Genomic DNA, 57,046 nt, shown 5'->3' on the forward strand with positions numbered 1-57,046 from the left:
GCCGGAACTGCTCGACGTGCTCGGCAGCTCGGTGAAGACCGCACAGACGATTGCCGACCGGCGCATGGCGCTGATCGCGCTGATCTCCAACGGTGCGGGCACGGTGGATACCGTGAACGCACTGTTCGCCCGCAACGGCGACGTCGGCAAGCAGGTCACCGAAGGCACCAGCGACATGTTCGGTGCGCTCGCGGCCGATGCGAACTCGATCCCGGAGGCGATCGAGAGCCTGAACACCTCGCTGCGCAAGCTGAACACGACCTTCCACTGGGGTCCGCAGAAGCAGATGGTGTGGAACGCCGGTGTCACGCTCACCCCGTACAAGCCGTACGCCTTGGAGGACTGCCCCCGCTACGGCAGCCTGCCAGGTCCCAGCTGTGTCACCGCACCGACGATCGCCGACCCCGGCTACCTGCCGGAGTCGATGCGGCCGCGGGCCCTGGATTCGGCGGCCGGGCTGCCGAGGTTGCCGCTGCCCGCAGGTCTGCCGGAAATCCCTGGCGTGACGACTCCGGGTGGGGCCGCGGACGCCGCGAGTATCCCTGGCCAGAACGGGCCGCGGCCTTCGAGTCCGTTCGCGGGCACACCGCTGGAAGGACTCTTCCCGCAGCTGTTCCCACCCGCTCCCGGCGCCGCACCCGCTCCCGCGGCTCAGCCGGAGCCGCAACCGGATCTGCCCGCGACGCCGGCAAGCGCTCCGTCAGCCGGTCCCATTGCGTACGAAGGAGATGCCGCGATCACCGCGCTGCTCGGGCGTCGTCCGACGACCGCCGAATACCTGTTGCTGAGTTCGGCGCTGCGTGGGGGAACCCTGCAGGTCACCGAAAGTGGTGAGGGCAAGTGAGCGTTCGCAAACCCCTGATCGGATTCAGTCTGTTCGCGCTGGTTTCGATCCTGGTGACCGTGGTCATCTGGAATACCCTCGCGCGCGTCGTCGACGGCGACACCAACAGCTACACAGCCACTTTCACCGATGTGCTCGGCCTGCGGGAGGGCGACGACGTCCGGATGGCGGGCGTGCGGGTCGGCAAGGTCGAGAAGATCGAACTCGACAGCAAGAACGACGCCAAGGTGACGTTCATCGTGCAGCGCAACCAGACGGTGTACGACGACACCAAAGCTCTTGTGCGCTACCAGAACCTGATCGGCCAGCGCTATATCGCGCTGGCCCAGGGCAAGGCGACGAGCCCGGCGCCACTGAAGAACAAGGCAAGCATCCCGCTGGAACGTACCGAGCCGTCATTCGACGTTTCGGCGCTGCTCAACGGGTTCCAGCCGCTGTTCCAGGTATTGCAGCCCGAGCAGGTGAACAGACTGTCGGAGACCTTCATCCAGGCTTTGCAGGGTGACGGTGTTTCGTTGAGCGCGTTCATCACTCAGGCCGCGACCCTGGCCACGGATTTCCAGCGCCGGGACGCGATTCTCAGCGATGTGATCACCAACCTCAGCGGCGTGATGGCTGGGTTGGCCAAGCGAGGTGATGAATTGGAGACCTTGGTAACCCAGACCCGGTCACTGATCGGCGGTCTGTACGACCAGGGACAGTCCCTGCAGCAATCCACCGTGCAGATCGCGGATGCGACCAGCTCCCTGGTCGACATGATGGGATTGGTGCAGCCGAAGATGAAGACGGCGCAGGACTCGACGAGTGCCGCACTGACGCTGCTGATCGCCAACGGCGCCAGGCTCGACCAGGCGGCCATCGACCTGCCGGGGATGCTCTCGAATCTCGGCAAGGCCACCCAGGACGGCGCCTATGCGAACGCCTACATGTGCAAACTGGACGTCTCGCTGTACGGCATCCTGCTCCCGCGCGGTCTGCTCACCCAGATCGGCGGCAACGGACAGTCGGCGGTGTGCCGCCCATGATGACGAAGATCAGATCCAGGTTCGACAACAACCGGAACTTCTGGCTCGGCGTGATCGGCGCGGTGCTCGTCCTCGGGCTGCTGATCGGCTCGAGTGCCTACAGGCTGATCGGCGTCGGTGAGAAGACGGTGAAGGCCGAATTCGCCCAGACCGCCGGGGTCAAGGTCGGCGACAAGGTCAACGTCGCGGGCGTCCCGATGGGCCGGGTGGCGGACGCGAAGCTCGAGGGCGGGCACATCCTGCTGTCCCTGAGCGTCAACGACGACCTCGAGCTCGGCCCTGACGCCAAGGCGTCCATCAAGATGGCCACACTGCTCGGCGCCAGGTACGTGGATCTGGAGCCGGGTGACGGTTCGGGTCTGCGGGGCAATCGGATTCCGTTGTCCAATACCGCGGTTCCGTACAACCTGGCCGACGTGGTCGAGATCGGCACCCCGAAGTTCGAGGCGCTCGACACCAAGAAGCTGGCCACCTCGCTGGACATGATCAACAAGCAGATGGGCGATTCACCGCAGCTCACGGCGCAGGCGCTGGACAGCATCGGTGTGTTGGCCAAAGTGATGGACGCGCGTAAGGGCGAAGTCGACGGTCTGCTCAAGGACCTCGACCGGGTAACCCGGATTCTCGGCGACAACCGCAATAGCGTGCTGCTGGTGATCACCCAGGGCGAGGCCATCGCCAACCGGGTGATGGAGCGTCAGGGCCTGCTGCGTCAGCTGCTCGACAATGTGTCGACGCTCAGCAGGCAGTTGCAGGAGATCGGTGCCGCGAACGACAACCAGCTCGGCCCGACCATCATGCAGCTCAACACCATGGCAGAGGGCCTGCAGAAGAACAAGGACAACCTCGATCGGCTGCTGCAGATCATGCCGGTGTCGGTGCGCCAGTTCAATAACGCGTTCGGTAACGGTCCGTACGGTGAGGTCGGCCTGCCGTGGGTCTTCCCCGACAACTGGCTGTGCTTCGCCCACATGATCGAGGGATGCCAGGGATGAACCTCAGGACCATAGCCAAGACCGTCGCGATCAGCGCCGCGGCGCTTGCGGTCGGCAGTTGCTCGATCCTGCCGAGCTCGGTGAACAACGCGTTGGGCAACCAAATGCACATCACCGCGGACTTCGAGAACATCGCGGGCATGTACGAGGGCAATCCGGTGACGGTGCTCGGGCTGGAAGTCGGCAAAGTCGACAAGATCATTCCGAGGGGCACCCTCGTCGAGGTCCACCTGTCGATCGACGCCGGGGTGAAGATCCCGAAAGAGGCGATGGCCGCGATTGTTTCGCCGTCCATCGTGACCGATCGGCACATCGAGCTCACGCCGGCGTACACCCAGGGCGACACCATGTCCGATGGCGCCCACCTGCCCAAGGCGCGCACCAGAACGCCGGTCGAGCTGGACACGATGATCAAGACCATCGACCAGTTCGCCGCCGCGTTGAAGCCGGAACCTGGCACCGAAGGCATCGGCCCGCTCTCGGGCCGGGTGCTCTACCCGATGGTGAACGGTCAGGGCGAAAAGATGCGCGACACCCTCAATGCGCTCTCCGGCGCGCTGAAGGTCGGTGTCGACAATAAGGACGCGGTCTCCAGCATCATCGTCAAGCTGAACGAGCTGACCACGATGCTGGCCGAGAACGACCAGTCCGTCCGCGATTTCAGCAACCGGATGACGCAGATGACCGGACTGCTCGCGGATCAATCGCCCGGCCTGGAAGCGACGCTGCAGCAGCTCAACGACTTCCTGAACAACACAAGTTCGGTGTTCGTGCAGTACCAGGACCAGTTGTCGAGCTCGCTTGTCGGGCTGACCAAGGTGACCGACCAGCTGCGCGCCAATGCGCGTGGCGTCACCGAGGTCGTCGATCTCGCGCCGCTGCTCATGCAGAACCTCGATCGGTCGGTGAACCGGGAAATGGGTTTCATCCGACTGCACGGAAACATCCAGACCTTCCTCAACGGCGAGCTGTTGAGTGTGTTCTGTGAACGGATTCAGATGAAGCCGGACGGATGCCGGACCGGGAAGCTCGAGGACCTCGGACCCGACCTGGGAATTACGGCAGCACTGCTGGGGATGACCAAATGACCAATCGGCTGATGAAGAACGCAAGCCGCACGCTGATCGCACTCGCGGTGGCAACCGGTGTGGCCGTGACCTCCGGTTGCGGATTCACCGTGGAGAAGCTCCCGCTGCCCAAACCGGGTGCGACCGGCGAAACCTACACCTTGCACGCGGTTTTCGAGAACGCGCTGAACCTGCCGGATCAGGCCAAGGTGAAGATCGGGGGTTCCGATGTCGGGGTCGTCTCCAACATCAGGACGAAGAACTTCGAGGCAATCGTCGATCTGACCATCAGCAAGGACATCGAGTTGCCCACCGGCAGCACCGCCGAACTGCGGCAGGCCACGCCGCTCGGTGATGTCTTCGTCGCGGTGTCCAAGCCGAAGACGGAGCAGGGCACGCAGATCCTGCACGAAGGCGACACACTCGGGCTCGACAAAACCTCGGCGGGCGCGACGGTCGAAGAACTGCTCATCTCGGTCTCCATGCTGTTCAACGGCGGCGGTGTCGCGGCGTTGAGCAAGCTGACTTCGGAACTGGATTCCATCGTCGGCGGGCGCGGTGAACAGATGGCACATCTGATCACCGAGATGACCGGCGTCATCAGCAGTTTGAACGAAAACACCACCCGCGTCGACAATGTGTTGAACCAGTTCAGTGCGCTGGCGACGACCATCGAGACCAGGCGCTCGGAACTCGGTCAGGTCGCCGACACGCTGCCGCAGATGATCGGCGCAGTGGCGGAGAACAACCGAGCCATCGGGGATTTGCTGGCGAAGCTCTCGGTCACCAGCGCGGCGCTCGGCGACTATGCCAACAGTTCCGGCGGTCAACTGGCCAGCCTGCTCGACAACGTGCACCAGCTGATGGACGCACTGTCGAGGACCGAACAGAATTTCGGACCCGCGCTGGACGCGTTGCACCAGATGAAGCCAGGTGTCGACGCGTCGTTCCGTGGCAACAGCCTCGCCGTCTACGCGACCGCGACGAACCTCGACCTCAGCGTGCTGAGCGATCCCGCGCACGGCAAGATCCAGGATCTTCGTGACGTGGGGGATATGGCGGGCAGCCTGATCACCGTCCTGCAGTTGATCCAAGCGCGAGTGACGGGGGCCTACAAGTGACCTGGCTGACGAACCTGTTCCGGCGCAAGCTGCTGTTGTCGACCATCGGTCTGGTGCTGGTGTTCTTCATCGGCGCCAGCTATCTGTTGGTGAGCGTCATGCGGGTGAACCCATTGAAGTCCAACTACACCGTCACAGTGAATCTGGATCGCTCCGGCGGACTGCAGCCGGGCAACGATGTGACGCTGCGCGGCTACCGGATCGGCAAGGTGACCTCGATCGAGCTCACCGACCGCGGTCAGTCCATCGCCGCCAAGGCCCAAATCGACTCGAAGTACAAGATTCCGCTCGATACCGCGATCGCGGTGCAGGCGTTGTCCGGTGCGGGCGAGCAGTACCTCGATTTCCGGCCGGGCAGCGAGCAAGGGCCATACCTGCGTGACGGTTCGGTCATCCAGTTCGATCCGGAGAAGATCAAGACACCGACCCCGGTGTGGTCGGTGCTGGACAATTCCAGCGCCCTCATCGCGCAGATCGACCCGGACAAGTTCGGGGTCATCCTCTCCGAGCTCGACATCGCCCTCAGCGGTGGCCCGGATCAGTTGCGCGGCATGGTGAACGGGATCAGCTTGGCCATGGCCGGTTTCGATTCGCTGCTGCCGCAGACCACGAACCTGATCACCAATCTGCACACCATCGCGGACACCACCTCGAACGCACAGCCCGATCTGGCTACGCTGACCCGCAATTCGGGCGCGCTGTTCAATCAGTTCAACAATGCCAACGCCGAATTGCAGGCGATCCTCGAGCAGGCGCCGGGTCAGCTGACCAGTCTCGGCGCGGTGCTGGACAAGACCGCGGACCCGATCACAAGTCTGGCCGCCAACTTCTCCGCGATGACCAAGGCCGCGCAGTTGCGCATCCCGGCACTACAGGCCCTGTTCCCCTCGTTGACGATCGGTCTTTCGGCGGCGGGTGTGCCCGCGCACGACAACGAGTTCTTCACCATCGCCGATATCTGGGTGCGGCCGATCTGCCAGTACAAGCATGTGCCGATCCGCAACGAGGTCATCCAGGACGGCTCGCTGCCCAAGTGGAACTACTGCGAGAACCCGCCGCCCGGGTTGCAGATTCGTGGTTCGGCAAACGCGCCGCGACCGAATGTTCCGGACAATGGCGCCCAGATCCCGCCGAATGTGGATCTGAATGAAGTGACCCTCCCGCCGATCCGGTGAGTCGCTCGAAACAACCCGCTTCGGCGGTGGTTTCGCCGGCCGGGAATACTCGCCCGCAGAGTGCGAACGGTTCGCCGCTTGCGGGCTGACAAGGCAAAATCGGCGCGCCTGAGCGCGCTGGGAAAGTGCAGGATTGTATCGATGTCCAACGATGATGCTGGAACCGACAACCCCGAATCGAAGAAGGACACGGGGGTCGAGGACTCTACTGCCGCAGACGCTGCCGCCGAGGACAGCCCTGTAGCCGACGACAAGACGGTCGAGCTCGGGAAGTCCGATGCCGCGGCGGACCGAGATGCCGCCGCCGAGGCCAAGTCGGCCGATAAGAAGACGGCCGACAATAAGACGGCGAAGGACAAGCCGGTCGCCGCGGCCGCCAAGGGTGGCTTCGGACTCGTCCCGGTCGTCGCCGCCTTCGTGGCAGGCATCCTGCTGGTGGCCGCGGTGACCGCGGTCGTCGTGTTCTACCTGCAGGCCGGCGACCGCGGCGACAAGCTGGATGCGCAAGCCGACGCGACCAAGGCCGCCTGCGAATACGGCCGCCTCATCTCCACCTACGACCCGGAGACCATCGACGACTACCTGAAGAAGGTGGACGCAGCCTCGACCGGTGAGTGGAAGGAAACCTTCGGCAAGCTCGGCCAGGACCTCAAGGGCGTGGTCGTCGACGCCAAGGCCAAGTCGTCCACCTACGACATGCAGTGCGGCTACCAGTCCGGTGACAAGGACAAGGCCACCGTGCTCGTGGTGATCGGCCAGACCACCACCAACGTCAATATCGCCGCGGCGGGCAAGCCGCCGAGCCGGGTCGAGCTCGTGGTGGTGGCCGGCCTGGAGAAGGACGGCGACAAGTGGCTGGTCAACAAGTTCGACCTGCCGATCCTCAAGCAGCTCGGCAACAACTGAGCTCGGCACGACAACTGAAATAGCCGAAGCGCCTCCGGCGGTGGGCCGAGCCACCACCGCCGGAGGTCTTTCGGGCGGTCCTGCGCTCCGTTCGCGCCGACGGACTCAGAACAGGGTCAATGTCTGAGGCGCCGCCGGTGCGACCGGCTTCCCCGCGGCCCGCGGCCCGGGAGTCTTTTCTTTTTCGGGTACGACTGTCTCTGCGGCGACCGTCATTTCGATCACGGTCGGCAGTTCGGGCACCGTCGGCAGTTCCGCGGCGGCGACTTCGCTGCCAGCGGCCAGTACTGCGGCCTGCCTGGCCGCCTCGCCCGCCAGTTTGTCGGCCTGCTCGTTGAAGTAGTTGCCGACATGCCCACGGACCCAGCGGAACCGAACCGGTCCCGGCCGGGTGGCGATGGCCCGGTCGATCTGCTTGATGAGCTCGACATTCTTCACCGCAGCGCCGGTGGAGGTGCGCCAGCCGTTGATCCGCCAGCCCGAGATCCACTCCGAGGCACATTTGATCGCGTAGAGCGAATCGCTTTCGATGAACAGGGGTTCTTCCCCGGGATGCGCGAGAATCGCCTCCAGCACCGCGCGTAGCTCAGCGACCTGATTGGTTCCGGATGCGGCTCCCCCACTGCGTGCGGCGCCCTGATGATTGACCCACGCCCAGCCGATGGCGCCACCGGGGTTGCGGAGGCAGGATCCGTCGGTGCTCACGATGATCATGGCTGGCACCCTACGCAATCCGACCGACAAGATCGGTACCGTGGAATTCCTCTATCTCCCTTCGCAACTGAGACTCGGTGCGGCGCAGCGCCGATTTCACGGCGGAGTCGACCAATCCGAGGCACAGGCGGCCGAGGAGGCCGCTCGGTGGAGCGTACTCCGCCTCGGACGTCAGTACCGACCGTCCGTAGCCGAGTGGATCGAACCTCAATGTCAGCGTTCCCGACAAACGTCCGCGCAGCGTGTAGCCGATCACCACGTTGCGCCGGTATTCGGTGATCTCGCAGACCACCGTCGGCCGCCACCATGCCAGCCGTGCCGTGGTCGTGTAGACCGCGCCGAGTCCGTGGTCGACCTCGCCCGCCGGTTCGAAGCCGGCGACAGCGAACATCCAGTCCGGCACGAATAGGTGGTTGTCCGTGTAGGTGAAAGCGACCTCGACAGGCGCTCCGACGTCACTCGCGTACTTGATGTGGCCCATCAGGCCCTCCCTGTTCCACGGCTGTCGCTAAAAGTACTACAGTTCTCCTCTTTATTGGAGGGGTTGCCCAGGATTTGATTTGCCAGATTTCCACATTGCTACCGGGCGGTTGCTTGGTTGCCGAACGGTGCCGAATCAGAGTTGGTCGACCAGATACTCGGCGATCGGCATGGCCGAGGTCGCCGCCGGCGACGGCGCATTGAGCACGTGGATCGACCGCGGCGTGCGCTCGATCATGAAGTCGTGCACCAGGGTGCCGTCGCGCAGCACCGCCTGTGCTCGGATCCCCGCCTCGCGTGGCCGCAGGTCCGCGACCGTCAGTTCGGGACAGTACCGACGGCATTCGGCCAGGTAGCCGCGCTTGAACAGCGAGTTGCGCAATTCGCGTGCGCCGGTGCGCAGATGTGCGCGGGCCACCCGATGGAAGCCGGGGAAGGCGAGCACCTCGCGGGCATCCCGTGCGTCGAGGCTGCCCTTGCGGTAGCCCTCCCTGGCCAGGCCGAGCACCGCGTTGGGGCCGACGGTCAGCTGACCATCGATGGTCGGGCTCAGGTGGACGCCGAGAAACGGCAGGTTCGGATCGGGGATCGGATAGATCAGTGTCCGAACCAGCCCGGCGCGCGCGGGCGGCAATTGGTAGTACTCGCCGCGGAACGGCACGATGCGAAAGTCGGTGCGCAGACCCGCGAGCCTGGCCATCCGATCGGCCTGCAGCCCGGCACATACCACCAGGGTGCGTGCGGTCCAGGAACCCGAAGGGCCCGCGGCCGTCACCGCGTCATCGGTCTCGGTGATCGAGTCGATCTCAGCGCCGAGCACGATCTGCCCGCCCGCCGCCCTGATCTCATCGGCCAATGCGGTGGTGACGCGGGTGTAGTCGACGATGCCGGTGCTCGGCACGAACAAGGCGCCTACTCCCGTCACGTGCGGTTCACGGCGGGTGAGTTCGGCCGCGTCGATCAATTCGACATCCACGCCATTGGTGACCGACCGCTCGTGCAGCGCGAGCATTCGCTCGTACTCGGCGGCGTCGGTGGCCACCAGCAGCTTTCCGCACACCTCGAACGGAATGTCGTGCGCGGCGGCGAAATCCTTCGTCCACTGCGCACCTTGCCTGCACAGTGTGGCCTTCAAGCTGTCCGGCGGATAGTAGATGCCGGAGTGGATGACGCCGCTGTTGTGCCCCGTCTGATGAGTGGCCAGCCCTGCGGCCTTCTCGACGAGCACGAGGCTTGCTCCCGGATGGCGCTCGAGAATCCGATGCGCCGTCGCTACACCGACAATCCCGCCACCAACTACGCAGAAGTCTGTCCCGCCCGGTGAGTTACCCATGTGCATACGAAATCAGTTGGCGCCATATGCCGCCAGCCGGGTGCCCGGCGTCAGACGTCGATGGTGCTCGGCGCGGTCTTCATGCTGGGGCGCGGTGCCGCGTCCATCGGCGTCACGCGGGTTTCGGGTACCGCTGTGTCGGGTGTTGTACCGGTGACAGCGGGCACGGACTCCTGCGGAACCGTGTGCACCGACTCCTGCGGTGCGCCCTTCGGAGTGGGTGCGGCGTACCGGTTCAGCAGCAATGCGTGCCGGCCGAGGGCTGGGTCGGAAAACGTCACAGTGACCTGGCCGTGGGTGTCGAGTTCGGTGCGCACCTGGGTGGTTGCCGACGGGTCGATATCGACGCCGAGTCGTTCCCGCACCGGTGCGGACAGCAGGAAATCCGACAGCACGGTCAACGCGTTGGTGTCGACGGTGAACGCGATGGTGTCGGCGCGGACCGGAGCCAACTGCGCACCGACATAGGTGGTGCCGAGCCGGAGCTTTCCGGCCAGCCCGGCCGCTGTGCCGACGACCGGATCAGCATGCGGTTCAGCGATATTCGACGATGTGGCGGTGTCGGGGAGGGTACGCACGAATATCGCGGGGAGATCGCGGGTGCCGCCGGTCAGCACGGCCTGGGAGATGGCAGGGCCGTCGGCGGCGGCGAAGTCTCGAATGGTCGCGGTAGGTGGTGCCGAGAGTTCGCTGCCCGCCCGGTGTGTGTCGGCCATCTGGTTCACGATGTACGCCCCGGAGACGGCGGTGAGGCTGAGACTGGCAGCGCCCGCGAGCACGATAGCGGCATGCCGAACGATCTGGGCGGGCTTGTGTGCAGTCACGATGCTTTTCCTTCCCTCCGCCCCTCATCCCCTTGCAGCGCGACCCGCATCGTTGAAAGCCGTACGCTTGTCCAGGTTACGGTGTTGCCCGTGGGGCCGCCGCATCGGTGAGAGCAGCATCACAAAGCCGTGCGAAGAGCGTCGTCAGCGCCGCAATCGGTCCAAATTTTTCGCATCGTCCATGTTTCCGCCAGCTGACGGGCGGGTAAACCCAGATAGCTGGCGAGCGTCATTCTCGACTGCCACATCGAGACACCCCGGCCAACGGCGTCCGGCCGTCGACACGTACGGCGCACCCAAGTGTGGCGCTCGCCCGCTCCCGAACTTCGGAACGGGTGGTCGGGATACCAGCGGGTCAGGCGAACTGGCCCGCTGCTCGACCCTCTCCGGTGTTTCCCGCAAAGGTCTGCGCGATCGTCAGCCATTCCGCGGCGTCCGCGCCGATCGTCTCCAGTGCCAGGTCGTCGCGATGGCGGCGCTGTGTCGCAAGTAAGCAGAAGTCCAGTGCGGGTCCACTGATGCGCTGTGTCGCGTCGGCGGGTCCCCACGACCAGAGGCTGCCGTCCGGCGCGGTGAGTTCCACCAGGAATTCCTCGTCCGGTGCGGTCTTGCCGTGCACCGAGTAGGCGAAGTTTCTGGTCCGCACGCCGAGGTGGGCAACGGTACGCAGCCGGGCGGTCGGGGTCCTGGTGACGCCGAGGGCGTCGGCCACATCCTGCCCGTGTGCCCAGGTCTCCATGATCCTGGCGCTGATCATGGATGCCGCGCTCATCGGTGGGCCGAACCAGGTGAGCTTGGTGCCCTTCGGCACCGCGCGCAGGGCGTCGGCGAGGGCGGCGCGTCCCCGGCGCCAGCGGTCGAGCAGTTCCGGCGCCGGCGTGGTGGCCGCCGCCTCGGCGGCCTCGTCGACGAAGGTCAGCGCCTTCGGTGCGGCCTCGGCCAGCAACTGCGCGAAGCCGGCCGGGTCGGTGGTGGCGAGGATGGCTACTTCGTCGGTCCAGGCCAGATGGCCGATCTGATGGGAGATATTCCAGCCTGTCGCGGGCGTCGGCGTGGCCCAGACTTCCGGCGCAAGCGGCGCGACCAGGTATTCCAGATCCGCGCATTCCGCGGCGAAGTCACCGAGTAGCGCGTCGAGGTCAGCCATCTGTTTCCTTGCCGGTCGCGGGCACACCGCTCTGTGCGCCATCGTGCTTCAGCATCGCAGCGGGTCCAGAAAAATGCAAGCAGGCCTGCTTGTATTTTGGGTGAGAACCGTGCCCGAGGTGTGGTTGACCGCGAAAACCGGTGACTACCAACCGAAGAGGAGCAAGTGGGTGGCGCCCACGACAAGACCGAGAAGGGCACCGTGCAGGTAGAGCAGCCAGGCGTCCTGTTCGACCGAGGCGTAGAACATCTCCATGAACTCACCAGGTGTGAGGGTCTGGAGCTTGCGCGCGGCGAATTCGTCGATCTTCTCGGCCTGCTCGAGGGTGAACTCCTCGTCCTCCACCAGGCTCGGCGCCAAGCCGACCGCGGCGCCTGCCGCGCCGACCTTGAGGTTGTCGAACTGGCGGCGTCCGAAGGCCGCACGCACCAACGAGGTGGTCGGGCCGAGCTGGCGATGGATCTCGTCGGCGATCAACCGCTCGAGCAGCTGGCGGGTCTTGTCGCCGTTGGGGCCCTCTAGCAGTTCCTTCGACAGGTTCGGCAGGGTCAGCACCTGGTAGGCCAGTATGTGTGCGAGGTCGACTGCCGCCTGCGGCTGCCGCTTGGCCAGCAGCGCCTGCCGCCACAGGTACTTGTAGCGCGGTTGCGGATCACCCGGCTCGAACACCATCTTGACCGCGATGACATTGACGATGACACCGATCGCCGCGCCTGCCAGCAGCACGATTACCCAGCCCGGCACCCAGCCGAGTACCGGAATGTGTTCGTGCGCATGCAGATACAGTGCGAGTAGCAGGCCGAACGGCGCGCCGAGCAGGCCGACGCGGACCATGAACTTCAGCTCGGGTGCGGCGATAGTGGTGGTGAGGTCCTTCAGGATGGTCGGGTTGTCCTGCAGGTACCGGATGACGAAACTCTTGATATCGATGAGCTGATCGACATTGTCGCCAAGCGATTCGAACGCACGCCTGCACAGCGCGGGTAGTTCGCGATCCACCCGTTGATAGACGAGCTGCTTCATCGCGCGTGGCATGGTCCGCCAGAGATCCGGGTTCTCCCGGTTCATCAGCTCGTCGACCAGCGGCTGCACCTGTTTGCTCGCGAGTACTGCGATGTAATCGGCGATTCCGTCCAAATCCAGTTCGTGGATGAAGTCCTTCGGGCTGCCGATCCGCATCAACGCCTTATCGACACAGATACTGGCCATTTTTTCCGCGCGTGCCGGAATGAATCCCTGGAATCCGAGCCTGCGGCCGTCTCCGGAGAATGTCGGCAGCACCTGGACCCGGCGCGGGAAATACGGATACAGCACGTGCAAGCCGGGGATTCGGACACCGCGGAAAGTGACGGGCCAGAACAACATCAGGACGCCGGTCCAGTTCGTCAGCCAGCCCGCCAATGCACTGAAGATGGGGAAAGTAATCAGATCGACGGTGAACTTGGACTGCCCTGTCAGATCTTCCCAGTCGATGAATACACCGGAGGCGATCACTGACATCGCGGGGTCCCCCTAGTGCTGACCGGGTAGTGACATATGAAGGCCCCCACATTCTCACCGGCTCCGCCGAGGTGTCAACGCGGGTCCGGTCCGGCCTGGGCTCGTCATGAGCGATGTCGGCAAAGGCGGACGGTCGCCGGTAGTGCAGAAGACTGTGCTCGAAGTCGTCTGCACTTACCGGCGCGAACGCGCACGTCCTTACAGCCGATGAACGCCGCGCACGACCGTCGTCAGACCATCAACGGTTGCCTCGCATCGTCGCCGATCGGCATCGCCGTCGAATCGGTGTGCGGCACAAGGCGGACCGGGAGCGCGGCGAGCCCGCGGATCAGCAGGCTCTTGCGCCATATCAGCTCGCCGACCTCCGCGTTCAGCGACATTGCCGGAATCCTGGCCAAGAGCCGAGTGAGCGCGATGGTGGCCTCCATCCGCGCGAGGGTCGCGCCGAGGCAGTAGTGGATGCCGTGCCCCAAGGCCACATGCCTGTTGTCGCCGCGATCGGCGTCGATCCGGTCTGGTTCGGCGAACCGCTCCGGGTCGCGGTTGGCGGCCGCGAGGGAGATCATGACAAATTCGCCGGCGGCGATGTCCTGGTTGCCCAACGTGATCGGCGCGGTGGTGTAGCGGGCGGTGGCCAAGTGCACCGGACCCTGGCACCGCAGGATCTCCTCGATGTAGGCGGGTATCCCGCTTGGGTCCGCACGCAGTCGCTCGGCCGCTGCCGGATCACGCAGCAGCTCGAGCACAGCGTTGCCGATCAGGTTGACGGTGGTCTCGTGTCCGGCCGCCAGCAAGAGGAACAGCATGGAAATGAGTTCCTGCTGGTCGAGTCGGTCATCGTCGTCCTTCGCGATGATGAGCTCCGAAAGCAGGTCGTCGCGGGGATTGTCGGTGCGTGCGGAGATCAATTCCGTCAGATAGGTGAAGAAGCTCACGCCGGCGCTGGTGCGCTCCTCGATGGGGGCCGAGTCGTTGACAACGATCGCGGTCCAGGAACGAAATGCGTCCTTGTCGTCGTCCGGCACCCCGAGTAGCTCGCAGATCACCGCGATCGGCAAGGGGAACGCGTAGCTGTCCAGCAGGTCGACGGTTTCCCGGGAACTCATGTCGTCGAGCAGGGTGTCGGCGATCGCGGTGATCCGCGGCCCGAGATCCCGAACGGCGCGGCTGGCGAACGCCTTCGCAACGAGTCTGCGCAGCCGGGTGTGCTGTGGCGGATCGGAGAACAGCATGTTGTTGTTGATGGCACCGTTGAACATGTCGGCCGCGCCGTTCTTGGCCAGGACGGCCTGGCCCTCGGGTGACCCGACGTTCTTGCTGATGTTCGGCTCGACGAAGGCTTGCTTCGCCACGTCGTAATCGACGATCAGCCAGCCGAGCACCCCCTCCAATCGGACGCGGTGAATGGGACCGCGCTCACGCAGCGTCCGGTAGACCGCGTGCGGGTCCTGGTAGAAGTCGCCGGTCAAGTCGAGAATCTCGTTTGCGGCCGTCATGCGCGACCGGCCATCGATACGGCGTTGGCCGAGGCCGAGCGTGAATCCAGGTAGTGCACTTGCCCACAGTCCTTTCGACGTTCGAACGGTTTGACTTGCGTCCGATGCAGTCTCGAGGAGCGGCAGCAGCGGTGGCCGGCCGTGGTGATGTTGGGATCATGACCGCCGCGGGGCTTTACTCGACGAGCAATCCATCAGGTCTGCATCGGTGGAAGGTCGAGCGGTTTCGAGCGGTATGAACCAGGAAAAGCCCCGTGACCGGACTGGGCGTGGTTGCCGACGCCTGAATGTCCGCGCGCCCGAGGCACTCCGCGCGATTGTTACACAGGTACCTCGTTCGGTGGATCAATTCGCCCTGAGGAACGTCGGGAACAGGACGGCGAGTGCGACCAGCACCATCGACGCCGTGTTCCCGGCATCGCCAACTCCCAAGGGCTAGCCGCACCGAATTCCGCAGTGGCTCAGGCAAAGCAACGCAACCCCGGACTCGTCGAGAGTCCGGGGTTGCGTCGTCGTGAGCGGCGGCTCAGTGCTGCTGGTTCGCTTGCTTCGGCAGACCGAAGACCACCGCGAAGGACACCGCGGTGAGCGCGATCGCCACGCCGGTGATCGTCTGCGCCGCGGACAACGCCGCGCCCTCACCATCGCCGATGGCGAACCGGCCGAAGAAGATCGAGCCGATTCCGGCCACACCGAGCGCCGCCGCGCCCTGCTGGAAGGACTCGAGCAGACCCGAGGCCGAGCCGACCTCGTGATCCTCCAGATCGCCGACGATGATGCCGAACAGCGGGACGAAGATCAGCCCCATGCCGAGTCCGTAGACCAGCAACGCCGGTGTGAATGCCAGTGGCGCAGGAGCTTCGGTGCTACCGAACTGGAAGAACAGCGCCACCAGGCCGACGGTCATGCCGAGCAGTCCCAGGTGCAACACCTTGCGGCCGAGCTTGGGAGCGAGGGCGGCGCTCGCGCCGGAGCCGAGGAACGCGCCGAGCGCCCACGGTGCCATGGTCAGGCTGGCCTTCAGCGGGCTGAAACCGAGGCCGAGCTGCAAGAACATTCCGATCGCCAGCGAGAAGCCGGTGATGCCGCCGAAGAAGACCATCACGAACCCGATGCCGGAGGTGTAGGACCGCTTGGCGAAAACGCTCATTTCGATGAGTGCGGTACGCCCGGTGCGCGACCTGCGGACCTGATCGAGCGCGAAGAGTCCGAGCACCGGAACCGAGGCGATCAGCATAGCCAGCGACCACCACGGCCAGCCGAGCTCGCGGCCCTCGACGAGCGGGTACAGCAGCAGGCTCATCCCGGCGCCCGCGATGAGCGCGCCGCGCAGGTCCAACGTCATGCCCTCGATCGGCGATCCCGACGGCAGGATCCAGATTCCCAGTGCGAGCGCGACGGCGCCGAGCGGCAGGTTCATCAGGAAGATCGACCGCCAGCCCGTTCCGAACAGATCGGCATCGACGAGCAGCCCGGCCACGATCGGCCCCGCGATGGTCGCCACCCCGATGAGCGGGCCGAAAGCCGCGTAGGCCTTGCCGAGTTCGCGACCGAACAGATCGCGGATGAGCCCGAAGCATTGCGGCACCATGATCGCCGCGAACAGTCCCTGTGCCACCCGGCCGATCAGCAGTGTCTCGATCGATCCGGCCACGCCGCACAGCAGTGACGTGACAAGGAAGCCGATCAACCCGACGATCATCACTCGCTTGCGTCCGAACATGTCGCCGAGCCGTCCGCCGGTGAGCAGGCCGACTGCCAGCGCCAGGGTGTACCCGGCGGCGAGCCACTGAATGGTGGTGGCCGAGCCGCCGAGTTCGATCCGGATCGAGGGTGCCGCGACGTTGACGATGGTGGCGTCGAGCAGGTTGAGCAGGGTGGCGGCGAGGATCGCGATGAGTCCGAGCCAGCGGCGGGGGTAGTGCTCTTCGGCCTCCGATTCGACTGCGGCACTGCGGGTTTCGACTGGCGGATGTTCGATGACGGCGGTCACGGGTGCCTCCTGAGCGAGCCCGTTCCTATCGGAACGGAATGTTTGGTTCCGTTCTATTTAAACAGAATGATTCGTTCCGTTCAAGTCTCGAATGTGCCGTCGGCGTCGGAGGTCCACGCGACCGAGTCTTCGGCCTTCCATTCCGACTGCGATCGTCCTAGAGTTGCTCTCTAGAGAGTCACTCTAATTATGGAGGCAGTCGTGGCCGATCTCGTGGATTACCGATTCGACAAGGGAATCGCGACGTTGACGATGGACGACGGCAAGGTCAACGTGATGTCCGAGTCGATGCTCTCCGAGCTGAGGTCCGCGTTCGACCGAGCCGAGGCCGACGCCGCGGTGGTCGTGCTCGCCGGTCGGCCCGGCGTGTTCTCGGCGGGCTACGACCTGGCCATGTTCAAGGGCGATCCCGAGGCGATCGTCCGGACCCTGCGTGCCGGCGGTGATCTGGTGCACCGCATCCTCGGCTTCCCCCATCCGGTTGTGGTCGCCTGCACCGGACATGCGATCGCCCAGGGCGCGTTCCTGATGCTCGCCGCCGATCTGCGGATCGGGATCGACGGCGGCTTCAAATTCGGCCTCAACGAGGTGGCGATCGGGCTGACGATTCCGCACTACGGCGTCGAGGTGGCCCGTCACAAGCTGACTGCACCCGGTTTCGATCGCGCCACCCTCACCGGCGCGCTGTACGGCCCGCAGGAAGCGGTACGACTCGGCTTCCTGGACGACCTGGTGTCCGACCCGGTCGAGTTGACGACGCGAGCGCAGTCGGAGGCGACCCGGTTGACCGACCTCGTGATGGCCGCCCACCAGGGCACCAAGCAACGAGTCCGTGCCGCCGTGCTCGCCGCCGTACGTTCTGGCATCGACACCGAATTCCCCACCGCCACATGAACACTCGCGACCGGATTCGCGCCGAAGCAGCGCGCCAACTGCTCGACAACGGCTATTCCCGCTTCACCATCACCTCGGTCCGGGCAGCACTCGGCCTGTCCAGCGGCAGCATGTTCCATGCCTTCCCTTCCAAGCCGGCGCTCGCCGCCGCCGTCTACGTCGACGGCATGCTCGACTACCAGCGCACCGCGGTCGCGGCACTGGACTCGGCGACCGATCCGACGGCGGCACTGCTGGCCATGCTCGATGCGCACCTCAGCTGGGTCCAGCAGCACCGCGAGTTGGCGCGCTTCCTGTTCGCCACCCTCCCCGAAGAGGTGGCATGCGAGGCCAAGCCCGCACTGACCGACCCGAATCGAGAATTCTTCGCGGCACTCACCCGTCGCTTCGAGCAACTCGGCCTGCCAACCTCCGTCGGCTACCCACTCGCCCACGCGATCTGGATCGGACCGGCCCAGGAGTACTGCAGGCAGTGGGTGCGTGGCGCCGTCGAAGCGCCGCCCTCGGCACTGGCGCCGGTGTTGCGGCAGGCGGCTGTCGCCGCACTGCACGCGGTCGTCGCGACCCCTCACCCCTGACCCGATTCCGCCTGGCGCCCGGCGACTCCGGGCCGGTCCCCTGGCCGCAGTCGCCGGGTTCGCCATGAGCGAACGTCGGGAGCGGACTGGAACAAACGTGGAACCGCCGGGGTTGACTGGGCATCGCTCAACTTTTGGAAGGGTCGAACACGTGACTACACCACAGAACCTGCCGGTGCTGTTCCTGACCGATCCGATCGTGCTGCCGGGCATGGTCGTGCCCATCGAACTGGACGAATCGGCGCAGGCCGCCATCGACGCCGCGCGGGCGGCGAAGACCGAAGCGGTGCTGCTCGCGCCGCGACTGACCGAGGGCTACGCCTCTTACGGTGTTGTCGCCACTATCGAACAGGTCGGGCGGATGCGCGGCGGCGCGCCGGCGGCGGTGCTGAAGGCCGAGCGACGCGCGAAGATCGGCCACGGGGTGACGGGGCCGGGCGCCGCACTGTGGGTCGAGGCCGAGCCGGTTGATACGCCCGCTGCCGACGGGCGCACCAAAGAGCTTGCCGCCGAGTACAAGAAGCTGGTTGTCTCGGTGCTACAGCGCCGCGAGGCATGGCAGATCATCGACGCGGTCAATCAGCTGACCGATCCATCGGCGATCGCCGACACCGCGGGCTATGCGCCCTACCTCACCAACGACCAGAAGCGTGAACTGCTCGAAACCCCGGACGCCGCCAAGCGTTTGACCACGCTGATCGAGTGGACCAAGGCGCATATCGCCGAGGCCGAGGTCACCGAGAAAATCAGCGACGACGTGCGCGAGGGCCTGGAGAAGAGCCAACGCGAGTTCCTGCTTCGCCAGCAGCTCAATGCCATCCGCAAGGAGCTCGGTGAGGACGAGCCCGACGGTGCCGACGACTACCGGACCCGGGTCGAGCAGGCCGACTTGCCCGACGACATCCGCGCGGAAGCGTTGCGTGAGGTCGGCAGGTTGGAGCGGGCCAGCGATCAGAGCCCGGAAACCGGCTGGATCCGCACCTGGCTCGACACCGTGCTCGAACTGCCGTGGACGGTGAAAACCACCGACAGCACCGATGTTTCGGCCGCTCGCGCGGTATTGGACGCCGATCACCACGGTCTGGACGAGGTGAAGGACCGCATGGTCGAGTACCTGGCCGTGCGTTCGCGGCGGGCCTCGCGTGGTCTGGAAGTCGTCGGTGGGCGTGGCTCCGGCGCGGTGCTCGCGCTGGTCGGTCCGCCCGGTGTCGGCAAGACGTCGCTGGGTGAGTCCGTTGCCCGTGCCATGGGCCGCAAGTTTGTTCGCGTCGCCCTCGGCGGCGTGCGCGACGAGGCCGAGATCCGTGGTCACCGACGCACCTACGTCGGCGCGCTGCCCGGTCGGATCGTCCGTGCGATGAAAGAGGCGGGATCGATGAATCCCGTTGTCCTGCTGGATGAGATCGACAAGGTCGGCTCCGACTTCCGCGGCGATCCGGCGGCCGCCTTGCTCGAGGTGCTCGATCCGGCGCAGAACCACACCTTCCGCGACCACTACCTGGATCTGGATCTGGATCTGTCGGACGTGCTGTTCATCGCGACGGCCAACGTCATGGAGACCATCCCCGGGCCGCTGCTGGACCGGATGGAGCTGATCACCGTCGACGGCTACACCGAGGACGACAAGGTCGACATCGCGCGCGACTTCCTGGTGCCGCGGCAGCTGGAACGCAACGCACTGACCACCGACGAGGTGACCATCACCGATGCGGCACTGCGTGAGATCGCCGCGAACTACACCAGGGAAGCCGGTGTGCGGCAGCTGGAACGGCTGATCGCCAAGGCGTTGCGCAAGGCGGCGACTCGGCTGTCCGAGGTCGGAACCGGCTCGGCCGCAGGCGAATCGGTGGTGACCGATTTGGGTTACGGTGCTGAACTCGGCTACGACGAACTGGTGAAGTCCGAGGGTGCCGAGTCCGTTCCGGAGGAGGCGCTGAGGATCGACCTGGCCGATCTGAAGGACTTCCTCGGTCGTCCGCGATTCACTCCCGACTCGGTGGAACGCACCGCGGTGCCGGGTGTGGCGACCGGACTTGCGGTGACCGGCCTCGGTGGCGACGTCCTCTATATCGAGGCCAATGCCGCGGAGGGTGAGCGGTCGCTGACGCTGACCGGCCAACTCGGCGACGTCATGAAGGAGTCGGCGCAGATCGCCCTCACCTATGTGCGCTCGCACCTGGAGGAGATCGGCATCGAACCGTCGGTGCTGGATCGCAATATCCACGTGCACTTCCCGGCGGGCGCGGTGCCGAAGGACGGTCCTTCCGCGGGCGTCACCATGGTCACCGCCCTGGTGTCGCTGGCGTTGGACAGGCAGGTCCGCGCGGACGTCGGCATGACCGGCGAGGTCACGCTGAACGGCCGAGTGCTGCCGATCGGCGGCGTGAAGCAGAAGCTGCTCGCCGCGCAGCGCGCCGGCTTGAAGACGGTGTTCATCCCGGCCCGCAACGAGCCGGACCTGGACGATGTCCCCGCGGATGTGCTGGCCGCCTTGGATGTTCGTCCCGTCGCCGACGTCGCCGACATCCTGGCCTACGCCATCGAACCGGTCGCCGAACCGGCGCTGGACGGCCGCCCGCTGGCGGCTACCGCCTGATCCGGCCGAATGGGCCGTGCACGCAGAAGTGCACGGCCCGTTTGTATGTGGCATGTTCGGTCTGCCCGGTGAGGAAGGCCGCGACTGCGGGTGCCACGAACTCGGCAGGTGCGGCATGGTTTTGGCCATCCAGCACGCAGAGCTGCGCATGCGGTAGCAACTTTGTCAGACGCATTGCGGTAGTGGCGAAGAACTCCGGGCTGGTGCTGCCGAGCAGTACGAGAGCCGGGATGTCCACACTCCGGACGAGGTCGACAGGAATCGTGCCGCCATCGTTGAAGTTGCCCATGACGGCAAAGTCGTAAGGCATCGTCGGTGCGACGGCCCGCATGCCCGGATCTCGGCCGGAGTCCTGCGCTGCCTCCGCAGGTATGCCGGATGCGATCAAGAAGGTTGTGACGGCCGTGTCGTGGTCGCCTCGGGCGACCGCTGTCCATACGTTCCGTGCCAACTTCCGCGCGCTCGCTCGGCTGGCTGCGTCGTTACCGCCGTAGGGTGGCTCGTGTAGCACCACGCGAGTGATCGACAATCCGGTAGCCGCGGCCAGCAAGGCAAGCCCAGCGCCGGAGGAGTGTCCGTACACCGCCGCTTCGCCACCCACCGCGTCGATCAGTGCGCCGAGATCCTCGATCTCGCGCCGCACGGCGTAGGGCGCGGTGTCACTACTCTCGCCACGGCCGCGACGGTCGTAGTTGATGACGGTGAACTGTTCGGCCAGCCGGTTTGCGAGGTCCTGGGTCATCGGCCGGGAGCAGAACAACCCGCTCACCAGGACGACCGGCGCACCCTGCCCGAATCGGTCGAACGCGATCCTCGTGCCGTCAGCGGATGCCACGAAGTTTGTCATCTGCATTTCCTTCCGTTGCGAATGCAGACCGACCGGCCGGCCCGAACTAATCGGCGCGAAGGGAGGAACAGCACACCCTGTTTGCTGGTTCAGTTGCCGTTGTTCGGCAGATCCCGTTCCACAGTTCGGGTGGTGCCCTGGGCGAGGGCGCACAGCACCGGTTCGGAATCGTCGCTTTCGGCGAAGATTTCACAATTGACGACGGCCTGGCGGCGGGTCGATCCGCTGACGACCGCCTCGGCGCGCAACCGGCTACCGGCGGCCGGGCGCAGGTAGGTGATGGTGAAGCCGCCGGTCAGCACATTCGCCCCGAGAACGGTTCCGGCCGCGAAGGTCAGTGCGTTGTCGGCCAGATAGGACAGCACGCCGCCGTGCACGAAGCCGAACTGCTGGCCGAGTTCCGGCCGGATCGCGACGACGAGAGTCGCGGCGCCGTCGCCGAATGCGGTGATCTCGGTCCCGACGAGCTGGGCAAACGGCTGGGCGACCAGCACCTGCCTGGCGAGTTCGATGTCGAGGGTGAACGTGTCTGCGGTCATCGGGTGCTCCGTTTTTCGTTTGGCGCGGATATGGTTCCGGTTGCTCAGTGATTCGAGGTTCCGAGCGCCTGCCAGGCGGCCTCGGCGAGTTCGTCGGCGACATCCCTCGGTGCGATGCGCATGTCACCGCCGAGCCATTGCCGTGCGTACTCCTGTGCGGGACCCAGCCACAGCGCGTAGACGAGATCGAGGCTCAGATCGCGTACCGCGCCGTATCCGGCATGGGTCCGCCACCAGCGCGTCACATTCGTCATGAATTCGCGGTTGCTGTCGCTCTCCCGCACGCCCGGCGGCCGGGCGGAGGTGAGAACCTTTGCGCGGTATTGATTTTCGGCGACCCAGCGCAGGTGTTCGCGTACGCCTGCGGTGATTCCCTCCCGTGCGTCGGTGCTCGCGCCGACCACACCCCAGAAGTGCTGCTGGTAGTCGACGAGCGCGTGCGCCCACACCTCTCGGTACAGATCCGCCTTGTCCGGGAAGTGGTGATAGAGGGCGCCGACGCTGGCGCCCGCCGCGTCGCGGATCTGGGTCAGCGTCGTCTCGAGCGTCCCCCGTTCCGCGAACTGCCGCTCGGCCGCCAACAGCAACCGATCTCGAATCTTCATATACAGAATTTAGTTCTGTTTTCGGAGCCGCGCAATGGTCTGGGCGGAATACCGGCTGCTTGTCGGTGTCGTGCGGTAAGACGGACATATGGCCAGGTGGCTGTTGCATGTCGATCTCGATCAGTTCCAAGCGGCGGTGGAGTTCCGTCGTCATCCGGAGCTGCGCGGGCTGCCGGTCATCGTCGGCGGCAACGGTGACCCGACCGAACCACGCAAGGTGGTGACCTGCGCGTCGTATCCGGCCCGCGCTTTCGGCGTCCGGGCCGGGATGGCGCTGCGCAGCGCGCAGCGCAAATGCCCCGATGGTGTGTTCCTGCCGTTGGACATGGCCACCTATGAGGAGGCGTCGGACGAGGTGATGTCGCTGCTGCGCACCTTCCCAGGGCGGGTCGAGGTGTGGGGCTGGGACGAGGCATTTCTCGCCGCCGACACCGACGACCCGGAGGGTCTTGCTCGTGAGATCCGCAGCGCCATCGCCGAATTGGACCTCAGCTGTTCCATCGGGATCGGCGACAACAAGCTGACCGCCAAGCTCGCCACCGGGTTCGCCAAGTCCACCGGCAAGTCGTCGGCGGAACCGGCCGAGGGTGCGGGCGCGGCCGCGGGAGTCTTCCGGCTGACCGCGGCGAACTGGACCGAGGTGATGGCGCACCGGCCGACAAATGCCTTGTGGGGCATCGGAAGTCGGATCGCCGCCCGGATGACCGAGTTGGGCATCGAGACGGTCGCCGATCTGATGGCGGCGGACCGGCATCGCCTTGCCGCCGAGTTCGGGCCGAACACCGGCCCGTATCTCTGGGTGCTCGGCCACGGTAAGGGCGACACCGACGTCACCACGGAGCCGCGAGTTCCGGTGGGCCGCAGCAAGTCCGAGACCTTCCCGCACGATCTCACCGACCCCGAGGAAATCCGCGCCCAGGTCGCGCGCTTGGCCACCGAGGTGGCCGAGGAGATGGCCGAGGCGGGTCGCATCAGCATCAGGGTCTCGGTCACCGTCCGCACCAAAACCTTCTACACCCGCAGCAAACAGGAGAAGCTCTCCGAGCCGACCGCCGATATCGCGGGCATTGTGGAAACCGCGCTCCGCATCATCGACCGATTCGATCTCGACCGCCCCATCCGCCTGCTCGGCGTCCGCCTCGAACTCGTCCCGGAATGATCGACCCGCCACGAGTCCCGATCGACCGTGACTTCTCCCCGGGCGCGTGCGGACGCTCGTATGCTCGTCGGCATGGAGTTCTGGGCGATGGTGGCACACGAATCGGACAGCGGGATCGTGCTCACGCGGCAGCGTGTCAACGAGGACTTCCTCGGACCGGGCGACGTGACGATCAAAGTGCATTACTCGAGTGCGAACTTCAAGGACGGGCTGGCGATCACCCCGGGCGGCGGTGTGGTCCGGAAATATCCGATCATCCCGGGCATCGACATCACCGGTGAGGTCGTCTCCTCCGAGGACGACGACTTCGCTCCGGGCGATCTGGTGGTGGCACACGGCTACGACATCGGCGTTTCGCACAACGGTGGTTTTGCCGAGTACGCCAGGGTGCCCGCCGACTGGGTGGTCAAGCTCGACGGCCTGAGCACCCGCGACGCCGCCGCGCTCGGCACCGCCGGTTTCACCGCCGCATTGAGCGTGCAAGGTCTGCTCGATCGCGAGCTCACCCCGGAGACCGGGCCGGTGCTTGTCACCGGTGCCACGGGCGGCGTCGGCAGCGTTGCCATCGACATCCTGTCCGGTCTCGGTTTCGAGGTGATCGCCTCCACCGGCAAGACCGACGCGGGCGACCTGCTCGCAGAACTCGGCGCGAACGAGGTGATCGGCAGGCTGCCGGAGGACCCGGACGCCACATTGCGCCCATTGACGAAGGCTCAGTGGGCCGGTGCCGTCGACAGCGTCGGCGGAAAGTCCCTGGCCTACATTCTCAGCGCCATCGGCTATGGCGGCGCGGTAGCGGTCAGCGGCCTCACCGGCGGCGCGGATCTCCCCACCACCGTCATGCCCTTTATCCTGCGCGGCGTCGCCCTGCTCGGTATCGACTCCGCCTACGTTCCGAGCGAAAAGCGTCGCGCTCTCTGGACGCGCCTGGGCAACGAACTACGCCCCCAACATCTTTCGACGATCGAGCACATCGCCCCCATTATCGACGCCGAACGGGTGCTGCGCTCCATCCAGGGCGGCACCCACTCCGGTCGCACGGTTTTCGGCGTCGCCGGCGAATTCTGATCCGGCCGCTATACCTCGCGGCCGGGCAACTCCGGCGATGCCGGCCCGTCATCCGGCGCGGTGGGCATGTAGCAGTGACCGCTGTGAGGCGAACGCTGTACGCATAGATGTTTAGTGTTCGCAACAGGGAACGTCGTGCGCTACGTTGATGGCATCGAAAGGAGTCGACATGCCCGTCGAGAAGCAGCAGGTCGGATCGGTCTGGACGCGCCCGAGGCGCGGTCGGGAACAGCCGGCGCTGACCAGAGAGCAGATCGTGGCGGCGGCCGTCGCACTATTGGATGCCGAGGGGATGGAGGCGCTGAGCATGCGCCAGCTCGGCGCCCGCCTCAATGCGGGCGCGACCTCGCTGTACCGGCATGTAGCCAACCGCGACGAGCTCATCGAACTGGTCGTCGATGAGGTGTACGGCGAGATCCGGGTGTCCGAGATCGATGATCCAGCGGACTGGCGCGCGGCCGCCGGGCAGTGCGCGGCAAGCCTGCGGGCGATGATCCTGCGCCACCCGTGGATGGCCTCGACCCTCGGTCAGGTCGGGCTGTCCTACCTCGGCCCGAATGTCATGCGGCTCAACGACCGCATGCTCGCCCTGTTCGAGGTGGGTGGTTTCGCGGCGGACGAGCTCAGCGACGCCATCGGCGCTGTCACCAGCTTCGTCATCGGCATCGGCATCAGTGAGGCCGCCTGGCTGACCTTGCTGACCCGCAGCGGCCAGACCGAATCGGAACTGGTCGCCACCCTGCGGCCCGCCGCGGAACAGGCCGCCCACGACTACCCGAGACTGCGGCAGACCGACGCGACCGGCACCTGGGACCAGGACCCGGCGGCAGCGCGCGAACGCCAGTTCCAGTACGGGCTCGACCGGATGCTGGACGGGCTGCAGGCGCGGCGCGACCGCTGAGTTCGCTCGGTCAGGCGGCGACGGTGACAGGATCCTCCGCGAACTGGGTGCGGTACAGCTCGGCGTAGCGCCCATCGGCGGCTAGCAGCTGAGTGTGCGTGCCGCGCTCCACAATTCGACCGTCCTCCAGCACCAGGATCTGGTCGGCGGCGCGAATCGTGGAAAGGCGGTGCGCGATCACCAGCGCGGTCCGGCCGTCCAGTGCTTCGGAGAGTGCTTCCTGCACAGCGGCTTCCGAGGTCGAGTCCAGGGAGGCTGTCGCCTCGTCGAGGATGACCACGCGAGGTTGCTTGAGCAGCAGCCGGGCGATGGTGAGCCGCTGGCGTTCGCCGCCGGACAGTCGGTAGCCGCGTTCACCGACCACGGTGTCCAGTCCGTCCTGCAGCGAGTCGACCAGATTGCGTAACCGGGCCCGCTCCAAGGCATCCCACAGCTCGGCCTCGGTCGCCTCCGGCCGCGCCAGCAGCAGGTTGGCGCGCACGGTGTCGTGGAACAGATGCCCGTCCTGGGTGACCAGTCCGACCGTCTCGCGAATCGAGGTCGTCGTCAGGTCCCGCACATCGGTGCCGTTCAACCGCACCGCGCCGCCGTCCACGTCGTACAGGCGGGAAACAAGTTGGGCGATGGTGGATTTCCCGGCGCCCGAGGACCCGACCAGGGCGACGAGCTGCCCGGGTTCGGCCCGCAGCGACACATTGTGCAGCACCTCCACACCGCCGCGACTGTCCAGCGTCGCCACGTCTTCCAGCGAAGCAAGCGACACCTTGTCGGCGGAGGGATAGCCGAAGGTGACGTTGTCCAACTCCACCGCGACCGGGCCATCGGGCACCGCGACCGCGTCGGGTGCGTCCTCGATCAGCGGCTTCAGATCGAGCACCTCGAAGACCCGCTCGAAACTCACCAGCGCGGACATGATTTCCATCCGGGCGCTCGCCAGCGCGGTCAGCGGCGTGTAGAGCCTGGTCAGCAGTAGCGAGAGCGACACAACCGCACCGGCATCCAGCTGTTCGCGCAACGCGTACCAGCCGCCGAGCCCGTAGACCAGTGCCAGCGCAAGTGCGGAAACCAGGGTCAGCGAGGTGACGAAGACGGTCTGCAGCATCGCGGTGCGCACGCCGATATCGCGTACCCGGCGCGCTCGCAGGGCGAACTCATCGGACTCCTGGTGCGGACGGCCGAACAGTTTCACCAGGGTCGCCCCCGGTGCCGAGAACCGCTCGGTCATTTGCGTGCTCATGGCCGCATTGAGGCTCGCCGCTTCGCGCTGCATCCCGGCCAGTCGATTACCCATCCGCCGGGCGGGCAGTACGAATACCGGCAATAGCACCAGCGCGAGCAGAGTGATCTGCCAGGAGATCCGCACCATCACCGCGAGGGTGAGTGCCAGCGTCACCAAATTCGTGATCACCCCGGACAAGGTGTCGCTGAACGCGCGCTGTGCCCCGATCACATCGCTGTTCAATCGGCTGACCAGCGCACCTGTGCGAGTGCGCGTGAAGAACGCGACCGGCATCTTCTGCACATGGTCGAACACGGCGGTGCGCAGGTCGAGAATCAGTCCCTCACCGATGCGCGAGGACAACCACCGGACGATCACGCCGAGCGCGGCATCGAATATCGCGATCCCGCCGATCACGAGCGCGAGGGTGATCACGACACGTGGCGCGGCCCCACCGACGATGTCGTTGACCACGCGTCCAGCAAGCACCGGCGTCGCCACCGCCAATAACGCGGACACCACGCTGAACAGCAGGAAGGCGCTGATCCGGCGTCGATGCGGTGCGGCGAATCTCAGGATTCGCTCGGCCGTCGCCAAACGGAACGGCCGCTGCTCCTGCGGTGCGTTCGCCCGCCGATACATCTGGCTCCAGGCCACGGATTCGATACTCACGTCACATTCCTCTCGCTCCCGCCCCATCAAACTCCTGGCCACCGACACTAAGACCTCAACAAAGGTTGAGAGCAAGTCGATTTCACCCGTAGCCCGATTCCACCGACGGTGAACGCAACGGCGGCGGGGCGGGGCGACACATGGCTCGCGATCCGTGTCAGCGCCGTGTCAGCAGCGCTGGGCATCGTGCTGTGCATGCAAGACGTACGACACACAGAATCCGAAGGAAAAGCCATGTCACAGATCGCACTGTCCGAATTTGTCGAGGAGACGGCCACCAAGTTCGGGATCCCCGGTGTTGCGGTCGGGGTGTGGGTGGACGGTCAGGAAGTCTTCGCGTGCCACGGCGTCACGAGCCTGGACAACCCGCTGCCGGTCGACAAGGACACGTTGTACGTGCTGGGGTCGGTCAGCAAGACGTACACGGCAACCGCGCTGATGCGCCTGGTCGCGGACGGGCGGGTCGAGCTGGACGCTCCGGTGCGCCGGTATGTTCCTGAGCTCGTCCTCGCCGACGAGCAGGCCGCCGCCGAGATGACGGTTCTCAACCTGCTCAATCACACCTCGGGCCTCGGCGTGCGACTCGTCGTCGAAACCGGCGACGGGGACGACGCCCTCGCGGAGTATGTGGCGCGGATGTCCGAGCTGGAACAGATCGCCCCGCCCGGCACCAGGGCCTCCTACAGCCAGGCCGGATACAACCTGCTCGGACGGATCATCGAAAAAGTCACGGGCCTGACCTTCGAGCGGGCCGTCGCCGAACTGCTGCTCGAGCCGCTCGGTCTGTCGAACACTTTCTACTCCCCCGCCGAGGTAATGACCGGGCGGTTCGCCGTGGGGCACAACCGCGACGAGGACGGCAAGCTGGCTGTCGCACAGCAGTGGAAGGACACCCGAGGCAACAACCCGGGCGGAGATGTCATCTCCTCGGTGTCGGACCTACTTCGCTGGGGCCGATTCCATCTCGGCGACGGCCGCGCGGAAAACGGTGAGCAGGTGCTGGCCACGGAGGTGCTGGCCGAGATGAAGGAACAAACGGTCGAGTTGAAGGCCAACGCGACCGGCGACGCCTTCGGCCTCTGCTGGTGGTTGCGCGACGTGGACGGTGTTCGCACTGTCGGTCACGGCGGATCGACCTACGGGCAGTTCTCCGAGCTGCTCATCGTGCCTGAACGCGACTTTGCGGTCGTTACCGCATCCAACGCAGGCCCGGAGGATGGCATGCAGTGCAACCAGGCCATCGTCCGATGGGCCCTCGAGCACTTCCTCGGGGTCATCGACCGGGATCCGGAGCCGATCCCCTATGACGTAGCACGGGCCGCGGAGATCGTCGGGGACTACGACATCGACGTCATGACGCTCACCATCGCCACGGATGGCGCTGGGATCACGGTTGGGTGCGTGATCAAACCGGAGATCCGCGCGGCATCGGAAATCGAGCTGCCCGCGGACCTGCCCGCGGGCGGTCTCGGTCTGCTGCCCGGCGATGGGGACGAGTACATCATCACCGGCGGCGCTTTGATGGGACAGCGCGGCTACTTCACTCGCGACGAGACCGGCGCGGTGATCGGAGTCGATGTCGCGGGCCGATTGTTCACCAGAGTTCCGGCCGTTTCCGAGTGAAAGCCTGACCATCGCCTCCTGCGGAGGCGACAGGGCGGTGGCTATCCCGCGCTCCAGCCGAGCGCGGGATGGCCACCGGCCTGCGCTTACTAGGCTGGCGGGGTGACCGAGGACCGAATGGCGCAGGCGCTGCGGGGCAGGATCCGCGGACAGGTCGACGCGTCCGCGCGACGGCGGGCGGAGTACTCCTCGGATGCCTCGAACTACCGGGTCCTCCCCGCGGCAGTGGTATTCCCGCTGGCCGATGACGATGTGGCGGCCGCCCTGGAATTCGCGCGGGACAACGGTTTGTCGGTGACCGCGCGTGGCGCGGGAACCTCGGTGGCGGGCAATGCGATCGGGCCGGGGATCGTGCTTGACTTCAGCAGGCATATGAACTCGGTCCTCGAACTGGATCCGCAGCGACGGGTGGCCCGGGTGCAGCCGGGGGTGGTGCTGTCGCAGCTGCAACGCCGAGCCCGTCCGCATGGTTTGCGGTTCGGACCCGATCCATCGACCGAGAATCGGTGCACCCTCGGCGGCATGATCGGCAACAATGCCTGCGGACCGCACGCCGTCGCCTGGGGTCGGACCTCCGACAACGTGCGCGAGCTGCGAATCCTCGACGGAACCGGTACCAGGCGGACCCTCGCGTCCGATCCGTCCGTGGTGCCCGGGCTCCCCGAATTCACCAGGTCGAGCCTCGCCGTGATCCGGACCGAACTGGGCCGGTTCGGCAGGCAAGTGTCCGGCTACGGGCTCGAACATCTACTGCCGGAACGGGGTTCGGCGGTAGCGAAATCATTTGTCGGCACCGAGGGCACTTGCGGGTTGCTCTTGGATGCCACCGTCGACCTGGTCGCGCTCCCATCGGCCACCGTGCTGACGGTGCTCGGCTATTCCGACATGGCAAGCGCGGCAGACGATGTGGCCGCGGTGCTGGCCTACGCCCCGATCGCGGTCGAGGGTATCGACGCGCGGCTGGTCGACATCGTGCGTGTGCATCGCGGCGCAAGCTCCGGCGGGGTGCCCGAACTGCCGCGCGGCAGTGGCTGGCTGTTCGTGGAAACGGCGGGCGAGGGCCAGGCCGAGGCATATGCCGCCGCCGAATCCCTGTGCCGATCCGTCGGCGCGCTGGATTCTCGAATCATCACTGATCCCGGTGTGGCCGAGGCGCTCTGGCGCATCCGGGCCGAAGGCGCGGGATTGGCGGGTCGCACACCGGCGGGGCAGCCCGCGTGGCCGGGTTGGGAGGATGCCGCGGTGCCGCCCGAACGTCTCGGCGCCTACCTGCGCGATTTCGGTGCGTTGACCCGAGAGCACGGTGTGGACGGTCTGCTCTATGGCCATATCGGCGACGGCTGCATCCACGTCCGCCTGGATCTACCGATCGTGGATGCGCCACAACGCTTTCGCGCTTTCCTGTTCGACGCGGCCGAGATGGTGGTCGGGTACGGTGGCTCGCTGTCGGGCGAGCATGGTGACGGCCGCGCCCGCTCGGAACTGCTGTCGGTCATGTATTCCCGCGAGGCACTCGACGTGTTCGCCGGATACAAGGCGTTATTCGACCCGGACAATGCGTTGAACCCGGGAGTCCTGGTCGCGCCACAGTCGATCGACACTGATTTGCGCCTGGTCGGATTATCCCCGACACCGAGTGCGGGGGGTTTCGCGTTTCCGCACGACGGCGGTGATCTCGGGGCCGCGGTCCACCGCTGTGTCGGAGTCGGCAAGTGCCGCGCGGATACTCGCGCGACCGGCGGATTCATGTGCCCGTCGTACCTGGCCACCGCGGACGAGAAGGACAGCACCCGCGGTCGGGCCCGCGTCCTGCAAGAGGTCGTTCGCGGCGCGCTCCCGTGGTCGTCGGCGGCCGTCGCGGAATCGCTCGATCTGTGCTTGTCCTGCAAAGCATGTCGCTCCGACTGCCCGGCGGGCGTCGATGTGGCCACCTACAAATCCGAGGCGCTGAACCGCCGTTACCGGCACCGCCCGCGGCCGATCGATCACTATGCGCTGGGTTGGTTGCCGCGGTGGTTGGCTGTCGCGAACCGGATGCCGCGCGTGGTCAATGCGCTGGCCGATATCGGATGGCTGCGCCGAACAGGGCTGCGCGCCGCCGGAATTGATCCGCGTCGCGAGCTGCCGCCGCTCGCGGACCGCAGCTTTCGCCGGATCTGGCGCGACCTGAACGGCGAGGTAGGGCACGATCGGCCCGAGCCGCCACCCTCGGCCGACTCTACGGCAGGCGGGCAGGAGGTGATGCTGTGGATCGACACCTTCACCGACACCTTCACACCCGAGATCGCGCTCGCCGCAGCACAGTTGGTGGCATCGTTCGGCTATCGAGTCCGGATACCGGCCCGCCGTGTGTGCTGTGGACTCACCTGGATCAGTACCGGCCAACTCGACGGAGCGCGTGCCCGATTGCGCGCCACGCTGGCCACGCTCGATGAGCATGTGCGAAAAGGCGGGATCGTCGTCGGCTTGGAGCCGTCGTGTACCGCGGTGCTGCGCTCGGACCTGCCGGAACTACTGCCGGAGGATCCCAGGTCGGCCGCCACCGCCGCGGCCGTGCGCACGTTGGCGGAGTTCTTGGCCGAGCAGCCGGATTGGCGCCCGCCGCAGCGCCGAGGCCAGTCGATTGTGGTGCAACCGCATTGTCACCACCATGCGATTCTCGGATTCGATGCCGATCGCCGACTATTTGCGGCTATGGGAGTGAATGTGACAGAGGTCACCGGATGCTGCGGACTTGCGGGAAACTTCGGAATGCAATCCGGCCACTACGACATATCGGTCGCGGTGGCCGAGAATGGTTTGTTGCCCGCATTGCGCAGCGCACGCCACGATTCGATCTTGATCGCCGACGGTTTCTCGTGTCGTAGCCAAGCGGCACAGCTTGCCGACTGCCAAGGCCGACACCTGGTGCAATTCCTGCTGGGCGAGTGAGGCTTTCGCCTACCTGCCGCGCCGGTCGTGGCAAATGCGCCGTGACCGTCAGCTGCCGAAAGGCAGCGTGCCGGGCGGAATTTGGTAACCCGAGCTACCCGCGGAAACGCCACCCCAAGCATTGAGCAACCAGTTGAGCACATTGGTGATCATTCGAAAACCTCCATCGTGGCGACTGCCGATCGTTTGCCGATCGGCACCAATATCGCCACATTTATTGGTCGCGTTACAAAATGGTGTGGAGCAGCGATGATGCCGAATCCGTATCGGGCATTTCCGGCGAATATCGGGGTGACTCGGACAACTCCTGGCTCGGTCCTGCCGCATCAGGCACTCCGGCGGACCGATGCCCGGCCCCGCCGCGCACAATGAACCGGTGCGCAAACAGATGGTCGAGCCGGGAGTGAGCCGAGACGGGCTGACTCGAACGGTGACGGCCGACCGGCCCATCGACCTCGCGCCGACCCTCGCTCCACTCTCCCGGGGGCGGGGCGACCCGTGTCATCAGGTGACACTCGATGGCGCGCACTGGCACGCATCACGAATGCCGACCGGCCCGGTCACCTACCGACTCGTCCAGTCGGACTATTGCTCGGTGCAGGCGCACGCTTGGGGCGCGGGCGCCGCCGAGTTCCTCGATCGCCTCGACCACATGCTGTGCCTGGACGAGGATCTGTCCGAATTCGCTCCCGAACATCCGAAGCTCATCGAGGCGCACCGCCGGTTTCCCGGCCTGCGCATGCTGCGCACCGGCCTGGTCTTCGAGGCGCTCGTCCCCGCGGTCCTGGAACAGAAGGTGCACACCATCTCCGCCCACGCGTCATGGCGAAAGCTGGTGCGGCAGTTCGGTGAACGGGCGCCGGGCCCGGCGCCCGCAGGCCTGCTGGTGCCGCCCGGCGCCGATACCTGGCGGCGTATTCCATCCTGGACCTTCCATCGCGCGAACGTCGGTCCGCAGCGCTCGCAAACGATTGTCCGCGCGGCCAGGCAGGCGGACGCACTCGAGCAGTCGGCCGCCCACGATCCCGCAACGGCCGCCCGCCGCCTGCAAACGGTGCCGGGGATCGGCGTGTGGACCGCCGCCGAAATCGGCCAACGCGCCTTCGGCGATGCGGACGCGCTGTCGGTCGGCGACTTCCACCTCGCCGCGGTCGTCGGCTGGACCCTGCTCGGTCACCCCATCGACGACGACGCCATGATCGAATACCTGGAACCGCTTCGCCCGCACCGCTATCGGGCCGTTCGGTTGCTGGAGATCAGCGGCCAGGCGCACAAACCGAAGTTCGGTCCGCGTACCCCGCTCACCGACCACACCTGGCACTGACCACCGCGATGCACCGCGGACTGTCGGCCGGTCAGTGCGACGAGCGCGGGAACACGGCGCGTGGATCGGCCGATGGGCATGCGCGCGAGGCGGCGATCAACACGGCAACGCGCGCTCGTCAAGCACGTATTTGCCCGCTTCGACCAGCGTGGTGCGGGCCCGGCAGCGGACGCGGCAGCGATCGACTGTGCAGTCGATGTGCAGTTGCATTGCGGCGTGGGCTTGTTCGGTAGTCATGATGCCGGGGTCGCGTCCACAGATCAGCAGCTCGGCGACGTGCATGTTCAGGTTGGTCAGTTGCATCACGCGACCTCCGCCCGGCGCCGGTCGGCCCGGAGTCGGCGCGAGCGCCCGGCAGGCGGTTCGTCCCACGGGGATTGCCGGACCGCCATTCCGACGGCCTCCAGTGCGGTGAGGCCGACCTCGTCGGCGAGCTCGCCGACCGTGTCCAAAAGTGACGGAACAACTTCAGCAACCCGCAGTGCGGCAACTGCCTGCGCACAGGTGAGTGTGCGTCCGGGCAGATAGGAAACCACCCAGTTCTCCTGGCCTACGCTGCGCGCCCTGTGCGAGGTCAAATCGCTGGTCATCAAGGACGACGCTATGACATGTACAGCCATGACTCCTCGTTCCTACGTGCGATTCAGTTGGTGTGCCCGGAGGTTTCGCAGAAAGAGGGGGACAGGGCCTGCTCGGCTCCGGGCACACTTTCAGCACACCATCGGCGCAGGACTCAGGCGACGTCCTTGATGGATATCCAAAGATTTGGGGCGAATTCCCAGCACGAAATCCAACCGGGAGGGGAGGATTCTCCATAGTGGACGAAAGAGCCCTCTGCCCAAGCAAAGTCACGGGGAACCGAGCTTGTGGGTCGCCGCGGACTGCCCTTCGGGTGAGCATCCGAGCGCAGAACGGAGCGTGCTGTGTCAGCGAGTTCAGGAGAAGCATCAGCGAGTTCAGCAGAAGCATCAGCGAGTTCGGCTAGAGCGTCATCGATTTCGGCGAGTACATCGGCGAGTTGGGAAGCATCCTCGACCGGATCCACGAGTTCCGCAAGGGCGTCCGGGGGGCCGGACCGGCTGTCCGCCCACAGTGCCTCGTCCACCCTACCCAGGCGCCAGCTGGGTAGATATCTCCGTGACTGGCGCACCCAAGCCGGTCTGACCATTGCCGAGGCGTCCAAGCTCATGGAGTGGGGCGCAAGTACCTTGCAGCGCTTGGAAAAAGGCCAAGCCGACCGCATCCGCACCATCGACATCCAAGAGCTGTGCCGGATCTACGGCATCCCCGACGAGCTCGCCGACGGTCTCAAAGGCCTCGCCCAGCAGGCGGCCGTCAAGAGCTGGTGGCACGCCTACGGCGACCTGATCCCCGAAAACTTCGATGTCTACGTCGGTTTGGAGGCCTCGGCGCAGCAACTGACCTCCTACCAATCCGAACTCGTCCTCGGCCTGCTGCAGACCGCGGACTACGCCATGGCGCTCAATCGCCTCGGCTACCCGAGTGATTCCGATGCGGAGCTCGAGCGGCGTGTGCAGCTGCGGCTGCAACGCCAGGCGTTGATCACCAGGAAGGCCTCGCCTGCCACCGTCGATGTGGTGCTACACGAATCGGTGTTGCGCCGGGTGGTCGGTGGCGCCAAAGTGATGGCGGCGCAGCTACGTCATCTTGCCGATTTCAGTACCCGCGAAAACGTTTCACTGCGTATCCTGCCGTTCGCGGCCGGTGTTCCGCTCGGAGTTTCCACCGGCCCGTTCACGGTTCTGGAGTTCGGAACCGATAGCAAGGGCCAGCCGATCGAACCGCCGGTGGTCTACGCAGAGGGCTTCACCGGCGATCTCTACCTCGAAAGACGTGCTGATGTACGGCGGTACGATCGGGCTCACGAGTGCCTCCAGCGCAGCGCGCTGGATATTCAACCCAGTAGACATCTGTTGCGACAGGTAGCGAAGGAGTATGTGGCATGAGTACGGATCTGGTTGGTGCGCGGTGGTTCAAGAGCACGCGCAGTGGCGCGGGCAAGGACTGCGTGGAAGTAGCATTCCTCGACAGCGGCCGGGTCGGCGTCCGCGACAGCAAGAATCCCGGCGGACCCGCGCTGTTGTTCACCTCGGGCGAGTGGGACAGTTTCACCGCATGCGTGGCGAGTGGCGAATTCTGAAGGAGTCCGAATCGTGAGCATCGATCGTAGCGCGAAGGTTGATCTGGCCGGCGCGGTCTGGCGCAAGGCGGGCAGTGGCGCGGGCAAGGACAGTGTGGAAGTCGCACTGCTGGAGGACGGCCATGTGGGCCTACGCGACGGGAAGAACCCCGACGGCGACGTTCTGATCTTCACCCCCGGCGAGTGGGCCGCATTCACCGCGGGCGTGCATGACGGCGAGTTCGATCGCCCCTGAGACATCTGGCCAGGCCCGGCGGGATACGCCCGCCGGGCCGCGCTGATCCTGCGGCACGGTTCGAGCGGGCTCGGTAGGACCGCCGGACGTTGTTGATCACGAAACGGCGGAGGTTCGGCAACGAAAGTGTGTTTGTCCGGGCTGAGTACCGGGTAGACAACAATTTGTGGACCGTGGGCTAAAGAATTCCCACCCCCGGTACAAGAAATTGCAGCCGGGCGATTGGGTGGAATGGTTGATCGTTGCGCTGCTATTCGCAGTGTCGGCGGTGGGCGTGTTCGTCCTCACCGGCTCGTTCTTGTCGGCGTTGTTCGTCGGAGTGCTGGTGTGGGTCGTCGCTGTCGGGGTAGTCGCGATGTTGTAAGGGTGCGCCGTCCGGCCGGGTATCGACCCGGCCGGTGGTCACGTCGTGATCAGCGCCGGAATAGCTTGTTGCCCAACCAGACCAGTGGGTCGTACTTTTTGTCGGCCACGCGTTCCTTCATCGGGATCAACGCATTGTCGGTGATCTTGATGTTTTCCGGGCAGACTTCGGTGCAGCACTTGGTGATATTGCAGAGGCCGAGCCCCTGCTCGTCCTGAGCGAGGTCGGTGCGATCGGCGACGTCGAGCGGATGCATCTCCAGCTCGGCGATCCGCATCAGGAACCGCGGCCCGGCGAAGGTGGCCTTGTTCTCCTCGTGGTCACGAACCACGTGGCAGGTGTCCTGGCACAGGAAGCATTCGATGCACTTGCGGAACTCCTGCGAGCGCTCCACATCGACCTGCTTCATCCGGTAGTCACCGGGCTTCAGATCGGCAGGCGGCGTGAACGACGGTATCTCCCTTGCCTTCTGGTAGTTGAAGGACACGTCGGTCACCAAGTCCCTGATCACCGGGAAGGTGCGCATCGGGGTGACGGTGATCAGTTCCTCGGGCTGGAACGTCGACATCCGGGTCATGCACAGCAGCCGCGGTCGCCCGTTGATTTCGGCCGAGCACGAACCACACTTGCCCGCCTTGCAATTCCAGCGCACCGCGAGATCGGGCGCCTGGGTGGCCTGCAGCCGGTGGATGATGTCGAGCACCACCTCACCCTCGTTCACCTGCACGGTGAAATCCTGCAACTCACCGCCATCGTTGTCGCCGCGCCATACGCGGAAATTGGCGTCGTAACCCATTGCTACGCGTCACCTTTCGCAGCAGTAGCCGAACCGGCCGGATGAGCGGCGAGATCGTCGGAGTTGTAATACTTTTCGAGCTCGGTCAGCTCGAAGAGTTCGAGCAGGTCCGCACGCATCGGCACCTGTTCCTCCGGCCTGACGCGCACCGGCGGGACGGCCTCGTCCGCATCGGCGGGGTCGATCGAACACACCAGCAGTTTGTTGCGCCAGTCGGCATCCATCGCCGGATGATCGTCGCGCGTATGCCCGCCGCGACTTTCGGTGCGCAGCAACGCCGCCTGCGCGACGCATTCACTGACCAACAGCATGTTGCGCAGGTCGAGCGCCAGATGCCAGCCGGGATTGAACTGCCGGTGTCCCTCCACCAGCACGCCCGCGAAGCGGGTGCGCAGCTCGGCGAGCCGCTCGATGGCCTGCCGCAGTTCGTGTTCCTTGCGGATGATGCCGACCAAGTCGTTCATCGCCTGCTGCAGATCGGTGTGCAGGGTGTAGGGGTTCTCCCCTGTGCCGTCGGCGGGCGGATCGAACGGCGCGACCGCCGCTTTCGCCGCCGTCGCCAGGTCGGTGTCCGCGACGACGGGCCGCTGGCCCAGTTGATCGACATAAATCGCCGCGCCCATGCCCGCCCGTCGGCCGAAGACCAGCAGGTCGGAAAGGGAGTTGCCGCCGAGTCGGTTCGACCCGTGCATGCCGCCGGAGCACTCGCCCGCCGCGAACAGCCCCGGCACGGTCGCCGCTCCCGTGTCCGGGTGGACCTCGATCCCGCCCATGACGTAGTGGCAAGTCGGCCCGACTTCCATCGGCTCCTTCGTAATATCCACGTCGGCAAGCTCTTTGAACTGATGGTGCATCGAGGGCAGTCGCCGCCGGATCTCGTCGGCGGGCAGCCGCGAGGCGATATCCAGGTACACGCCACCGTGCTCGGTGCCGCGCCCCGCCTTCACCTCAGAGTTGATCGCGCGGGCCACTTCGTCACGCGGCAGCAGATCCGGTGTGCGGCGCGCGGAATCGTTGTCGCGCAGCCACTGGTCGGCCTCTTCCTCGGTTTCGGCATACTGCCCCTTGAAGACCGGGGGGATGTAGTCGAACATGAATCGCTCGCCCTTGGAGTTCTTCAGCACCCCACCATCGCCGCGCACACCCTCGGTGACCAGGATGCCCTTCACGCTCGGCGGCCAGACCATACCGGTCGGATGGAACTGCAGGAACTCCATATTTATCAGCGTCGCCCCGGCGCGCAGCGCGAGCGCGTGGCCGTCCCCGGTGTACTCCCAGGAATTGGAGGTCACCTTGTAGGACTTGCCGATTCCGCCGGTGGCGAGCACCACGGCGGGCGCTTCGAACAGGACGAACCGGCCGGATTCACGCCAGTAGCCGAACGCACCCGCGATCCGATCGCCATCCTTGAGCAGCTCGGTGATGGTGCATTCGTGAAAGACCTTGATGCGCGACTCGTAGTCGCCGCTCTCCGCGAAATCCTCCTGCTGTAGCGAGACGATCTTCTGCTGCATGGTGCGGATGATCTCGAGCCCGGTGCGGTCGCCGACATGGGCCAGGCGCGGGTAGGTGTGGCCGCCGAAGTTGCGCTGGCTGATTCGGCCGTCCTCGGTCCGATCGAACAGCGCCCCATAGCTTTCCAGCTCCCATACCCGGTCGGGCGCCTCCTGGGCGTGCAGTTCGGCCATCCGCCAGTTGTTGAGGAACTTGCCACCGCGCATGGTGTCCTTGAAATGGGTCTGCCAGTTGTCCTTTTCGTTGGCATTGCCCATCGAGGCGGCGCAGCCGCCCTCGGCCATCACGGTGTGTGCCTTGCCGAACAACGACTTGCACACCACCGCAACGGAAAGGCCGTGTTCCCTTGCTTCGATTACCGCGCGCAGTCCGGCGCCACCGGCACCGATAACGACGACGTCGTACTTGTGCCGTTCCACTTCTGGCATGGCCGCGAATACTCCTTCAGTTGATGAACCGCAGGTCCGAAATCGTCTCGCTGGCAACCAACATCACGTAGAAGTCGGTCAACACCAGGGTGCCGAGAGTGGTCCAGGCCAGCGCCATATGGCGGGTGTTCAGCTTGGAGACCTGGGTCCAGAACCAGTACCGCACCGGATGTGCGGAGAAATGCTTGAGTCGCCCGCCCGCAATGTGCCTGCACGAGTGGCACGAGAGCGTGTAGGCCCACAGCAGGATCACGTTGACAAGCAGCACGATATTGCCGAGACCGAAGCCGAAACCGCCGGTCTTGCCGTGAAATGCGATGATCGCGTCGTAGGTGTTGATCAGCGAAACCACAATCGCCACATAGAAGAAGTAGCGGTGCGCGTTCTGGATGATCAGCGGCAGCCTGGTCTCGCCGGTGTACTTGGCGTGCGGTTCGGCAACGGCGCAGGCAGGCGGGGAGAACCACACCGCGCGGTAGTAGGCCTTGCGGTAGTAGTAGCAGGTGAGCCGGAAGCCGAGCAGGAACGGCAGCACCACGAAGCCGAGCGGCAGGATCGTGGGCAGGTCGCCGAACGGCGTGCCGAAATGCGTCGATCCCTCCACACACGAGGTGCTCAGGCATGGCGAGTAGAACGGCGTCAGGTAGTGGTAGTCCGGTACCCAATATGCCGTTCGCACATACGATCTGATCGTCGCGTAGACGACGAAGGCGCCGAGGCCGAGCACGGTGAACAGCGGCGGCACCCACCATCGATCGATGCGTAGCGTGCGCTCCGTGATTCGAGCCCTGGTCTTACTGAAAACGCCTGTCCCCGTTTCCGGGGCGGCGGTCGGTGCGGCACTCACAGGTGGATGCCTCGCTGATCTGCTGTGCGGGCGGTCATCGATACCTCCGCAGTCGAATGTGATGCTGAGCACCATACGACACCCCCGCTATCGCTCGAGCGTGGTCCCGGCAATACAGACCCGGCGCAATGCCCGTGATTTGCGCCACATCGACCAGCCGCCGCATCAGTGACGCGCGACAGTGAACCGACCGCAAACGCATCGAACTCGGCTTAAACAGAACGTGATTCGAGCGGGTTTGCGACAAAGTAGACCCGAGGTCGAATAATCGGCCGTTCGGTCGTCACACTGCGGCAATAAATCTGTGGTGACCTTTCCCTTGAGAATTACCCGCTGACATGGGCTGATGCGTGTGTCGCACCGGACGGGCACGCCGGGGGAAGGAGTCACCACCATGAGAAGAGCCGCGATCGTGGCGCCGGTCCGAACTCCGAGCGGTGTCGAGGGGGGAGCGCTATCCGGAATGCCACCGGAATGGCTTGCCTCGACCGTCCTCTCGGCGGTCATCGATCGATCGGGAATAGACCCGATGCGCATCGAAGACGTCGCCATGGCCTGCGTCGATGGCGGCGCAACCAGCGCGCCGGAGCTGAGCAGGCTCGCGGCCCGCGGTGCCGGACTGCCCTTCGCCGTGCCGGGTTTTCTCACCGATCGCCGCTGCGGCAGCGGCCTGCAGGCCGTGATCACCGCGGCGATGATGGTGCAGACCGGCGCCGCCGACGTGGTGGTCGCGGGCGGTGTGGAAAGCGCCGCGGACACGGTGACCTGCCATGGCGACCCGATCCGGCCAGGCGATCTTGCGAATGCCGAAGACCTGGCCCGCCATTACGGAATCACCAGGGCCGAAGCCGACGAGTTCGCCGTGGCGAGCCATCGCAAGGCGGCCCGCGCGTGGCGACAGGGCTTCTTCTCCGCCGAGGTGATTCCGGTCGGCGTGGTGGAAGAGGGCCACGACTGGTCCGATTCCCTCACCGACACCGCGTCGCGGCATCAGATCCTGCGGGACGAGGGTGTGCGTGACGATGTCTCGACGCACACCCTCGCCGCACTGCGCCCGCTGATCTCCCGGGGCGTCGTGACCACCGGAAACATGAGCGCGCACCGGCACGGTGCGTCCGCCTGCCTGCTTGTGGCCGAGGACCGGCTCGACGAACTCGGCCTGTCCCCCATGGCCTATCTCGTAGGCTGGGCCGCGGCCGGGTGTGATTCCGACACGGCGACTCTCGGCGCGGCCCCGGCCGTCGCCAAGCTGCTCGGCCGCACCGGCTTCACCCTCGACGACGTCGACCTGGTCGAGGTCAACGAGGGTTTTGCCGTGGAAGTGCTTGCGCTGGCCCGGGAATGGGACTTCGACACCCGCGACCGGCTCAACGTCAACGGCTCGGCGATCGCCCTCGGCCACCCGGTCGGCGCCACCGGCCTGCGCATCATGACGACGATGCTGCACGAACTGGCGCGTACCGGGGGCCGCTACGGGCTGGAGGCGATTGCCCTCGGCCACGATCACGGCATCGCCGCCCTGTTCGAATCAGCAGCGACGACTCCCGCCGCGACCGCGCCGCTCGGCGCCCGCTTCCATGGCTCTCGCCCCCGCCGATTCGGCAGACACCGGGCCTGAGACACGGATCAACCGCCCGGGTTCAGCTGCTCCGGGCGGCCGCCAGCAACGTCTACTTCGTGCGCGGGCGGGAGTGGAAGCCGAGCCCTTCGTCCTGCGCGCCCATCCAGGCCGCCTCGTCCGACTTGCTGTCGGGGACATAGATGGTGTCCTGGGGTCGGCGGGTGATCTCCGGCGGCGGCGACTGCTCGAGCTCGTCGGCGTCGATGACGAGCCGCTCGAGGTCGTTCTCCAGTCGTCGCACAGTGTTTGCGTCGCCGTAGTGCGAGCGCAGTGCGCCGATGGATTGCCGGAGCTGGCCGACCGCATAGCGGAGTTCCGCGATATCGCTGCGTGTCATCGTTACCTCCTGTGTTCCTTGGCGGACATACGAACTCGGTGCACAGCGGTGTTTCCATAGTCTGCCTCGGAACGTGCCGCACCAAGTTGTGTGACTCACCACACAACGTGATCTCCAACACAGTACGTGAGGAATCGTGATTTGGCTCGTCGGTATCCGACTCCGGCGGTTCGCTCAAATGTTGCCAGCGGCGCTGCGGATGATTGCCTTCAGCCGACGGCGGTGTACTCCGATCCCTGTCCGCGCATGCCCGCGAAAACCCGATCGACCAGCCTGACGATGGACAGCGCCACTTCCTCGGCGCACTCCAGGATCACGCTGTGGCCCGCGCCCTCGAGTCGGACCAGCTCGGATTCGGCCAGTTGCGAGGCGAGCACCACCGAATGTGCGAACGGCACCACGATGTCCGCGGAGCCTGCCAGCACGAGCGCCGGGATGGTGCCGAGCCGGTGCAGTGTCGCGGTCTCGTCGAAGTTGATCAGCGAGGCGAGGAAGCTCGACATGGTCAGCAGCGGGGTCTCGTTCAGCATTGCCGTCGCGACCGCGACCACCCGGGGATTCACCTTCCTTGTACCGAAATTCGCCTCGCGAAGGATCGGCTCGAAGATCCGGCGGGACATCCGCTTGGACGCCTGCATGACCCGTGGTGCGCGTAGCACCGCCGCCTGCAGCGAGTTCACCGCACGCCGGTGCAGGAAGCGGCCGAGGCCCACCTCGGTGATGCCGTTGGCCGCGCCCGCGATCAGGCCGACGCCGACGACGCGGGTGCCGATCGCCTCGGGGAACAGGCGGGCGTAGGCAAGGGTGACCATGGCGCCCATGGAATGGCCGACCAGGATGATCGGGCCGGTCGGCGCCACCGCCCGCAGCACGGCGTCGAGGTCGTGCGCGAGCTGGTCGATGGTGTAGCTCGAGTGATCGGCCACACCCGATTCGCCGTGGCCGCGGTGGTCGTAGAAGACCATCCGGGTCGCGGGTCCCCACTGGCGCAACAGCTGGTCGCGCAGGAAGGACCAGGATTCGGTGCGCAGACAATGGCCGTGCACGAAGACCACGGTCAGCGGCGCGTCGTCGGCGCCGAAGGTGCGGACCGCGATCGGGACGCCATCATCGGCCGACACCGTTACACGGTGGCCGTCATAGTCGGCGGCGACTCGGGCGATGGTCGTGGACATGAAGGTTCTCCTGGGTCGGGTCACCTCGGACGGAGCGTCCTTGCTTGGTTGTCGGTAGTCATTTCCTTCGCGTTAGCGGCTCATACCTGCCGTTATGTACACGATGCGCAACCGACGCCGGTGATCGACATCGCCGCCGACCCGGCGGATCTCGATCGTGGAATCTACGAAACCGTAGGTCAAACGCTAGATTCGGGTAGACATCCATGATCAACCGCTTCGGTTGCCGGCCATCGGCGGATTGATCAGATTGCCTAGAGTCCCCTAGATTTTGTTATCGAACGGTCATGTTCGCCTGTATCCGAAATCTATGGGTATCTAGCGATTTTTCAATACTGGTGCAGACAGTTCGATCGGCCGTACCAGCGGCACGTTGGTGACCCGGGGGGTTACCTGACGTGGCGTCGAGGTACGGCCGATCGGAACCGATGGCTACGCGTGGGTTCTGGTGGAGGGCAAGAACGGGCGTAGCAGGTTCGCCTCGGTCGACGGACCCACCTGCCATTCGGCGATCCACGGCCCGGTGCCCTCGCTCGGATCCAGCACACCCTCCTCCAGCCAGCGGTAGCGACCGTCGAGGACGCCCCGGGTGAGGGTGCGGTCCTCATCGTCGGTGTTGTCCCACAGCGCGTCGAACAGCTTGCGCACCCGGACCCGTGACTGCCTGCAGAACGTATCGGCGAGTTCCTCGGCGGAGGTGGCCTCCTCGGCGCCCGCGGCGCGCAGGGCATGCGCCCGCACGCAGGCCGCCGACATCGCGAACAGCTCGGCGCCGATATCGACGATCCGGCCGAGGAAGTTCTGCCGGTACTCCAGGCCCGCCTGCCAGCGGCCCATCGCGTACATCAACGATCTGGCCTGCTTACGCGAATTGCGCTCGACGAACCGGAGGTGACGCGCCAGCGACCCGAACTCGGCATAGGTCGCGGGCACGGTGCCCGCGCCGACCGCCAGCTGCGGGAACCACTTGGCATAGAACCCGGTCGCACCGACGGCTGCCTTGGCCTTGGCCTTGAACTCAGCGTTGCGATCGACGAGCGCCCCGGCCGCGGACATGTGCGCGTCGGCCATTTCCCTGGCGACCAGCAGCCGCATGATCTCGCTCGAGCCTTCGAAGATGCGGTTGATCCGCAGATCGCGGACCAATTGCTCGGCGCCTACCGCGCGTTCGCCGCGCGCTTGGAGTGAAGCCGCCGTCTCGTAACCGCGGCCGCCACGGATCTGCACGAGCTCGTCGGCAATCCGGCAGCTCATTTCGCTGGCCCACAGTTTGGCGAGCGCAGCCTCGATCCGGATGTCGTTGCGGCCCTCGTCGCACATCGTCGCGGACAGGTCCAGTGCCGCCTCCAGGGCATAGGTGGTGGCCGCGATGTACGAGATCTTCTCGCTGACGGCGGCGTGCTCGCCCACCGGCCTGCCCCACTGCACCCGATGGGTGCTCCATTCCCGCGCGATCTTCAGCGACCACTTCGAGGCCGCCGTGCACAGCGCGGGGATGGCGAGACGACCGGCGTTCAGCGTGGTGAGCGCGATCTTCAGGCCGTCGCCCTCGCGGCCGACGAGGTTGCGCTTGGGAACGCGGACATTGTGCATCCTGGTCACACCGTTCTCGATGCCGCGCAGGCCCATGAACGAATTGCGCCGCTCCACGGTGATCCCCGGTGAATCGGCCTCGACGATGAACGCCGAAATGCCGCCGCGATGCCCCTCGCTCTTGGGCACCCTGGCCATCACCACCAGCAACTCGGCGACAACGCCGTTGGTGGTCCACAGCTTGACGCCGTTGAGCTCGTAGGCCTCGCCATCCTCGATCGGAGTAGCACTGCTCGCCATCCGAGCGGGGTCGGAGCCAACGTCGGGTTCGGTGAGCAGGAAGGCACTGACCGCGCCCGCGGCGCAGCGGGGCAGAAACTCGGCCTTCTGCTCGGCGGTGCCTGCCAGCTTCAGCGGCTCGGGAACGCCGATGGACTGGTGTGCCGACAGCAGCACCCCGAGCGCGGGGTGCGCCGAGCCGATCAGCATCAGCGCTCGGTTGTAGCCGACCTGGGAAAGCCCTTGGCCGCCGTACTCTTCCGAAATCTTCAGCCCGAAGCAGCCGAGCTCGGCGAGGCCCTTCACGTATTCGTCCGGTATCCGGGACTCCGCTTCGATCACGGCGCCGTCGATCGTTTCGCAGAACGGCCGCAGCCGGGCCAGATAGGCCTCGGTGCGCGCGGCATCCTCGGCGCTCGGTTGCGGGTAGGGGTGGATCAGATCGAGCCGGAACCGTCCGAGAAACATCTCCTTGGCGAACGATGGTTTGACCCAACTGGTTTCGCGAGATTCCTCGACGAGTGCGCGGGCCTGTTCTTCGGTCGCGTCGACTTTCGCGGTGGTCGCCATGATGTCCTCCTCGGACGTGATCAGGATCACATTCGAGTGTAGGAACTTTAGTTACCGGCCGGTAGGGCTTCCGGTCCAGAGATTTCTACAGATCTCTAACGATCTTGTTGAACGGGCAAGTGCGCAGCAATCAAACGCTGCGCAGATAGCGGCCGAAGTGCGGCACCGTGAACCCGATGGTGCCGCGCTCGGCCGAATAGATCAGGCCTTTCTTGATCAGTCCGTCCCTGGCCGGCGACAGTGAGGCCGGTTTGCGCCCGAGTTCGGTGGCCACCGCGGAGGTCGCCACCGGACCGTCGTCCCCCGCCAGATCGGCCATGGCGCGCATATATTCCCGCTCGGCAGGCGTTGCGCGCTCGTAGCGAGAGCCGAAGAAGCCGACGGCCAGTTCCTCCTCGGCGGTCGGTGCCGCCACCTCGACGTCCTCGATGCCGATCGGGCTCTCCGGAGCCTGGTCCCAAGCGGCCTTGCCATACGCCTGCACGAAATATGGGTAGCCATCGGCCTTTCGGTACAAGGCATCCAGTGCCGCGTCGGTGAACTTCACTTCCTCGCGCTCGGCGGGTGCGATGAGTGCCCGATCGGCCGATTCGCGGTCGAGGCGATCGATGCGGTGATAGCTGAAAAGTCGCTCTGAGTAGCTTTTCGACGCGGAAAGCACCGCGGGCAGATGCGGTAGACCGGCGCCGACGACGATGAGCGGCGCTGCGTCCTGGCTCAATTCGTGGCAGGCGCCGCAGATGGCGGAGATGTCCGATGGGCCGAGGTCCTGCATCTCGTCGATGAAGATCGCGATGCCGACACCGATGTCGCTGGCCAGCGCGGCCGCCTCTTTGAGTAATTCGATGAGGTCGATTTCGATGTCGCCGGAATCGGCGCGACCGGTCACCGCGGGCACGTCGATACCGGGCTGCCAGCGCTCCCGCATGCCCTTGTCGGCGGTGGACCGCAGCGCGAAAGCCTTGAGGATGCCGAGGAAGTCGTCGACCCGTTCCGGATTGCGGTGCCCCATGGCGATCGCGCGGACCGCCATGTGCAGCGCCGAGGACAGTGGGCGGCGCAGTTCCTGATCCGGTCGCGCCTCGATTTTGCCGGTGCCCCAACCGCGGGAGACGGCGGCGGAGCGAAGTTGGTTGAGCAGCACCGTTTTTCCGACGCCGCGCAGTCCGGTGAGCATGACGCTGCGCTCCGGCCTGCCGCGCGCGATGCGTTCCAGCACGATGTCGAAGGCAGTGAGTTGCTTGTCGCGCCCGGCCAGTTCGGGTGGGCGCTGTCCGGCTCCGGGAGCATACGGATTCCGCACGGGGTCCATGCCCACACACCGTAGCTCGTCATCTCCTATAAATCTGCGGATGTCTACGGCGTGTCCTAGATACGGCTAGCGGTATGAATTGCAGGCTGTTTCGAGCGACCTGCAAGCAGTCGCAAGCGGTGTTGTTTCGAGCGACCTGCAAGCAGTCGCAAGCGGTGTTGTTATTGCACTATTGCTATCGCCACGGAAATCTTTACGCTGGTGGCCGTTCGGTGAACGGTCCAGCGCAGGAATGGAGGGGCATGTCCGAGGAATCCACTCCGACCACCACCGCCGAGGTGGTCGAAGCCTGGAACGTGCCTGCCGGCGCGACGGTGGCCGGACGCATTCGCTCCAACATCCTGGTTGCCATCGAGCGCGGTTACGACGATCCGCAGCTCGTTGCCGATCTGGCGGTCGGACCGCTGGTCATGGCGCTCGGGCAGCTCGAGGTCGGCCTCGCCGAGGCACTGCGCCGTATCGATGAGCTCGAGCGGGCATTGGCCGAGCGCTCCGGCGACGATGCTGGGCGACCGTCCGAATCCTGATCGCGCAGGCCGGATCCGGCTGCGACTTTCGATTGCATAACGCATTCGATTCGGTCGATATCGTGTCGTGATCAGTCGGGCGTGTCGCTGTTCCGGCCGCTCGTGCAGGCAATATGTCCGACCCGGAAAGCGCGCTGGTCTGTGGGCTGGACAACACCGCGCCCGCATCGTAATCTCTTCGTGACTTCAGGGAGTCTGTCGCTTCGTAAGAGAAACGGCGCCAGGGAGTCACCGCCTAATCGGCTGCCGGGACCATCAACTCTCGACTGTCGTGCCGGGGATCCACAGGTTGTCTGTGGTGAATCCTCACAAGCCATTTCGGTTGGTGAGGTTCGGTTGGTGCAGGGTCGTCTTCTGGCCCGAGCCCTAGCTGATCCGGTCGGCGGGAGAGCAGGAAGATCGGAGACTCAGCTCGGTGGGTAAACACAGCTTGCAGCGGGAATCTCGGCTACCGAATTCCGTCAAGGGTGCCCTCGTCATGGGCGCGGTGGCCGCATCGACAGGTGCGATGCCCGCGGTTCCCGCGATGGCCGCCACCATCAATATCCCCGGTATCGGCGACTTCGACGTCCCGGTCCCGCAGGAGTTCGAGCAGCCGGTTCAGCAGCTCAACCAACAGATTCAGCAGGCCATGACCGCGATGCCGGTGGCGCCGCAGGCCCCGATGGCCGCTCCGCAGATGCAGATGCCCAGCTTCGGTGCGCCCAACTTCCAGGGGATGTTCCAAGCGTCGCCTGCGAACATCGCGCTCGACGCGGCCAAGACCAAGGTCGGCGCCCAGTACTCCTGGGGTGCCGCAGGGCCCTACAGCTTCGACTGCTCGGGTCTGGTCCAGTGGGCATACCGTCAGGCCGGAGTCGAGCTGCCGCGCACCAGCTTCGAGCAGTCGCACGTCGGCGCGCCGGTCGCGTTCAGCGAACTGCAGCCTGGCGACATCGTTGTGACCGCCGGCGGCGGCCACGTCGGTATGTACGCGGGCGACGGCAAGCTGCTGAACGCGGTCCAGTCGGGTGACCCTGTTTCCTACACCCCGCTGCGCCCCGACATGGTTGTTACGGCGCGCCGTATCGTCTAACGGGTGGCACCAGCCGTACCCGGCACCCAGCACGCCGCGACACAGGCGCGAGTCGACTCGTGGACGTGGGCGGTGCGTCTATTCAAAACAAGGTCCGCGGCCGCCGAGGCGTGTCGTGGAGGGCACGTCCGCGTCAATGGCGCCGCGGCCAAACCTGCCCACCCCGTACACCCCGGCGATGAGGTCCGAATCCGCGCCGGTGGTATCGAGCGCATCGTGATCGTGGAGCGGATCGTCACCAAACGTGTCGGTCCCCCGATTGCCGCGCAATGTCTGATCGACCGCAGCCCGCCGCCGCCCTCCCGCGAGATCCTCGCGACGTTGCCGCGCCGCGACCGGGGTTCCGGTCGGCCGACCAAACGTGAACGCCGAGAGACAGATCGGCTGCTCGGCAGAGAAGACAGCTGAGCTCCGGTCGCCGACGTCCTTGGCCTTCTTGTGCACGATCAGGGGTACCCGTCACCATCGCGCGGCAACAGCGAAGCCCTACGACCGATGCGGTGGCGGTTGGGCGCCGATAGCCGCCAGATGCGGTAGTCGTCCTGCGCCGTACAGTTTCCGGCATTCGCCGCGCCGCAGCTTGCCGCTGGAGGTTTTCGGGATGCGGCCGGGCTCGACCAGGACGACCGCACCCGGCACCACTTCGTGCGCGGCGGCGATCGCGATGCGGATGCGCCGTGCGAGCGCGGCGAGTTCGTCGGCCTCGGTGGGCTCCGCTGTCGCAAGCTCGGCGACCACCACCAGGTCCTCGCGGTGGCCGTCGTCGTGCCCGAATGCGGTGACATGACCGGTGCGCACCTCTGGTGCGCACGCGGCCACCGTTGTTTCGATGTCTGCCGGATAGTGGTTGCGGCCGTCGATGACGATGAGGTCCTTGAGTCGACCCGCGATGTAGAGCTGCCCTTCGTACCAGAAGCCGAGATCGCCGGTGCGCAACCAGGATGCGGTACTGCCTGGCAGCCAGGCGCCGAAACTCGTCGAGGTCGCGACGGGGTTGTCGTAGTAGCCCGCGCAGACATTCGGGCCCGCGACCCAGATTTCACCGACTGTCGCCTCCGCGACCTCGATCCGCTCGACCGGGTGCACGACCGCGACCAGCTGGCCCACCCCGGTCCCGCACCCGACGAGGGGTACGCCATCGGGTGCTGCGGCCGCCAGGCCGTGTGCCAAGGCGGCACGATCGAATCGGCGTGCGACCGGCTCGTCGTCGGGCTCGCAGATCGTCACCGACAGGGTCGCCTCGGCCAGTCCGTAACCGGGGGTGTGCGCATGGCTGCGGAAGCCGTAGGCGGCATAGGTTTCGGTGAAGTCAGCCAGTGCTTCGGCGCGGATCGGTTCGGCGCCGTTGAGCAGTGCGTCCAGGCCGGACAGGTCAAGTCCGGCCCGTTCCTCGGGGGTGGTCGCCGAGACCGCGAGTGTCAGACCGAAATTAGGACCGCCGGTGGTACCGGCCCGGTATTCGCTGCAGGCGCGCAACCAGCGGATCGGTCGCTTCACGAATTCCGCGGGTGCCAGGGTTACCCCGTGCACCCCCGAGTACAGCGGTAGCGAGAGGGCCAGGACCAGGCCCATATCGTGGAAGAACGGCAGCCAGGTCACAATGGGCTTGTGCCGGACAGCGGGCACCGCGGACCACAACTGATTCAGCGCCGCGGCCAGATTCGCGTGTGTTACCTCTACTCCCGCAGGCGCTTTGGTAGAGCCGGAAGTGTATTGCAGGTAGGCGAGATCCGTGCGGAGTGTGTCGATCACCGGATTTGCCACGGCAGCTGCCGCGGACACGGTGACATCCTCCGGGAGCTCGAGCACCTGGCCGAGTGCCGGGCCGAAGAGCTCGGAGGTCGTGCGGTCCGCCGCCGAGATCAGGCTCAGCGATGGTCGGGCGTCGGCAAGCGCGCCGTCGAGCCGAGCCCGATTGTGCGTGCCGATTGCCGGAAAGAGTGGGACGGCAACACGATTGCTGTAGAGACAGGCCAGGAACGCTACGACGTAGTCGACGCCGTGTGCACACATGATCGCGACCCGGTCGCCCGGATCGGTCGAAATCCTGAGCTGCTGCGCGAGCCTGCCCGCGGCCGTATGCAATCGGGCATAGCTCATCGAGACCGGAACGCATTCGGCACCGCTATAACGCAATTCGGTATAGGCGTCGGCATCGGGTTTGGTACGAGCCCATTCGGCGACCCGAGCGGCCAGCTCATTGGGCATGGGTGTGGATATCACGTGGCCTCACGAGGATTCGCCGCGGCGACCCGGTCGGCGAGGGCCGCACCGAGTGCGGTGATGGTCGGGTGCTTGAAGAGCTCGGCGGTTGAGATTCGGATATTGAGCCGGGCTTCGAGGTTGCGCCGCATCTCGATGCCGAGCAACGAGCTGAGGCCGAGTTCATTGAAATCGGCTGTTGAATCGAGGTGTTCGGCAGGCAAGTCGAGGGTGGCGCTGAGCACCGCGCGAATGATCGCGGGCAGTGTCTCGGCCGGATTGTCTCCGGCCTGCGCGGGAGCCGGGTCGGTTACCGGTTTCGATGCGGCAGCCGCCGCGGATTTCTCGGTGGCTGCGAGTAAGTCCCTGAGCCGCAGGGCAACCGGAGATGTGTCGGAAGTCGGTGTGTAGTCCAACGCGAGAAGGTAGGCGCCGTCGTAGTGCAGCGCCTGAGCAAGCAGTTCGGCACCGCGAGCGGTAGTGAACGCGGAGATCCCCGCGCGCCGCAGGTGTGCCGCCCCGCCCGCGGCCTCGGCAAGGCCGGATTCCCAGACACCCCAGCCGATGCTCAGTACTCGACGTTCTGGATAGATGAGAGCGAGTGCGTCCATCGCGGCATTGGCGCCCGCGTAGGCGGCCTGCCCCGGTGCGCCGAGTGCGCCGGTGGCGGAGGAGAACAGCAGCACGAAATCGGTGGGATCGGATGTGGTGAGTTCGATCAGATTGCTTGCGGCACGGTGTTTCGGCGCGAACATTCGCGCGAGTTGCCGACCGGTGACCGCGTCGAATGCCGCGTCCTCCAGACTGCCGGCAGCGTGCACGATGCCGCGGATGGTCGATCCGCATTCACGAATATCGTTGAGCGCGTTGCACAGATCGCTTCGATCGGCGGCATCGCACCGAACCACGACGATCCGGTCCTCCATACCCTCCAGCAGTGCGGGCACCGGTCTCGGTGCGCGGGTCAGCACCACCACATCGTGCGCCCCCGCGTCGAGCAGCCACCGCACCGCGATTGCGCCGAGCGCGCCGAGTCCACCGGTGACCACGTAGGTTCCGTTGGTGTCGATGGGCCCGGGCGTTCCAGATCGGACGCGTGCTGGGGTGAACCGGCGAACGGACGTGGTGCCACGCGAGATTCGCAGCTCCGCAGGCGTCCGTTCGGCCTGCTCGGCGGAGGTCTCCATGATGATGCTGTGCAGCAGCGCGGCGCTCTCCGCGGCTGCGTCGCTCCACACCAGCCGGACGTCGCGTCCCGATTCGAGCTGTAGGGAGCGCACCAACCCGGCGATCGCCATCGGCACCGAGCTGTCGCCGCGGCGGACCGGCTCGTGCGGTGTCGTCGTGATGGCGGGCAGGGCATGTTCCGGGAGCACGACCGTCAATGAGGCAGTGGCGTCGTCGGATTGGACGCGCTGGATGACATCGAGGATTCGCCCGACAGCGGGGACCGGGCCGGGAACTTCTGTCTGTTGCACCCTATCGGGTTCTGACGGCCAGACCAGTACTACCGCGGTGCGAGACGCCGGGGTCCGGCCCGCGAGCACGGCGGAGACGATCGGGCCCGCGGCGTCGGGCTCGCGCGCGACCCGTTCGGTGGGCAGCGTGCGGTCGAGTTCCCTGGTCAGCCGAATGGCCAACTCTGATTCCCCGATCACGAGAGCTCGTTGCGTGTGGGCAGATCCACGTGCCGCCCGGCCGGTCGACGCTTCGGTAACCGACCCGAGCCGTACCGTGCGCCACGTCTCGCGTCGGAAAGGGCCAGTGGCCGACTTGAATTCGATCCGTGGCAGGTACGCACCGAGCGCCGCGAACCGGACCATGACACCGGACAGTGCGAGTACCGGGACGCCGTACTGGTCGGTGCCGACAATGTCACCGGTCAGGCCGGTATCCGTGCGTTCCCGAACGAATGCGTGTGCCTCGAGCACCACCCGATCCGATTCCGTGGACAGCCAAGCGGATTCGAAGCCGATAGGCAGCGGGACCGCGTCGGAAGGCAGACTGTCGAAGCTCGCGCCCGCGAGCAGTTGCAGGCAGCCGTCCAGTGTTGCCGCGCGCTGCAGCGGTGCGGAATCGAAGGTGCCCAGTGCGCGATCGTGCCCGGCCTCGATGGCCCGCAGTGGCCGGAAGCCCGGTCCGTATTCGAGCTGTCGCCCGCGCAGAGCCTGGTAGAAAGCATCGAGATCGATTCTGCGCATGCGATGGCGCGCAGCCCGATTCGCGTCGACAACCCGCATCCACGCGACGATATCCGCGGGTGTCGGGCCACCGCTGAGCCGAGCCGAGGCCAGCGTCCCGGCACCCGCGACCTCCGCCCGTACACCTTCCTCCTCGGCGTTCCGCCGATAGGTGACCGCGGGCAGCGCGGACAGATCAGTCCGCTCGTGCACCGCGAAGTCGGCAACCGTCGTGGCCGCCACGCCTGCTGCCGACCCGTACGCCATGTGCAGCAATCGGCGCAGCCAGAACACGGCGGGCACTGTCGGCACCCCTTGCACTACATGGTCTACGAGATCATCGGCGGGGAAAGCGGATTCATCGATACTGCGATCATCGGTCTCGTTGAATCCGCCGCGCCGTGCGAGGGTGCTGGACGCGACGGATGCACCGTTGCCGCTCAATCCGATGGGTGTGCGCGCAACGACGGACGCTTTGATTTCGGGCTCGTTGATCAGTGGGAATCGACGCTCGAGCCAGTGCCTGCGTGGCGGCCCTGCGGTCAATGGTCCGTGCGTGGACCAGTCGACGGAACGTCCCTCGATGGAAAGGCGTCCGAGGCAGGTCAGAAAGGCCGCTGCCTCGTCATCGCGCCCGGCGACGGGGTGGGCCGAATCCTGGAAGTCGGCATATTCGCGCAAGGCTGGTATCAGCACGGGTTGTGGCGCGATCTCCAGCACGGTGGAGAGCCCGTCGGCGGCGGCCCGCTCGATGGCCGCGGCGAGTTCTACTGTGCCCGAGGCATTGTCGGCCCAATAGTTGGCGTCCATTTCGGCGGTGGTGATCGTTTTGCCCTGGTGCGCAGTGGAATAGATGGGAGTGTGTGGCACCAGCGGGTCGAGATCGTCGAGTGCGTCGGCGAATTGCGGAAGCACCGCCGCGACCTGTGGACTGTGCGCGGCGAAGTCCACGGCGATTCGCTGGGCGAACAGGCCGCGGCGCTTGGCCCGGCGCACGACGGTATCCACGTATCGGAGCGCCCCCGAGACAACAACCGAACGCGGTCCGTTGATCGCCGCGATACCCACCATCGCCCGCAGCGGTTCCACCAGATTCGCCGCCTCGTCCGGCGCCGCCTCCACCACGGCCATCGCACCGTGGCCGTCGAGTTGCGCCAGAATTCTGCTGCGCTGCACGACGACTCGGGCAGCGTCCGACAACGGCAACGCGCCACTCACGGCCGCACCGGCCACCTCGCCGAGGCTGTGGCCGACTACGGCGTCGGGTGTGACACCCCACGACGCCAGCAGTTTCGCCATTCCCACCTGGAAGGCGAAGATCGCAGGCTGCACGAGTTCGGTGGCAGCACTGCCGTTGCCCTCACTCGGGGGAGTGAGGGCAAACCCTTTGCGTGGCGTCCAGACCCGCGGCCCGCCCGCATCGGCAATCGCGTCGGCAGCCTCGGTGACGGCCGCGGCGAACACCGGATAGCGGGCCGCCAGCGCCCGCCCCATCTTCGAATGCTGGCCTCCCTGTCCGGAGAACAGGAACAAGACCCCGCCCTGTCGTCGTACCGAATTCGGACCGAGCACACCGGCACCGGAGTCGCCGGCGGCCAGGGCTCGCAACCGGTTGACAGCCTCGCCCTTGTCACAGGCGACAACTGCGGCCCGAGTGCTCTCCGGGATCAATCGTGCTGTGGCTGAACCGAGTTGTCGCAGTGGATTGGAACCGGTGTCGTGGTGAGCTTCGCCGGTGGTGTCGAGATCGGAATCGAGCAGGTCGGCCCAATGCTCCGCACGTGCACGCAGGTCCGCGATATCGCGCCCGCTCACCGCGATGAGCACAGGCGGCTCGGCGCCGCGCTGTGGGTGTGTGTTGGCAATGCCGCGCAGGACCACGTGGGCATTGGTGCCGCCGAATCCGAACGAGCTCACCCCGGCGCGGCGTTCGGTCACCGGGGTATCGCTCCAGCTGGTGGGTTCGGTCGGTACGCGCAGTCCGTTTTCGGCGAGTTTCAGTAAAGGATTCTCGGTGTGGAAGTTGATGGTCGGCGCGATCACGCCGTGCCGGATGGACAGCGCCGTTTTGATCAGGCCGATGACGCCCGCCGCCGCCTCCATGTGCCCGATGTTGGATTTGATCGAGCCGATCCAGGTCGCCTCGGCGTGGTCACCGCGCAGCACCGCCGCGATGGCGCCGACCTCCACCGCGTCACCCAACGGCGTACCGGTGCCATGGCATTCGAGGTAGCCCGCGGTGCGTGGGTCGAGTCCGGCGTTGGCCCACGCGGCGCGCAGGGTTTCCTGCTGGGCGCGGCCGTTCGGCGCGTACAGGCCGTTGGAGCGACCGTCCGAGCCGACCGCGGAGCCCACGATCTCCGCGTACACCCGGTTGCCCTCACGTAGCGCATCGGCGGTGCGCTGCAGGACAACCACGCCGCAGCCGTCGCTACGGGCGTAGCCGTCGGCCGCGGCGTCGAATGGTTTGCAGCGGCCGTCGGGCGCGAGGAATCCGCCCTCGGCCAGGTAGTCCGAGGTATGCGGCAGCAGCGCGAGGTTGACCCCGCCCACGATGGCGAACGGCACCGCGTCGTCGGCGAGCAGGCGCAGCGCGAGATCCACCGCGGCCAGCGAGGACGAGCAGGCACTGTCCACCACCAGGCTCGGTCCGTGCAGGTCGAGCACGTAGGACAGCCGATTGGCGATGATGCTGAGCGCGGAGCCGGTCACCGCATAGGGTGCGTCGTTCCCGCCACGGCCGAGCACCGCGATCCCGTGATCGTAAGCGCACGCACCGAAGATCACCGCTGCGCCGGAGCCCCTGGTGCGATAGCCGATTCCCGCATCATCGATGGCCTCGATCGCGACTTCCAGCGCAAGCCGCTGCTGGGGATCCATCAGCGCGGCCTCCCGGCCGGAGATGGCGAACCAATCGTTGTCGAAGGATTCGACATCGTCGAGATATCCGCCGCGGCGCGAACCTCGCCGCCCGGCCGGTGGTTCTCCGGTGGCGTCCCTGCCCTCGAGCAGCATCCGCCAGAATTCGGCCACGTCCGCGGCCCCCGGTACTCGGCAGCCGACACCGACGATCGATACCGGCGGAGACGGTCGGCCGGTTGTGGTGGCGGTCATCGCATCGCGAGATGCTCGACCAGTTGCTCGATATCCGGGTGGTCGTATAGCGCGGTGAGCGAAATCTCGACTCCCATGGCATCTTCCAGCTGTGCCGTGAGCCGGGCGAGTTGCAGCGAGCTCAGGCCGAGTTCGCTGAACGGGGCGCTGGTCGATACGGTCGCTGCCTCGACACCGAGCAGATCCGCGATCGCGGCGACGGCTGCGGTGGTGAGTGTGGTCCGCCGGAGACTGGACACGATCCGTTTCCCCTCCCCTTCGACCGAAAGTTGCCGCACGGAGGCTGGTGACCGCCGCGGCCGGTACCCCCAAGAATTATGCCGCAGAAATCGTCGTGGGCAAGGCCGGAAATTGCCTGGGCCCGACGCTTTCACCGACCGTCGTGATCGCTTACGGTGGCACGATGCCCGACAGCAGCGAGCGGACGCCGACCCTGCCCACCGTCTTGCGCTGTTGCGCCGCATTGGCGGCGACGCCGGGACGGTTGCTGCGTCCGCGTCGCCCCGATGCCGAATTGCTCGCGAGTCTGAACGACCCGCAGCCGCTGCCACCCGCGAAGGTCACCGTTGGTCTCACCGTGCTGATGCAGGGCAGGATGTCGGCACCGACGACCATCGTCGCCGAGGGTGTGCGGAGCTTGGGTGAGCTGCCGATGACGATGTCCACCTACCTGATCGAACACCCGAGTGCCCGCTTCCTGGTGGATCCGGCACTGTGCTCCGGTGTGCACGATCGGGTGCTGCCCGAGCTGCCGTTCCCGATCCCGTTGCTGGTGGCCCCGGACAAACCCGTGCTCGGCCTGTCCGATGCCCTGGCCGCCCGCGATATCGCCGTCGCCGCGATCGACTTCGTGATTCCGACCCACCTGCACTGGGACCATGTGTCGGGTCTACTCGAATTGCCCGATTCGGTCCCGGTCCGCCTCCCGGCCGCCGAGCACGCCTGGGCTCTCGGTGGCGAGCACGCCCCGATCGGCGTTGCCCGCGGTCCATTGCGGGCCCGCACCTTCGAAACATTCGAGCTCGATGGGCCACCGGTCTCGACCTTCCCGCGCAGCAAAGACCTGTTCGGCGACGGCTCGGTGCTGCTTGTCGATCTGGCCGGGCACACGCCGGGCAGCATCGGCGTGCTGCTCGCGGTCGACGATGGCAGTCGCGTGCTGTTGGCCGGTGACGCGGTTTGGAACAAACTCCAAGTCG

General features: G+C 65.9%; 49 protein-coding genes (2 of these 49 only partly in view). 25 read left to right on the forward strand and 24 right to left on the reverse strand.

All coding sequences use genetic code 11. From position 1 onward, the window contains the following. The 7 genes from ACFQZZ_RS02955 to ACFQZZ_RS02985 all read left to right on the forward strand — a co-directional run. Positions 1-844 carry the 3' portion of an MlaD family protein gene (locus ACFQZZ_RS02955; protein ID WP_378673480.1) on the forward strand. 671 nt of this gene lie to the left of the window's left edge, so the window shows 844 of its 1,515 coding nt (coding positions 672-1,515); its start codon lies beyond the left edge, outside the window; it ends in the stop codon at positions 842-844. Next, a complete protein-coding gene (locus ACFQZZ_RS02960; protein ID WP_378673483.1) occupies positions 841-1,869 on the forward strand; it encodes an MCE family protein in 1,029 nt (342 codons plus the stop codon). Before ACFQZZ_RS02955 ends, ACFQZZ_RS02960 begins: the two co-directional genes overlap by 4 nt. Continuing rightward, complete coding sequence (locus ACFQZZ_RS02965; RefSeq protein ID WP_378673485.1) at positions 1,866-2,864, forward strand: MCE family protein; 999 nt, start codon at positions 1,866-1,868, stop codon at positions 2,862-2,864. The genes ACFQZZ_RS02960 and ACFQZZ_RS02965 overlap by 4 nt, the downstream gene beginning before the upstream one ends. Further along, entirely contained in the window at positions 2,861-3,952 is a 1,092-nt protein-coding gene (locus ACFQZZ_RS02970) for an MCE family protein (protein WP_378673488.1), read from the forward strand. The genes ACFQZZ_RS02965 and ACFQZZ_RS02970 overlap by 4 nt, the downstream gene beginning before the upstream one ends. Beyond that, positions 3,949-5,052, forward strand: coding sequence for an MlaD family protein (locus ACFQZZ_RS02975; RefSeq protein ID WP_378673491.1), 1,104 nt, complete (start codon positions 3,949-3,951; stop codon positions 5,050-5,052). The genes ACFQZZ_RS02970 and ACFQZZ_RS02975 overlap by 4 nt, the downstream gene beginning before the upstream one ends. Continuing rightward, the gene (locus tag ACFQZZ_RS02980; protein ID WP_378673494.1) at positions 5,049-6,227 is read left to right on the forward strand and encodes an MlaD family protein; all 1,179 of its coding nucleotides are present in this window, start codon (positions 5,049-5,051) and stop codon (positions 6,225-6,227) included. The genes ACFQZZ_RS02975 and ACFQZZ_RS02980 overlap by 4 nt, the downstream gene beginning before the upstream one ends. Before the next feature lie 141 nt (positions 6,228-6,368). Continuing rightward, the gene (locus tag ACFQZZ_RS02985) at positions 6,369-7,133 is read left to right on the forward strand and encodes a hypothetical protein (protein ID WP_378673497.1); all 765 of its coding nucleotides are present in this window, start codon (positions 6,369-6,371) and stop codon (positions 7,131-7,133) included. A gap of 105 nt (positions 7,134-7,238) precedes the next feature. Here the strand turns inward: ACFQZZ_RS02985 and ACFQZZ_RS02990 are convergent, their stop codons facing one another. The 8 genes from ACFQZZ_RS02990 to ACFQZZ_RS03025 all read right to left on the reverse strand — a co-directional run bounded on the left by ACFQZZ_RS02990 (position 7,239) and on the right by ACFQZZ_RS03025 (position 16,620). Beyond that, positions 7,239-7,847: a ribonuclease H gene (locus tag ACFQZZ_RS02990; protein ID WP_378673499.1), complete on the reverse strand. Its 609-nt coding sequence runs from the start codon at positions 7,845-7,847 to the stop codon at positions 7,239-7,241. A 10-nt stretch (positions 7,848-7,857) separates the two neighbouring features. Beyond that, a complete protein-coding gene (locus ACFQZZ_RS02995) occupies positions 7,858-8,328 on the reverse strand; it encodes an SRPBCC family protein (protein ID WP_378673502.1) in 471 nt (156 codons plus the stop codon). A 135-nt stretch (positions 8,329-8,463) separates the two neighbouring features. Further along, positions 8,464-9,660, reverse strand: a complete 1,197-nt coding sequence (gene lhgO, locus ACFQZZ_RS03000; RefSeq protein ID WP_378673505.1) for an L-2-hydroxyglutarate oxidase — start codon at positions 9,658-9,660, stop codon at positions 8,464-8,466. 50 nt (positions 9,661-9,710) lie between these two features. Then, positions 9,711-10,484 carry a hypothetical protein gene (locus ACFQZZ_RS03005; protein WP_378673508.1) on the reverse strand — a complete coding sequence of 258 codons (774 nt, stop codon included), beginning with the start codon at positions 10,482-10,484 and terminating at the stop codon, positions 9,711-9,713. 355 nt (positions 10,485-10,839) lie between these two features. Continuing rightward, complete coding sequence (locus ACFQZZ_RS03010; RefSeq protein WP_378673511.1) at positions 10,840-11,631, reverse strand: TIGR03084 family metal-binding protein; 792 nt, start codon at positions 11,629-11,631, stop codon at positions 10,840-10,842. A 144-nt stretch (positions 11,632-11,775) separates the two neighbouring features. After that, a complete protein-coding gene (locus tag ACFQZZ_RS03015; protein ID WP_378673514.1) occupies positions 11,776-13,131 on the reverse strand; it encodes a hypothetical protein in 1,356 nt (451 codons plus the stop codon). A 230-nt stretch (positions 13,132-13,361) separates the two neighbouring features. Further along, positions 13,362-14,627, reverse strand: coding sequence for a cytochrome P450 (locus ACFQZZ_RS03020; protein ID WP_378673515.1), 1,266 nt, complete (start codon positions 14,625-14,627; stop codon positions 13,362-13,364). A 526-nt stretch (positions 14,628-15,153) separates the two neighbouring features. Then, complete coding sequence (locus tag ACFQZZ_RS03025) at positions 15,154-16,620, reverse strand: MFS transporter (protein WP_378673518.1); 1,467 nt, start codon at positions 16,618-16,620, stop codon at positions 15,154-15,156. Between the two features lie 201 nt (positions 16,621-16,821). On the opposite strand from ACFQZZ_RS03025, the gene ACFQZZ_RS03030 reads away from it, so the two are divergent. The 3 genes from ACFQZZ_RS03030 (at position 16,822) to lon (ending at position 20,688) form a co-directional block, all read left to right on the forward strand. Beyond that, on the forward strand, positions 16,822-17,514 hold the full coding sequence (locus ACFQZZ_RS03030) for a crotonase/enoyl-CoA hydratase family protein (RefSeq protein WP_378673521.1): 693 nt from the start codon (positions 16,822-16,824) through the stop codon (positions 17,512-17,514). Continuing rightward, positions 17,511-18,092, forward strand: a complete 582-nt coding sequence (locus ACFQZZ_RS03035; protein ID WP_378673523.1) for a TetR/AcrR family transcriptional regulator — start codon at positions 17,511-17,513, stop codon at positions 18,090-18,092. Before ACFQZZ_RS03030 ends, ACFQZZ_RS03035 begins: the two co-directional genes overlap by 4 nt. A 211-nt stretch (positions 18,093-18,303) precedes the next feature. Next, a complete protein-coding gene (gene lon, locus ACFQZZ_RS03040; protein ID WP_378674048.1) occupies positions 18,304-20,688 on the forward strand; it encodes an endopeptidase La in 2,385 nt (794 codons plus the stop codon). On the opposite strand, the gene ACFQZZ_RS03045 is transcribed toward lon, so the two are convergent. The 3 genes from ACFQZZ_RS03045 to ACFQZZ_RS03055 form a co-directional block, all read right to left on the reverse strand. Beyond that, the gene (locus ACFQZZ_RS03045; protein ID WP_378673526.1) at positions 20,678-21,535 is read right to left on the reverse strand and encodes an alpha/beta fold hydrolase; all 858 of its coding nucleotides are present in this window, start codon (positions 21,533-21,535) and stop codon (positions 20,678-20,680) included. The two genes, lon and ACFQZZ_RS03045, sit on opposite strands and share 11 nt — an antisense overlap. Positions 21,536-21,624: 89 nt before the next feature. Next, entirely contained in the window at positions 21,625-22,074 is a 450-nt protein-coding gene (locus ACFQZZ_RS03050; RefSeq protein ID WP_378673528.1) for a PaaI family thioesterase, read from the reverse strand. A 44-nt stretch (positions 22,075-22,118) separates the two neighbouring features. Next, positions 22,119-22,679: a TetR/AcrR family transcriptional regulator gene (locus ACFQZZ_RS03055; protein ID WP_378673530.1), complete on the reverse strand. Its 561-nt coding sequence runs from the start codon at positions 22,677-22,679 to the stop codon at positions 22,119-22,121. An 88-nt stretch (positions 22,680-22,767) separates the two neighbouring features. Between ACFQZZ_RS03055 and ACFQZZ_RS03060 the strand changes: the two genes are divergently transcribed. From ACFQZZ_RS03060 to ACFQZZ_RS03070, 3 genes are all read left to right on the forward strand, one after another. Further along, entirely contained in the window at positions 22,768-23,838 is a 1,071-nt protein-coding gene (locus ACFQZZ_RS03060) for a DNA polymerase IV (RefSeq protein ID WP_378673533.1), read from the forward strand. Positions 23,839-23,910: 72 nt separating this feature from the next. Next, the gene (locus ACFQZZ_RS03065) at positions 23,911-24,906 is read left to right on the forward strand and encodes an oxidoreductase (protein WP_378673536.1); all 996 of its coding nucleotides are present in this window, start codon (positions 23,911-23,913) and stop codon (positions 24,904-24,906) included. 169 nt (positions 24,907-25,075) lie between these two features. Beyond that, positions 25,076-25,807: a TetR/AcrR family transcriptional regulator C-terminal domain-containing protein gene (locus ACFQZZ_RS03070; protein ID WP_378673539.1), complete on the forward strand. Its 732-nt coding sequence runs from the start codon at positions 25,076-25,078 to the stop codon at positions 25,805-25,807. Positions 25,808-25,817: 10 nt separating this feature from the next. Here ACFQZZ_RS03070 and ACFQZZ_RS03075 read toward each other — a convergent pair whose 3' ends face one another. Continuing rightward, positions 25,818-27,698, reverse strand: coding sequence for an ABC transporter ATP-binding protein (locus ACFQZZ_RS03075; RefSeq protein WP_378673542.1), 1,881 nt, complete (start codon positions 27,696-27,698; stop codon positions 25,818-25,820). 234 nt (positions 27,699-27,932) lie between these two features. On the opposite strand from ACFQZZ_RS03075, the gene ACFQZZ_RS03080 reads away from it, so the two are divergent. The 3 genes from ACFQZZ_RS03080 (at position 27,933) to ACFQZZ_RS03090 (ending at position 33,576) form a co-directional block, all read left to right on the forward strand. Beyond that, complete coding sequence (locus ACFQZZ_RS03080) at positions 27,933-29,321, forward strand: serine hydrolase domain-containing protein (protein WP_378673545.1); 1,389 nt, start codon at positions 27,933-27,935, stop codon at positions 29,319-29,321. Between the two features lie 117 nt (positions 29,322-29,438). After that, positions 29,439-32,252 carry an FAD-binding and (Fe-S)-binding domain-containing protein gene (locus ACFQZZ_RS03085; protein WP_378674051.1) on the forward strand — a complete coding sequence of 938 codons (2,814 nt, stop codon included), beginning with the start codon at positions 29,439-29,441 and terminating at the stop codon, positions 32,250-32,252. Positions 32,253-32,640: 388 nt separating this feature from the next. Further along, positions 32,641-33,576: a DNA-3-methyladenine glycosylase family protein gene (locus ACFQZZ_RS03090; protein ID WP_378674054.1), complete on the forward strand. Its 936-nt coding sequence runs from the start codon at positions 32,641-32,643 to the stop codon at positions 33,574-33,576. 96 nt (positions 33,577-33,672) lie between these two features. On the opposite strand, the gene ACFQZZ_RS03095 is transcribed toward ACFQZZ_RS03090, so the two are convergent. Further along, the gene (locus ACFQZZ_RS03095) at positions 33,673-33,879 is read right to left on the reverse strand and encodes a hypothetical protein (RefSeq protein WP_378674057.1); all 207 of its coding nucleotides are present in this window, start codon (positions 33,877-33,879) and stop codon (positions 33,673-33,675) included. Beyond that, positions 33,879-34,166, reverse strand: coding sequence for a hypothetical protein (locus tag ACFQZZ_RS03100; RefSeq protein WP_378673548.1), 288 nt, complete (start codon positions 34,164-34,166; stop codon positions 33,879-33,881). The genes ACFQZZ_RS03095 and ACFQZZ_RS03100 overlap by 1 nt, the downstream gene beginning before the upstream one ends. A gap of 489 nt (positions 34,167-34,655) precedes the next feature. Here ACFQZZ_RS03100 and ACFQZZ_RS03105 point away from each other — a divergent pair, with 489 nt between their 5' ends. From ACFQZZ_RS03105 to ACFQZZ_RS03120, 4 genes are all read left to right on the forward strand, one after another. After that, complete coding sequence (locus ACFQZZ_RS03105) at positions 34,656-35,543, forward strand: helix-turn-helix domain-containing protein (RefSeq protein ID WP_378674060.1); 888 nt, start codon at positions 34,656-34,658, stop codon at positions 35,541-35,543. After that, entirely contained in the window at positions 35,540-35,737 is a 198-nt protein-coding gene (locus ACFQZZ_RS03110) for a DUF397 domain-containing protein (RefSeq protein WP_378673550.1), read from the forward strand. The genes ACFQZZ_RS03105 and ACFQZZ_RS03110 overlap by 4 nt, the downstream gene beginning before the upstream one ends. Positions 35,738-35,750: 13 nt before the next feature. Then, positions 35,751-35,972, forward strand: coding sequence for a DUF397 domain-containing protein (locus tag ACFQZZ_RS03115; RefSeq protein ID WP_378673553.1), 222 nt, complete (start codon positions 35,751-35,753; stop codon positions 35,970-35,972). 166 nt (positions 35,973-36,138) lie between these two features. Next, entirely contained in the window at positions 36,139-36,336 is a 198-nt protein-coding gene (locus tag ACFQZZ_RS03120; protein ID WP_378673556.1) for a hypothetical protein, read from the forward strand. Between the two features lie 49 nt (positions 36,337-36,385). Here the strand turns inward: ACFQZZ_RS03120 and ACFQZZ_RS03125 are convergent, their stop codons facing one another. The 3 genes from ACFQZZ_RS03125 to ACFQZZ_RS03135 are packed head-to-tail and all read right to left on the reverse strand — an operon-like array spanning position 36,386 to position 39,922. Then, positions 36,386-37,132 (reverse strand): succinate dehydrogenase/fumarate reductase iron-sulfur subunit, encoded by a 747-nt coding sequence (locus tag ACFQZZ_RS03125; RefSeq protein ID WP_378673559.1) that lies wholly within the window; start codon positions 37,130-37,132, stop codon positions 36,386-36,388. A gap of 2 nt (positions 37,133-37,134) precedes the next feature. Next, positions 37,135-39,075 carry a fumarate reductase/succinate dehydrogenase flavoprotein subunit gene (locus tag ACFQZZ_RS03130; RefSeq protein WP_378673561.1) on the reverse strand — a complete coding sequence of 647 codons (1,941 nt, stop codon included), beginning with the start codon at positions 39,073-39,075 and terminating at the stop codon, positions 37,135-37,137. A 16-nt stretch (positions 39,076-39,091) separates the two neighbouring features. Beyond that, positions 39,092-39,922 carry a hypothetical protein gene (locus ACFQZZ_RS03135; RefSeq protein WP_378673564.1) on the reverse strand — a complete coding sequence of 277 codons (831 nt, stop codon included), beginning with the start codon at positions 39,920-39,922 and terminating at the stop codon, positions 39,092-39,094. Positions 39,923-40,316: 394 nt separating this feature from the next. On the opposite strand from ACFQZZ_RS03135, the gene ACFQZZ_RS03140 reads away from it, so the two are divergent. Further along, positions 40,317-41,540: an acetyl-CoA C-acyltransferase gene (locus ACFQZZ_RS03140; RefSeq protein WP_378673566.1), complete on the forward strand. Its 1,224-nt coding sequence runs from the start codon at positions 40,317-40,319 to the stop codon at positions 41,538-41,540. Between the two features lie 52 nt (positions 41,541-41,592). Here ACFQZZ_RS03140 and ACFQZZ_RS03145 read toward each other — a convergent pair whose 3' ends face one another. From ACFQZZ_RS03145 to ACFQZZ_RS03160, 4 genes are all read right to left on the reverse strand, one after another. Then, on the reverse strand, positions 41,593-41,880 hold the full coding sequence (locus ACFQZZ_RS03145) for a hypothetical protein (RefSeq protein WP_378673569.1): 288 nt from the start codon (positions 41,878-41,880) through the stop codon (positions 41,593-41,595). A gap of 209 nt (positions 41,881-42,089) precedes the next feature. Continuing rightward, complete coding sequence (locus ACFQZZ_RS03150) at positions 42,090-43,055, reverse strand: alpha/beta fold hydrolase (RefSeq protein ID WP_378673572.1); 966 nt, start codon at positions 43,053-43,055, stop codon at positions 42,090-42,092. Between the two features lie 432 nt (positions 43,056-43,487). Then, entirely contained in the window at positions 43,488-45,437 is a 1,950-nt protein-coding gene (locus tag ACFQZZ_RS03155; RefSeq protein WP_378673575.1) for an acyl-CoA dehydrogenase family protein, read from the reverse strand. A 130-nt stretch (positions 45,438-45,567) separates the two neighbouring features. Then, positions 45,568-46,749 (reverse strand): AAA family ATPase, encoded by a 1,182-nt coding sequence (locus ACFQZZ_RS03160; RefSeq protein WP_378673577.1) that lies wholly within the window; start codon positions 46,747-46,749, stop codon positions 45,568-45,570. Between the two features lie 242 nt (positions 46,750-46,991). On the opposite strand from ACFQZZ_RS03160, the gene ACFQZZ_RS03165 reads away from it, so the two are divergent. From ACFQZZ_RS03165 to ACFQZZ_RS03175, 3 genes are all read left to right on the forward strand, one after another. Beyond that, complete coding sequence (locus ACFQZZ_RS03165) at positions 46,992-47,276, forward strand: hypothetical protein (RefSeq protein WP_378673580.1); 285 nt, start codon at positions 46,992-46,994, stop codon at positions 47,274-47,276. A 478-nt stretch (positions 47,277-47,754) separates the two neighbouring features. Next, positions 47,755-48,351, forward strand: coding sequence for a C40 family peptidase (locus ACFQZZ_RS03170; protein ID WP_378674063.1), 597 nt, complete (start codon positions 47,755-47,757; stop codon positions 48,349-48,351). 3 nt (positions 48,352-48,354) lie between these two features. After that, the gene (locus ACFQZZ_RS03175; RefSeq protein ID WP_378673583.1) at positions 48,355-48,759 is read left to right on the forward strand and encodes an RNA-binding S4 domain-containing protein; all 405 of its coding nucleotides are present in this window, start codon (positions 48,355-48,357) and stop codon (positions 48,757-48,759) included. A 78-nt stretch (positions 48,760-48,837) separates the two neighbouring features. On the opposite strand, the gene ACFQZZ_RS03180 is transcribed toward ACFQZZ_RS03175, so the two are convergent. Genes ACFQZZ_RS03180 through ACFQZZ_RS03190 form a run of 3 tightly spaced genes read right to left on the reverse strand, consistent with a single transcriptional unit; the run spans position 48,838 to position 56,086 of the window. After that, a complete protein-coding gene (locus tag ACFQZZ_RS03180) occupies positions 48,838-50,559 on the reverse strand; it encodes a fatty acyl-AMP ligase (protein ID WP_378673586.1) in 1,722 nt (573 codons plus the stop codon). Between the two features lie 11 nt (positions 50,560-50,570). Further along, positions 50,571-55,847, reverse strand: coding sequence for an SDR family NAD(P)-dependent oxidoreductase (locus tag ACFQZZ_RS03185; protein WP_378673588.1), 5,277 nt, complete (start codon positions 55,845-55,847; stop codon positions 50,571-50,573). Continuing rightward, the gene (locus ACFQZZ_RS03190) at positions 55,844-56,086 is read right to left on the reverse strand and encodes an acyl carrier protein (protein WP_378673591.1); all 243 of its coding nucleotides are present in this window, start codon (positions 56,084-56,086) and stop codon (positions 55,844-55,846) included. The genes ACFQZZ_RS03185 and ACFQZZ_RS03190 overlap by 4 nt, the downstream gene beginning before the upstream one ends. Positions 56,087-56,250: 164 nt before the next feature. Between ACFQZZ_RS03190 and ACFQZZ_RS03195 the strand changes: the two genes are divergently transcribed. Continuing rightward, positions 56,251-57,046, forward strand: the 5' portion of a protein-coding gene (locus ACFQZZ_RS03195; RefSeq protein ID WP_378673593.1) for an MBL fold metallo-hydrolase. 158 nt of this gene lie beyond the right edge of the window; only the first 796 of its 954 coding nucleotides appear in the window; it begins with the start codon at positions 56,251-56,253; its stop codon lies off the right edge, out of view.

This window comes from Nocardia sp. GCM10030253 (genome assembly GCF_042675075.1).
In the GTDB taxonomy this organism is placed as follows: Bacteria; Actinomycetota; Actinomycetes; order Mycobacteriales; family Mycobacteriaceae; genus Nocardia.

Excerpts from the sequence above, each read along its gene's own strand:
- ACFQZZ_RS02965 (WP_378673485.1), top strand. The coding sequence starts at position 1,866 with ATGATGACGAAGATCAGATCCAGGTTCGACAACAACCGGAACTTCTGG.
- ACFQZZ_RS02970 (WP_378673488.1), top strand. The coding sequence starts at position 2,861 with ATGAACCTCAGGACCATAGCCAAGACCGTCGCGATCAGCGCCGCGGCG.
- ACFQZZ_RS02975 (WP_378673491.1), top strand. The coding sequence starts at position 3,949 with ATGACCAATCGGCTGATGAAGAACGCAAGCCGCACGCTGATCGCACTC.
- ACFQZZ_RS02985 (WP_378673497.1), top strand. The coding sequence starts at position 6,369 with ATGTCCAACGATGATGCTGGAACCGACAACCCCGAATCGAAGAAGGAC.
- ACFQZZ_RS02990 (WP_378673499.1), bottom strand. The coding sequence starts at position 7,847 with ATGATCATCGTGAGCACCGACGGATCCTGCCTCCGCAACCCCGGTGGC.
- ACFQZZ_RS02995 (WP_378673502.1), bottom strand. The coding sequence starts at position 8,328 with ATGGGCCACATCAAGTACGCGAGTGACGTCGGAGCGCCTGTCGAGGTC.
- lhgO (WP_378673505.1), bottom strand. The coding sequence starts at position 9,660 with ATGGGTAACTCACCGGGCGGGACAGACTTCTGCGTAGTTGGTGGCGGG.
- ACFQZZ_RS03010 (WP_378673511.1), bottom strand. The coding sequence starts at position 11,631 with ATGGCTGACCTCGACGCGCTACTCGGTGACTTCGCCGCGGAATGCGCG.
- ACFQZZ_RS03015 (WP_378673514.1), bottom strand. The coding sequence starts at position 13,131 with ATGTCAGTGATCGCCTCCGGTGTATTCATCGACTGGGAAGATCTGACA.
- ACFQZZ_RS03020 (WP_378673515.1), bottom strand. The coding sequence starts at position 14,627 with ATGACGGCCGCAAACGAGATTCTCGACTTGACCGGCGACTTCTACCAG.
- ACFQZZ_RS03035 (WP_378673523.1), top strand. The coding sequence starts at position 17,511 with ATGAACACTCGCGACCGGATTCGCGCCGAAGCAGCGCGCCAACTGCTC.
- lon (WP_378674048.1), top strand. The coding sequence starts at position 18,304 with ATGGTCGTGCCCATCGAACTGGACGAATCGGCGCAGGCCGCCATCGAC.
- ACFQZZ_RS03045 (WP_378673526.1), bottom strand. The coding sequence starts at position 21,535 with ATGACAAACTTCGTGGCATCCGCTGACGGCACGAGGATCGCGTTCGAC.
- ACFQZZ_RS03050 (WP_378673528.1), bottom strand. The coding sequence starts at position 22,074 with ATGACCGCAGACACGTTCACCCTCGACATCGAACTCGCCAGGCAGGTG.
- ACFQZZ_RS03055 (WP_378673530.1), bottom strand. The coding sequence starts at position 22,679 with ATGAAGATTCGAGATCGGTTGCTGTTGGCGGCCGAGCGGCAGTTCGCG.
- ACFQZZ_RS03060 (WP_378673533.1), top strand. The coding sequence starts at position 22,768 with ATGGCCAGGTGGCTGTTGCATGTCGATCTCGATCAGTTCCAAGCGGCG.
- ACFQZZ_RS03065 (WP_378673536.1), top strand. The coding sequence starts at position 23,911 with ATGGAGTTCTGGGCGATGGTGGCACACGAATCGGACAGCGGGATCGTG.
- ACFQZZ_RS03070 (WP_378673539.1), top strand. The coding sequence starts at position 25,076 with ATGCCCGTCGAGAAGCAGCAGGTCGGATCGGTCTGGACGCGCCCGAGG.
- ACFQZZ_RS03080 (WP_378673545.1), top strand. The coding sequence starts at position 27,933 with ATGTCACAGATCGCACTGTCCGAATTTGTCGAGGAGACGGCCACCAAG.
- ACFQZZ_RS03085 (WP_378674051.1), top strand. The coding sequence starts at position 29,439 with ATGGCGCAGGCGCTGCGGGGCAGGATCCGCGGACAGGTCGACGCGTCC.
- ACFQZZ_RS03090 (WP_378674054.1), top strand. The coding sequence starts at position 32,641 with ATGGTCGAGCCGGGAGTGAGCCGAGACGGGCTGACTCGAACGGTGACG.
- ACFQZZ_RS03095 (WP_378674057.1), bottom strand. The coding sequence starts at position 33,879 with ATGCAACTGACCAACCTGAACATGCACGTCGCCGAGCTGCTGATCTGT.
- ACFQZZ_RS03100 (WP_378673548.1), bottom strand. The coding sequence starts at position 34,166 with ATGACCAGCGATTTGACCTCGCACAGGGCGCGCAGCGTAGGCCAGGAG.
- ACFQZZ_RS03110 (WP_378673550.1), top strand. The coding sequence starts at position 35,540 with ATGAGTACGGATCTGGTTGGTGCGCGGTGGTTCAAGAGCACGCGCAGT.
- ACFQZZ_RS03125 (WP_378673559.1), bottom strand. The coding sequence starts at position 37,132 with ATGGGTTACGACGCCAATTTCCGCGTATGGCGCGGCGACAACGATGGC.
- ACFQZZ_RS03130 (WP_378673561.1), bottom strand. The coding sequence starts at position 39,075 with ATGCCAGAAGTGGAACGGCACAAGTACGACGTCGTCGTTATCGGTGCC.
- ACFQZZ_RS03140 (WP_378673566.1), top strand. The coding sequence starts at position 40,317 with ATGAGAAGAGCCGCGATCGTGGCGCCGGTCCGAACTCCGAGCGGTGTC.
- ACFQZZ_RS03145 (WP_378673569.1), bottom strand. The coding sequence starts at position 41,880 with ATGACACGCAGCGATATCGCGGAACTCCGCTATGCGGTCGGCCAGCTC.
- ACFQZZ_RS03150 (WP_378673572.1), bottom strand. The coding sequence starts at position 43,055 with ATGTCCACGACCATCGCCCGAGTCGCCGCCGACTATGACGGCCACCGT.
- ACFQZZ_RS03155 (WP_378673575.1), bottom strand. The coding sequence starts at position 45,437 with ATGGCGACCACCGCGAAAGTCGACGCGACCGAAGAACAGGCCCGCGCA.
- ACFQZZ_RS03160 (WP_378673577.1), bottom strand. The coding sequence starts at position 46,749 with ATGGACCCCGTGCGGAATCCGTATGCTCCCGGAGCCGGACAGCGCCCA.
- ACFQZZ_RS03165 (WP_378673580.1), top strand. The coding sequence starts at position 46,992 with ATGTCCGAGGAATCCACTCCGACCACCACCGCCGAGGTGGTCGAAGCC.
- ACFQZZ_RS03170 (WP_378674063.1), top strand. The coding sequence starts at position 47,755 with ATGGGCGCGGTGGCCGCATCGACAGGTGCGATGCCCGCGGTTCCCGCG.
- ACFQZZ_RS03180 (WP_378673586.1), bottom strand. The coding sequence starts at position 50,559 with ATGCCCAATGAGCTGGCCGCTCGGGTCGCCGAATGGGCTCGTACCAAA.
- ACFQZZ_RS03185 (WP_378673588.1), bottom strand. The coding sequence starts at position 55,847 with ATGACCGCCACCACAACCGGCCGACCGTCTCCGCCGGTATCGATCGTC.